The sequence below is a fragment of the Salmonella sp. SG203 genome (assembly GCF_013350575.1).
Taxonomy (GTDB): Bacteria; Pseudomonadota; Gammaproteobacteria; order Enterobacterales; family Enterobacteriaceae; genus Salmonella; species Salmonella enterica.
In genome coordinates this window covers 115,343-173,013 of record NZ_SNMT01000004.1, presented here as the reverse complement: position 1 = coordinate 173,013, position 57,671 = coordinate 115,343, and the positions used below count along the sequence as shown (strand labels likewise).

The window sequence follows — 57,671 nt, the reverse complement described above, 5'->3', positions numbered from 1 at the left end:
TATCCGGCCTACCATCAAATGTTGCTGTCGCCTTTGAAGCTGATCGGGAACACTTCTTCCAGATCGCCGTGCGGGCGTGGAATCACGTGTACAGAGACCAGCTCGCCAATGCGCTGCGCCGCAGCGGCGCCAGCATCGGTTGCGGCTTTGCACGCCGCCACGTCGCCACGCACCATAGCCGTACACAGGCCACCGCCAATCTGCTTCACGCCGACCAGCTTCACGCGTGCGGCTTTTACCATCGCATCTGAGGCCTCAATCAGCGCAACCAGGCCCCGGGTTTCAATCATTCCTAATGCTTCCATCGTGTTTTCCTCTCATTAAAGGGGTCCAGAACGGGACCGTTCATTCAACCAGTGTGTGTAAGCTGCGTTCGCGGCTCACGTCAGCCTGGCGCGGCACGGCTGCCACCAACGCCAGTTCGATAATTTCCTGCACGCTACAGCCTCGGGAGAGGTCGTGAAGCGGCGCGGCAAGCCCCTGAATTAGCGGCCCAACAGCGCGATAGCCTCCCAGACGCTGAGCGATTTTGTAGCCAATATTGCCCGCCTCCAGCGACGGGAAAATCATCACGTTGGCGCGGCCTTGCAGCGGGCTGTCAGGCGCTTTTTGCGCGGCGACCTCCGGTACGAAAGCGGCGTCAAACTGCAATTCACCGTCCACAAGCAGTTGCGGCGCACGTTCGCGAACGAGCTCTGTCGCCTGCTGCACGTTGGCAACATTGGGGTGACGGGCGCTGCCGTTGCTTGAAAATGACAGCATCGCCACGCGCGGCTCTTCGCCGGTAATGGCCCGCCAGGTGTCGGCGCTGGCGAGAGCGATATCCGCCAGCTGCGCCGCCGTCGGCTGCGGCACTACGCTGCAATCGGCGAACCCTAATGCCGGACCGGCATACTGCGGCAGCATCAGGAAAATAGACGATAATGTTTTGCACCCGGGTTGCAGGCCAATCACCCGCAGCCCTGCGCGCAGCACGTTCGCCGTTGACGACAGGTTGCCTGCGATACACACATCAGCCTCACCGGCGCTCACCATGGCGGCAGCGAACATTAGCGGGTCGCTAAGCTTTTCCACTGCGTCCGGCGGCGTTTTTTCTCCGGCACGGGCGAGCCAGCGTTGCGCAAAACGCTGGCGCATACTCAGGTTGCTGTGTGGGTCGATGACCTGAATGCCATCCATCGCCATACGATGACTCAGGGCAAACTGACGCAGCGCAAACGGACTGGCGACCAGAACGGGGCGAGCCAGACCGTACTGTTGCAGGTAATGCGCCGCTTTCAGCACGCGTTCGTCCAGCGCATCAGGAAAGACGACTCTGGCGGGGGCGCGTACCGCCAGTTCGCGGGCGCGTTCAATGATCATGGCTTCTCTCCCAACCGTTGTTGAATTTGGGCGACCGTCAGCGGATGTTTCGCCACGCTCAAAATCATCATCACGTAAACCGTGCTGGAGAGACGGTTCAGCGCCTGTAAAATGTCCGGGCGCAAGACCTCAAAACTACGGGTAATAAACACTTGTGCGGCGAGGGTTTCCGTTTCGCGGACTTTGGTTCGCAGCAGATTAAGCAGCGCCGCATCGCGACCGTGGCTAGCCTCCGGCACCAGGTGATCGTGGTCGAGATAGCGCAGCGGCTGGTGGGAAAGCCGATGCAGCTCATCCTCGTTGAGCCCGACGATAGACTGCGCCGCCAGCGGTTCATCTATAGCGTCGGCGCGCATAATGTTGCCCAGCCGCGAGCGGATATCGAAAAGCCACGGCTGCCAGGGTTCCGCCAGTTCGATTTGTAGCCACACGGTCAGCGCGATGGCGCTGTCGAGCGCGGCGCGAAAGCCGAGGCGCGGGTCGCTTTTGGCGACCATTTTGTCCGCCGTCAGATGGGTCAGCGTATCGGGCTTTTTCACCACCGGCTGGCGGCACAGTTCACAGCATGCCTGTGGGTGCGTATCGCTACTGGTTAAGCCATGTACCGGCTGCGGCTGCTGTTCGTCATCATCGACAAACAGCCTGCCTTGCGGATCCAGAAACTTAATGCGCAGGCGGCGACTTTCCAGCAGTTCCCGGGCCGAGGGCGTCAGTCGTGCATCAGCGGGCAGATGGATCTCCGATCCTTCGCTGAGCGTATGATTCGCTCTGAGCCACGTTTCGGTGATGAAATCGTTCATACGGATTGCCAGTTTGCAGGCCAGGCGACGTACAGAAAGCGCACGGACGTTGGCGTGCCAAATTCAATGCTGGAGCCTTTAGGGATGAACATCACATCTCCGGCTTTGGCAATCATGGTTTCGCCTTCATGGCGTACGTGCAGTTCGCCTTCCAGCACCATGTCGATTTCGTCGTAGTTCAGCGTCCACGGGAAAAAGGCGTTGTCCCACTGCATAAACCCGGCGGCCATGCTGCTACCATCCTGCTCTGTAACCAGATCGGTTAAGCCGACGCAGTGCGGTTCGGCGCCGTCGAAGCGGCCAAATTTCACGCTGCTGCCGTCAATGACTTTCACGCCGCCTTTACCCGTGACGGAGGTAAAGCTCGGCTGCATCGTCCCCAGTTCCAGCGACTGCTTTTCCTTCAGCACTTTTTCCATCAACTGCGCCACCAGGCTTTCAGTAAACTGCCCTTCCGGGAGCTGCGCGATGATGGCTTCCCGAATGCGCTGGCTTTCGCTTTTACACGCCTGCGCCGATGTGGATGCCGGAACGGACTCGTCGCATTCGGTAATCGTGAAGCCCAGTAGTTCCGCCACTTCGCGAGCCTCCGGGGTAATAATGCTGGCGCGCAGCACTACCGACATCGCCTGTTCGCCGCGGGCGTGGGCCGCACGAATATCGTTAGCTGTGATAAGTTTTTTCACCTGCCTCTTCCTCCTGTTCACTGAGAGCCGCCAGATAATCCACCAACTGCCGCACGCTTTGCGGGTCGTGGCCGTTGAGCTCGAAAATCGGCTCCCGGAATCCAATCTCGCAAAGCAACTGCCGCGTAGCGGCGACGTCGGCATCCGGCATGTCCGTTTTGCTGATAACGGCGATATGTCGTTTACGGGTTCCAACATCCAATAACCCGGCAGGTAAGCGACTTTCTTTATCGTTTGCCGCGTGGACATAAATCAGCGTGTCCACATCCTGCAACGTGGTAATTAAGGCGTGATACCAACGGGGATGGCTAAAATATTCACCCGGCGTATCGATATCGCCATGATCATTAAATTCCACGGCCTGTGTTTTTCTGGCGAGGGAATAATTTCCCCGTAACGCGTTAAAAAGCGTTGTCTTTCCGGCACCGACCGCGCCGACAAAAGCAATACGTTTCATTACCGCCACCAATTAACTTTTTGTTAACTCACACAGGGTAAAGTTTAATAATCGCCCCAGCCCGCTGACCGTCTGTAATAGCGCTTCTTCTACTGCGCCGACGGTGCCATAAATCACCAGCGCGCCGCTAAATCTGTCGAGAAAACCGATGTGTACATCCGCAGCCTTCATCGCTAAATCGCCAGCGATCATGGCCGTTTCCCCCGGCGTTAAGGTCATAATGCCAATCGCGCCAGCATCGGGAACGCCGATCTTTTTCGCCAGTTCTTCACCAGGGTGCGCAATGAGATGCGCCAGAGTGACCTGTTTGCCCGGCACAAATTCCTGAATAATGCGTTCTTTATTCATTGCTCACCGTCTCCACTGAAACTGCCGTCATCGTGGCAATTTTTTGTCGGAGTAAATAACAAAATTCGGCAAGGTGATGTAAAAGGTGAGGTAGATCACTAAGAGAAAGAAAATAAAAGGGACTTCTGTCGAAGGTGTTAACGATAAATATCGTAGTGCATCACATTTTCAGGCGTCATTCTGAATTTAAGCCTGTTCCGAAATAAATACCCACCGGCTATTCTTTGTATTATTACCATCGATAAAAATAATGCGTATCACTCGATTTGTGCATCGTACAGATTCAGTGAAATAAGTAGGGGTAACGCAATAGGTTCCAGAATATCCCCACCTGAGCCTTTCATGCCATGGCGAAGCCCAGCGGCGCATAAAAAAGCGCAGGAGAACCTGCGCCAGAAGAGAGTAATGCGTTATTAAAGCGGCGTGGTTTGCGCTTCAACTACCGCTAACGCCACCATATTCACGATACGGCGTACAGAGGCGATCGGCGTTAATACATGTACCGGTTTAGACACGCCCATCAGGACCGGACCGACCGTGACGCCTTCGGAACTGGAGACGCGGAGTAAGTTGTAACTAATGCGGGCGGCTTCCATATTCGGCATCACCAGAATATTGGCGGCTCCCTTCAGCGGGCTATCCGGCATCCGGTCATTACGAATACTTTCCACCAACGCCGCATCACCGTGCATCTCACCGTCAATCATCAGATCGGGCGCTCGTTCGCGTACCCGCTCAAGGGTTTCGCGCATTTTGCTGGCGGACAGCGAATTTGAGGAACCAAAGTTAGAGTGCGACAACAGCGCGACTTTCGGCTCAATACCAAAGCGGCGAACGGTTTCCGCCGCCATTACGGCGATCTCCGCCAACTGTTCCGGCGTGGGATCTTCGTTAACATAAGTATCGGCGATAAAAGTGTTGCCGCTTGGCAGCAGTAAGGCGTTCATCGCCCCTGCCGTATGCACGCCGTCACGGTAGCCAAAGACGGCTTTCACGACGCTGAAATGCTCATGGTAGTCGCCGATGGTGCCGCAGATCATCGCATCCGCTTCCCCACGCTGCACCATGATCGCGCCAATGGCCGTATGGTTGCCGATCATCGCACGCTGCGCCTGTTCCTGAGTTACCCCGCGACGCTTCATGATCTGGTAATACTCGCTCCAGTACTCTTTGAAGCGCGGATCGGATTCATTATTCACGATCTCGAAATCAACGCCCGCTTTGATCTGTAGCCCCAGTTTCTGGATACGCATTTCGATCACGCTCGGACGCCCGATCAGGATGGGTTTCGCCAGCCCCAGGGTGATCAACTCCTGGGTTGCGTGCAGCACGCGCGCCTCTTCCCCTTCCGGCAGCACTACGCGCTTCGGATCTTTGCGTGCCTGCGAGAAGATCGGCTTCATGAACAGGTTGGTTTTGTAGACAAACTCGGTCAGTTTATCGATATAGGCATCAAAGTCAGCAATCGGGCGCGTCGCCACGCCGGAATCCATTGCCGCTTTCGCGACCGCCGGAGCGATTTTGACAATCAGACGCGGGTCAAACGGTTTCGGAATAATGTATTCCGGCCCAAAGCTCAGGTCCTGATCGCCATAGGCCGAGGCCACCACTTCGCTCTGTTCGGCGTGCGCCAGCTCGGCAATCGCACGGACCGCCGCCAGTTTCATCTCTTCGTTGATCGCCGTCGCGCCGACGTCCAGTGCGCCGCGGAAGATAAACGGGAAGCACAATACGTTGTTCACCTGGTTCGGATAGTCGGAACGACCGGTACAGATAATGGCGTCCGGGCGCACTTCTTTCGCCAGCGGCGGCAGAATTTCCGGTTCCGGGTTAGCCAGCGCCAGAATCATTGGCGCGCGGGCCATTTTCTTCACCATCTCCTGAGTCAGCACTTTCGGGCCTGAACAGCCGAGGAAAATATCCGCGCCGTCAATGACCTCATCCAGCGTGCGCTTGCCGCTGTCGTCTACCGCATAGGCCGCTTTGGTCTCCGCCATATTCGGCTCACGGCCTTTGTAAATAACGCCTTTAGAGTCGCACACCACGATGTTGTGCTTTTGCATCCCCAACGCGACCAGCAGGTTCATACAAGCGATTGCCGCCGCCCCTGCGCCGGAGACGACCATCCGCACGTCGGAAATATTTTTCTCTACGACTCGTAGGCCATTAAGAATGGCGGCCGTACTGATGATCGCCGTTCCGTGCTGATCGTCATGGAAAACCGGGATGTTCATGCGCTCGCGCAGTTTCTGCTCAATATAGAAACATTCCGGCGCTTTAATGTCTTCGAGGTTAATGCCGCCAAAGGTCGGCTCCAGCGCTGCGACCACATTAATAAATTTGTCCGGATCAAGCTCATCGACTTCAATGTCAAACACATCGATGCCGGCGAATTTTTTAAACAGAACGCCTTTGCCTTCCATGACCGGCTTGCCGGCCAGCGCGCCAATGTTGCCTAACCCCAGCACCGCTGTACCGTTGGAAATGACCGCGACAAGGTTGCCGCGCGCGGTGTATTTGTAGGCTGCCAGCGGATCTTTTTCGATTTCCAGGCAGGGTGCCGCCACGCCTGGCGAGTAAGCCAACGCCAGATCGCGTTGGGTGGCAAGGGGCTTAGTCGGAGAAACCTGAATTTTACCGGGTACCGGAAATTCGTGGAAATCAAGGGCGCTTTGTTTTAACTGCTCATCCATCTTGTTGTTCCTTTCACGTATCGTTCAAAAAGTGACGCGGCCTGGTGCGCCGCACATTATCACCGTACTGCGCAACACAAACTTTGAAGGTCTGCAAACTATCACGACGCAGCGCAAGAGTTTGTTATCAACTTATAACGGCCATGTTACCTGCTTATACCAGCAATACCATGCCTGTCTGCTATGCTTTTTGGTTATGTAGTGTATCAATCTTTCAGAAGTGTGAATCAACACACTCATCTAACACTTTACTTTTCAAGGAGTATTTCCTATGAACCAGCTAGACGGCATCAAACAATTCACTACCGTCGTCGCCGACAGCGGCGACATTGAGTCCATCCGCCACTACCAGCCGCAGGATGCCACGACAAATCCCTCTTTACTGTTAAAAGCCGCCGGGCTTGAGCAGTATGGTCATTTGATTGAGGATGCGATTGCCTGGGGGAAAAAACACGGCGGTACGCAGGAACAGCAGGTTGCGGCAGCCAGCGATAAACTGGCGGTTAATTTTGGCGCGGAAATACTGAAAAGTATTCCCGGTCGCGTCTCCACTGAAGTCGACGCGCGGTTATCGTTCGATAAAGAAAAAAGTATCGAGAAAGCACGCCATCTGGTGGATCTCTACCAGCAGCAGAATGTTGATAAATCACGCATTCTGATCAAGCTCGCCGCGACCTGGGAAGGTATTCGCGCCGCCGAGCAGCTCGAAAAAGAAGGCATTAATTGCAACCTGACGTTGTTGTTCTCTTTTGCCCAGGCGCGCGCCTGCGCCGAAGCGGGCGTCTATTTAATCTCTCCGTTCGTGGGCCGAATTTACGACTGGTATCAGGCGCGTAGTCCGCTGGAGCCGTATGTCGTGGAGGAAGATCCCGGCGTGAAATCGGTACGCAATATCTACGATTACTTTAAACAACATCGCTATGAAACCATCGTGATGGGCGCAAGTTTCCGCCGTACTGAGCAAATCCTCGCGCTAACCGGCTGCGATCGACTGACTATCTCCCCTAACCTGCTTAAAGAGCTGAAAGAAAAAGAAGAACCGGTGATCCGTAAACTGGTGCCTTCCTCGCAGATGTTCCACCGTCCTACGCCAATGACGGAAGCGGAGTTCCGCTGGGAACATAATCAGGACGCGATGGCCGTAGAGAAGCTGTCGGAAGGTATCCGCCTTTTCGCCGTTGACCAGCGCAAACTGGAAGACCTGCTTGCCGCCAAACTATAAACCTTGCATGGAGTGATTTATGTCCCGTAAAGACCTTGCCAATGCGATTCGTGCGCTGAGCATGGATGCCGTTCAAAAAGCCAATTCCGGGCACCCCGGCGCGCCGATGGGGATGGCGGATATCGCTGAAGTGCTATGGAACGATTTTCTTAAACATAACCCCACCGATCCGACCTGGTATGACCGTGACCGTTTTATCCTTTCCAACGGTCACGCCTCCATGCTGCTCTATAGTCTGCTGCATTTAACCGGCTATGACCTGCCGCTGGAGGAGCTAAAAAACTTCCGTCAACTGCACTCTAAAACGCCAGGTCACCCGGAGATTGGCTATACGCCCGGCGTTGAAACCACCACCGGGCCGCTGGGCCAGGGGCTGGCGAATGCCGTCGGGCTGGCGATTGCCGAGCGTACGTTAGGCGCACAGTTCAACCGGCCGGACCATGAGATTGTCGACCACTACACCTATGTCTTTATGGGCGACGGCTGTCTGATGGAGGGGATCTCGCATGAGGTGTGTTCGCTGGCTGGTACGCTGGGACTGGGCAAACTGATCGGCTTTTACGATCACAACGGCATCTCCATTGATGGCGAAACCGAAGGCTGGTTTACCGACGATACCGCCAAACGTTTTGAAGCCTACCACTGGCATGTCGTGCATGACATTGATGGGCACGATCCGGAGGCGGTGAAAAAAGCCATTCTCGAAGCCCAGAGCGTAAAAGATAAACCTTCGCTAATTATCTGTCGGACGGTGATAGGTTTTGGCTCGCCGAATAAAGCCGGGAAGGAGGAGTCGCACGGCGCGGCGCTGGGCGAAGAAGAGGTGGCGCTGACTCGCCAGAAGCTGGGATGGCATCATCCGGCGTTTGAGATCCCAAAAGAAATTTACCGCGCGTGGGATGGCCGTGAAAAAGGCGAGAAAGCGCAGCAGCAGTGGCAGGAAAAGTTTGCTGCTTATGAGAAGGCTTATCCTGAGCTGGCCGCAGAGTTTACCCGCCGGATGAGCGGCGGACTGCCGGAGACATGGGAATCCGCCACGCAAAAATTTATTAACGACTTGCAGGCTAATCCGGCCAAAATCGCCACCCGTAAAGCATCGCAAAATACGCTCAATGCCTATGGTCCCCTGTTGCCGGAACTGTTAGGCGGATCGGCGGATCTGGCGCCAAGCAACCTGACTATCTGGAAAGGTTCGACCTCGTTGAAAGAGGATCCGGCAGGTAATTATATCCACTATGGCGTGCGCGAATTCGGCATGACCGCCATTGCCAACGGCATCGCCCATCACGGCGGCTTTGTACCGTATACCGCCACGTTTCTGATGTTTGTCGAATATGCGCGTAACGCGGCGCGTATGGCGGCCTTAATGAAAGCCCGGCAGATTATGGTCTATACCCACGACTCCATCGGTTTGGGCGAAGATGGCCCGACGCACCAGGCCGTGGAACAACTGGCGAGCCTGCGCTTAACGCCAAACTTCAGCACCTGGCGTCCCTGCGATCAGGTTGAGGCGGCGGTCGGCTGGAAGCTGGCAATTGAACGTCAGCACGGGCCGACGGCGCTGATTCTCTCGCGGCAGAATCTGGCGCAGGTGGAACGCACGCCGGAACAGGTGAAAGCAATTGCCCGCGGCGGTTATATTCTGAAAGATAGCGGCGGCAAGCCGGATATCATTCTGATCGCTACCGGATCGGAAATGGAAATTACCCTCCAGGCGGCGGAAAAATTGACTGGCGAGGGGCATAACGTTCGCGTGGTGTCGTTGCCTTCAACGGATATTTTCGATGCGCAGGACGAGGCATATCGCGAATCAGTACTACCGGCGCACGTGACCGCCCGCGTCGCGGTGGAAGCCGGTATAGCCGACTACTGGTATAAATATGTTGGCCTAAAAGGCGCAATTATCGGCATGACGGGATACGGTGAATCCGCCCCGGCTGACAAACTGTTCCCGTATTTTGGCTTTACCGTGGAAAATATTGTAGAAAAAGCCCGCCGGGTGCTGAACATCAAAGGCTAAGGCGAGCGTTAGTTAGCAACACAGACTTTGCACAGTCTGCAGACCTGTTCTGTAGGCTGTGCAAAATTACTTCGTAGACTCAGGCGCATCTGACTGCCCGATGACGACCTCATCAATGGATTTATGGCACATCAGGCAAAAGGCCTTTTTTTTATGCGCCTGCAATGTTGAATCCCACGCCGCTGATCCGCCTTCTTTATTCACTTTTTCTCTTATCGCCGCCAGCCGATCTATTTCATAATAAGCGCTCAGGCAGCCACAATGGGGGCATAATACGGGGCCATTATTTATTTTCATACTATTTCCTGCTGTGGTGAGGCTATCGGGTAAAGTAACAATCCTACCGTAACGTAGCAATCTCTATACCATAAATGAAACCTCAATAGGTGTATCCCTATTCTGAAAAGGGGATAACAACCAGGATTCAACGCGTGATCCACAGCGTAGGCCAGGCATCCGGCCCGTGCCAGCTATCGCAGCTCGGTTCTTCGGCATAACGCACCAGACGAAAACGATCGCCATCATAACGCCAGCGCGTCTGGATACCGCAGTCGGTTAACCCCCGCCCTTTCGCCAACGTCACCAGTTCACGCGTTTTCTCGTCAAAGAAGGCGTTCATCAACTCCATGTCATTACTTTCGACGCCGCGATTAAATGGCAGCCGCAAACGTACGGCGCGCGAGACGAGCGTTTTTTTGCGTGAAACTACCCAGGCGAGATCAATAGTGTTATAGGCGCCGGCTTCGCAGTTAACAATCAATAACGCTTTATCATCCGTCAACGCGCTGACCTGCGTCTCGCGACGCAGCGGGTCAAGCGAACAACGAATGCCGTTTACCCGCCATGCTGCGTAGTCCAGCAGATCGTCGCGTTCTTCCTCACTCAGCGGTACGGGCGTTGGATTAATAACGGCGATCCCCTTTAATGCCGGTGCCGGGGGCACGCTGAGCGGCGGTTCGTTTCCTTTTTCAATCCAGGCGGTTTCGCTGCCCACACGTTTTTGTTGCGCGTCGATAAACAGTAATGCCGCTTTTAATCCCGCCAGCGAAAGCGTCTGAACGCCGTTTTTTAAGGTGATGGCCTGCGCATCCTGAATCGTCTGTAAAAATGCGGTAATGGTGGCAGGATCGCCGGTCATGAGATGCCAGGGCGACACGCGCCAGTGTGGACTGTTGAACGAAAGCGGTTTGCCATCCAGCAATAAGCGAGGCGCAATTGCGGCTTCTTTAGCGTCGGGCGGCGCCAAACCGCCACGATCGATACGCAGTACCGCATCGGTACGCGCCCCGGCGCTGCGGCTTAATGTCATCACCAGCCCATGATGTTCGCCAGTATTGCGCGCTACGCAAAAATTTTGGTTATTGCAGGTGACCTGCCAGTCGGAAAAAGTCCGTTGCGCTGGCGCAGCCCACAGTAGCTGGACCGGCAACAGGCCAAACAGACAAAAAAGAATAACGCGGTAGCGCATGAACGGAACAACCCCAGATTCAGAACAACACAGCTAAGGCGGTATCTTCCTTGCGCGCCTCAGGGTTCTCAATCAGATTTATCGGATTGGTCTTTTTTGTGTAAAGAAATATATTTCTTTTTTTTCAGTCCATTAGATGAGACGTCTGTAAATAGTTAAGCAATAACACGGTCTTACCGTCCCGAATCTCGCCTGAGCGCACCATTTCCAGCGCCCGGGAAAACGGCAGTTCAAGCACCTCAATCTCTTCGTCCTCCACGCCGCCGCCGATGCTGGCACGCTCGCTATCATGATATTCGGCAATGAAGAAATGAATCAGCTCCGTGACGCCGCCTGGCGACATATACAGCTCAAATATCTTGCGTACCTCACCAACGTCATACCCTGTCTCTTCAATGGCCTCTTTACGGATACAGACCTCCGGCTCGTCGTTATCAAGCAGGCCAGCGCAGGTTTCAATTAACATACCGTCTTGATTACCATTGACCCATGTCGCCACGCGAAACTGGCGAACCAGAACCACGGTTTTTTTAGTTGAGTTGTAAAGCAGAATGGTTGCGCCATTCCCGCGATCGTAAACCTCACGCTTGTGACGGATAACCTCGCCATTACGACGGGTCAGGTCATAGGTAATGTTGCGCAGAGTAAAATAATTATCAGAAAGAATTTTATCCTTAATAAGCGTAATGGTTTGCGACATGCTGGCTCCAGGGTGTAAAAAGAGCATTAATATTACGCCGTGAGGCCGGTTTTGTCTGCTGAAGGGTTAATCCTTAATGCCGACTGAACGGATGTACAGCCATATTTTTCTGTCACTGCCATGACCATATTCTGCTTCTCCGGGCCGCAGAGTCCATGCTCGCGATATGATTTGACGGCCGGAGTGAGACTGAGGGAATCATCATGAAATTTACTCTCGTTGCGACGGTTCTACTGACGTTTTCCCTTTCAGCTTTTGCCGTTGAGTATCCGGTATTGACCACCGCGAGCCCTGATCAGGTGGGGTTTGATAGCCAAAAACTTCACCGACTTGATGGCTGGATTCAAAATCAAATTGATGCCGGATATCCCAGCATCAATCTTCTGGTGATAAAAGATAATCATATTGTTCTACAAAAAGCCTGGGGCTATGCTAAAAAATATGACGGTTCCACGCTGTTAGCCCATCCCATTCGGGCGACCACTAACACGATGTATGACCTGGCTTCAAACACAAAAATGTATGCCACTAACTTTGCATTGCAAAATCTGGTGTATGAAGGAAAAATAGATGTCAATGATTTGGTATCAAAATATATCCCCGGCTTTAAGGATATGCCTGGGGATAAAATAAAAGGCAAAGATAAACTCCGCATTATTGATATTCTTCATCACGTCGCGGGCTTTCCTGCCGACCCACAATATCCCAATAAAAACGTCGCCGGTAAATTATTTTCACAGAGTAAAAGCACTACTCTGGAGATGATTAAAAAGACACCGCTGGAATATCAACCTGGGTCGAAGCATATCTACAGCGACGTGGATTATATGATTCTTGGTTTTATCATTGAATCGATAACGGCAATGCCATTAGATCGCTACGTCGAAACCACCATTTATAAACCGCTCGGATTAAAACATACCGTCTTTAACCCGCTGATGAAAGGCTTCACGCCGCCGCAAATCGCCGCAACGGAACTACACGGCAATACGCGTGACGGCGTGATTCATTTCCCCAATATTCGCACCAATACACTATGGGGCCAGGTGCATGACGAAAAAGCCTGGTACTCAATGGGCGGCGTTTCAGGACACGCCGGACTGTTTTCTGACACCCATGATATGGCTGTGTTAATGCAAGTCATGCTCAATGGGGGCGGCTACGGTAACGTGAAGCTATTCGACAACAAAACGGTTGCGCAGTTTACTCGCCGCTCGCCACAAGACGCTACCTTTGGTCTGGGGTGGCGCGTTAACGGCAACGCCTCAATGACCCCCACGTTCGGGGTATTAGCCAGTCCGCAAACGTATGGACATACCGGATGGACCGGAACGCTGACGTCTATCGATCCGGTTAATCATATGGCGATTGTGATTTTAGGTAACAGGCCGCACTCGCCGGTAGCAAATCCTAAAGTGAATCCAAATGTTTTTGTCAGTGGATTATTACCTGCGGCGACGTATGGCTGGATTGTTGACCAGATATATGGTTCCTTAAAATAAAAATTAAGAGCCTATCCCACCAGGCGTTATTGGCGCAGCCAGTTTGGACACGGACAGCGCGCAAAAACCGGAGCGTACACGTAGTACGTGAGGTTTGACTCGCTACGCTCGCCCTTCGGGCCGCCGCAAGCGGCGTTCAAAACGCTAACGCGTTTTGGCGAGCACTGCCCAGGTCCAAAATGGCAAGTAAAATAGCCCTAATGGAATAGGCTCTAAGAAGGGATTCTGATAGTGTCCCTTCCTTCAATTTACACTCTATTTTCAATACTAAGATTGGCCTCATCAGGCCTGTTAAACATCGACCCGACGGGAAAATGTTTATCGCAGGGCGTCCAGCCCTGCGAGCGTCAACATTTCTGCAAACGGAATAAGGTTAGCCAATAAGTTTAAGATTTTTTATCACTCAATCATTTAACCGTACCAGGCCTTAACCGGCCTACAAATACGCTTATTTAGCTAACCAGTCGAGTATCCCCTGTGCGGCATGTCGGCCTTCTGCCATCGCTGTCACCACCAGATCGGCGCCACGCACCGCATCGCCGCCGGCGAAGATTTTCGGGTTGGATGTCTGGTAACGAAACTCGCTCTCGACGCTGGCGGCAATACGTCCCCAGTTATCCACCTTCACGCCATGCGATTCCAGCCACGACATACCATGCGGATGAAAACCAAACGCCATAATGACCGCATCCGCCGGCATCACGAACTCGCTGTCCGGTACAGGTACCGGGCGGCGTCGCCCCTGACCATCCGGTTCGCCAAGCCGCGTACGCAAAAAGCGAATACCGCTGGCGCGCCCGTGCGTATCCAGCACCAACTCAACCGGCTGAACGTTAAATTCAAAGTTCGCGCCCTCTTCCCGCGCGTTTTTCACCTCTTTTTTCGACCCCGGCATATTGGCCTCATCGCGGCGATAAGCGCAGGTGACGTTAGCAGCGCCATGACGCAGCGCCGTACGTACGCAGTCCATTGCGGTGTCACCGCCGCCCAGCACAACCACGTTAAGGCCCGCAGTATCAATAAACGGCTCGTCAGGCAACGCCGGAAGCCCCATCACCTGTTTGGTATTGGCGATGAGGAATGGCAACGCATCATATACCCCCGGCGCGTCTTCATTCGGTAAATCAGCCTTCATGGAACGATAGGTTCCTACCCCGACAAAGACGGCGTCATAACTTTCCAGCAGCGTCTCCAGAGAAATATCTTTCCCTACTTCGCAGTTAAGCTCGAAACGAATCCCCATCGCGCTGAAGATTTCCCGACGGCGCGCCAGCAGAGATTTATCCAGTTTGAAAGCCGGAATACCAAAGGTGAGCAAACCGCCGATTTCCGGATGGCGATCGTAGACGGTGGCGCTTACGCCATGGCGCGCCAGCACGTCAGCGCAGGCAAGACCTGCCGGCCCCGCGCCGATAATCGCCACGCGCTTATCGCTCTTCTGTACGTCCGACAGGTCGGGACGCCAGCCTTTGCTCAGAGCGCGATCGGAGATATAGCGCTCAATGTTGCCGATGGTAACCGCGCCATACTCATCGCGGAGTGTACACGCGCCTTCGCATAGCCGATCCTGCGGACAGACGCGCCCGGTAATTTCCGGCAGACAGTTGGTCTGGTGGGAAAGCTCTACCGCCGCATCAATATCGCCGGCTTTCACCAGTTCGATCCACTGGGGAATATGGTTATGCAGCGGACAGGTCCATTCGCAGATACTGTGTTCCCCGCATGTGAGGCAGCGGGCCGCTTCACGCTCCGCCTGCGCGGCGCGAAACGGCAGATAAATTTCCTCAAAGGTGGTTTTACGCGCTTCAATCGCCAGTTTATCCGGTTCGCCGCGCGGCGGCGTCGCCTGCATACGCTCGACTTTGCTGCTTGCTGTCCCACGGTGTTGTGTATCCACGGTATGCCAGGGGCGAATCTCCTGCCGGGCGGTACGCAGCCGTCGCGTTTTAGCCAGACGGGTCAACGAGTCTTCGGTGACCAGTTGCAGCGCATCCGCCGGGCAATTTTCCACACAGGCCGGACCCTGTTCACGTCCCTGACACAGATCGCATTTATGCGCGCTGGCTTTGAACTGGTTTGGCGCGACGGGCGTCAATACCATCTGCATGGTGCCGAATGGGCAGGCGACGACGCAGGATTTACAGCCGATGCACTTCTGCGCATTGACCTGCACGCTGTCGTTAATATGCGCGATCGCGCCGTTCGGACAGCTACGGGCGCAGGGCGCATCTTCGCAATGGTGACATGTGACCGCGCTGCGCTGGTGCTGATGTTTGATGACAGTAATTCGGGGCTGATAGCGCTGTGGCGTCAGGACATGTCGCTCATCATTGTGAGCCATTACGCAGGCGACCTCGCAGGCATGGCATCCCAGACACTGCTGGCTATTGGCCATAATAAAACGATTCATGGCGTCCTTCTGTTTTGGTTGCAAAAACCTTATTCTTTATATGAGCATTGTTATTAACTGACGAAGGCGGGGTCGGCAATGTTCATCTGCCCAGGAAGCACAACTATCTGTCCAGAACCTGTGGCAGATCAATTTATTTCAAAGCAAATGAAATTGCGGTTCAGCTAAATGCGGGGAGTACCAGTGTGACGGTTAAACGCCCGGTCTCGGCCAGTCTGGCTAAGGCTTTTTTCTATATTGTGCTGTTGTCTATTCTGTCCACCGGCAGCGCATTACTGACGCTGACCAGCAGTTTACGGGATGCCGAAGCGATCAATATCGCCGGTTCGCTACGAATGCAGAGCTATCGGCTGGGTTACGATCTGCAAAGCCGTAGCCCGCAGATTAATGCGCATCGTCAACTTTTCCAGCACGCGCTCAACTCGCCGGTACTGCAAAATCTCAACGCCTGGTATGTGCCGCAGGCGGTAAAAACTCGCTACGCGCGCCTGCACGCCAACTGGCTGGAGATGAATAGCCGCCTACAGGACGGCGACATTGCCTGGTATCAGACCAATATCAACAATTACGTCAATCAAATTGATCTCTTCGTTCTGGCATTACAGCATTACGCCGAGCGTAAAGTCATGCTGGTCGTCGCCATATCGCTGGCGGGCGGTATCGGCATATTTACGCTGGTCTTTTTTACCCTACGACGTATCCGCCAGCAGGTCGTTCGCCCGCTAAATCAACTGGTCACCGCCAGTCAGCGTATTGAACATGGTCAGTTCGCCCCGCTGCCGCTGGATACCAGCTTACCCAATGAGCTGGGATTGTTGGCGAAAACGTTTAGCCAGATGTCGAGCGAGCTGCATAAACTTTACCGTTCGCTGGAAGCCTCGGTGGAAGAAAAAACGCACGATCTGCACGAAGCGCATCGCCGCCTGGAGGTGTTATACCAGTGCTCCCAGGCGCTGAATACCAGCCAAATCGATGTCCACTGTTTTCGCCATATTTTGCAAATTGTCCGTGAACATGACGCCGCCTGGTATCTGGAGTTAACCGTGGGCGATAACTGGCGGATTAGCGAAGGCACGCAAAGCCCCGACCTGCCGATGCAAATGCTGCCAGTGACGATGCAGGACACGGTCTATGGCGAACTCCACTGGCAAAGCCCCAACGTTAATGCCTCTACGCCGTTGCTGAACAGCGTCTCCACGATGCTGGGGCGTGGTTTGTACTTTAATCAGGCGCAAAAACACTTCCAGCAACTTTTGTTAATGGAAGAGCGCGCGACGATTGCCCGTGAGCTACACGATTCGCTGGCGCAGGTACTTTCTTATTTACGTATTCAGTTAACGCTTTTGAAGCGCGCCATTCCAGAAGATAACGCCGGCGCGCAAAGCATCATGGCGGATTTTTCCAGAGCGCTGAACGACGCCTACCGTCAGCTTCGCGAGCTACTCACCACGTTCCGTCTGACGTTACAGCAGGCCGATTTACCCTCCGCATTGCATGAGATGCTGGAAGATTTACAGAGTCAGACCCCGGCCAAACTCACGTTGGATTGCCGTTTACCCACGCTGGCGCTGGATGCGCAAATGCAGGTGCATTTGTTGCAAATTGTGCGCGAAGCGGTCCTGAACGCCATTAAACACGCCAACGCGAGCGAAATCGCCGTGAGCTGCGTCACCGCGCCTGACGGCGATCATACCGTTTATATTCGCGATAATGGCATTGGTATCGGCGAACCGCATGAGCCTGCCGGACACTATGGTCTGAATATAATGCGTGAGCGCGCGGAACGGCTTGGCGGCACGCTGAATTTTTCGCAACCCTCCGGCGGCGGCACGCTGGTCAGTATCAGTTTTCGCTCCTCCAACAAGGAAGAGAGTCAGTTAACGTAAAGAACGGCAAATCGCCGGAAGGCCAGATGTCAGGCTTTCCGGCGTTGGCACAAAAAGTATGCTGTAAAAGCGCATGATAATTTACATTATCTCCTTTATTTCTCCACGTTTGGCTCGTAGCTTGCCGCTACAGTGAAGCAGTTCAAATCTATAACGATATGTAGAAACACGAGGTTCCCCTTTAATGGCGAATTTTTTTATCGATCGCCCCATTTTTGCCTGGGTGCTGGCTATCCTGTTGTGTCTGACAGGGGCGTTAGCCATTTTTTCTTTACCTGTTGAACAATATCCCGATCTGGCGCCGCCCAACGTACGTATTACCGCGAATTATCCGGGAGCGTCGGCGCAAACGCTGGAAAATACCGTAACCCAGGTTATTGAGCAGAATATGACGGGCCTCGATAATCTGATGTACATGTCATCACAAAGCAGCGGAACCGGACAGGCGACCATCACCCTGAGCTTTATTGCGGGAACCGATCCTGATGAGGCGGTTCAGCAGGTGCAAAACCAGTTACAGTCCGCGATGCGTAAACTGCCGCAGGCGGTACAGGATCAAGGCGTCACGGTACGCAAAACGGGCGATACCAATATTTTGACCATCGCTTTCGTCTCTACCGACGGCTCTATGGACAAGCAGGATATTGCCGACTACGTCGCCAGTAATATTCAGGACCCGCTCAGCCGCGTCAACGGCGTGGGCGATATTGACGCTTATGGTTCACAGTACTCTATGCGTATCTGGCTCGATCCGGCCAAATTGAATAGTTTTCAGATGACCACGAAAGACGTGACCGATGCGATTGAGTCGCAGAATGCGCAAATCGCCGTCGGGCAGCTTGGCGGTACGCCTTCGGTCGACAAGCAGGCGCTGAACGCCACCATTAATGCGCAGTCACTGCTGCAAACGCCGCAACAATTTCGCGATATCACCCTGCGCGTTAATCAGGACGGTTCCGAGGTCAAACTGGGCGATGTCGCCACCGTGGAGCTGGGGGCGGAAAAGTATGACTACCTCAGCCGTTTTAACGGCAATCCGGCTTCCGGTCTTGGGGTTAAGCTGGCTTCCGGCGCGAACGAAATGGCGACCGCGAAGCTGGTGCTGGATCGCCTCAACGAGCTGGCGCAGTACTTCCCTCACGGCCTGGAATACAAGATCGCGTATGAAACCACCTCCTTTGTCAAAGCATCGATTATCGATGTGGTCAAAACGTTGCTGGAAGCTATCGCGCTGGTTTTCCTGGTGATGTACCTGTTCCTGCAAAACTTTCGCGCCACGCTAATTCCGACGATCGCCGTGCCAGTAGTATTAATGGGCACCTTCTCCGTGCTTTACGCGTTTGGCTACAGTATTAACACATTAACCATGTTCGCGATGGTGCTGGCGATCGGGCTCCTGGTCGACGATGCCATCGTGGTGGTGGAAAACGTCGAACGTATCATGAGCGAAGAAGGGCTCACGCCGCGTGAAGCGACGCGCAAATCCATGGGACAAATCCAGGGGGCGCTGGTCGGTATCGCGATGGTGCTGTCTGCGGTATTCGTACCGATGGCGTTCTTTGGCGGTACCACCGGGGCGATTTATCGTCAGTTTTCTATCACCATTGTCTCGGCAATGGTGCTGTCGGTGCTGGTCGCCATGATCCTGACGCCAGCGCTGTGCGCAACGTTATTAAAACCGCTGCACAAAGGCGAACAACACGGGCAACGCGGATTTTTCGGCTGGTTTAACCGTACCTTCAATCGTAATGCCGAACGTTATGAGAAAGGCGTAGCGAAAATTTTGCATCGCAGCCTGCGCTGGATTCTGATTTATGTTCTGTTGCTTGGCGGCATGGTGTTCCTGTTTTTGCGTCTCCCCACCTCCTTTCTGCCGCAAGAAGATCGGGGCATGTTCACTACGTCTATCCAGCTACCGAGCGGTTCTACGCAACAGCAGACCCTGAAAGTCGTTGAAAAGGTTGAAAACTATTACTTCACCCATGAGAAAGACAACATTATGTCGGTCTTCTCGACGGTAGGTTCCGGCCCTGGAGGGAATGGGCAAAACGTCGCACGCATGTTTGTTCGCTTGAAAGACTGGGACGCGCGCGATCCCACCACCGGCTCCTCGTTCGCCATTATTGAGCGGGCGACAAAAGCGTTTAACCAGATTAAAGAAGCTCGCGTCTTCGCCAGCAGCCCGCCGGCAATTAGCGGTCTGGGCAGCTCCGCCGGTTTTGATATGGAATTACAGGATCACGCCGGAGCAGGCCATGACGCGCTGATGGCCGCACGAGATCAACTCATTGAGCTGGCCGGGAAAAACAGTTCCTTGACCCGCGTGCGTCACAACGGCCTGGACGACAGCCCGCAACTGCAAATTGATATTGACCAACGGAAAGCGCAGGCGCTGGGCGTATCGATTGACGATATCAACGACACCCTGCAAACAGCCTGGGGGTCGAGCTACGTCAACGACTTTATGGACCGGGGCCGCGTGAAGAAGGTCTATGTTCAGGCCGCAGCGAAATATCGTATGTTGCCGGATGATATTAATCTTTGGTATGTCCGTAACAAAGAGGGCGGCATGGTCCCCTTCTCCGCCTTCGCCACCTCGCGCTGGGAAACCGGATCGCCGCGTCTGGAACGCTATAACGGCTATTCGGCGGTAGAAATTGTCGGAGAGGCCGCGCCGGGGGTCAGTACCGGGACGGCGATGGATGTCATGGAGTCGTTGGTGCATCAGCTACCGGGCGGTTTTGGCCTGGAATGGACAGCCATGTCTTACCAGGAACGGCTCTCCGGCGCGCAGGCGCCTGCGCTGTACGCTATTTCGCTATTAGTCGTCTTCCTGTGTCTGGCGGCATTGTATGAAAGCTGGTCGGTGCCCTTCTCGGTGATGCTGGTTGTGCCGCTCGGGGTCATCGGCGCGTTACTCGCCACCTGGATGCGCGGGCTGGAAAACGATGTTTACTTCCAGGTGGGGCTGTTGACCGTTATCGGCCTCTCGGCGAAAAACGCGATTCTGATTGTGGAATTCGCCAACGAAATGAATCAGAAGGGACACGCGCTGTTAGACGCCACGCTGTACGCCAGCCGCCAGCGCCTGCGACCGATACTGATGACTTCGCTGGCATTTATCTTTGGCGTATTGCCGATGGCCACCAGCACCGGGGCAGGCTCGGGTAGCCAACATGCTGTCGGAACCGGCGTGATGGGGGGAATGATCTCAGCAACCATTCTGGCTATCTTCTTTGTACCCCTGTTTTTCGTGCTGATACGTCGCCGCTTCCCGCTGAAGCCGCGCCCGGAATAAGATCCCGGCCAGCCTGATACGAGGTGCCGGGCACAAAAAAGGCGACTTTCGTTGAGTCGCCTTTTCTTATCCCCTATGGGAGCGCGGTGCCTTCCAGGCATTTATTTACGAAGCATGACTTCGATAAAATCTTTCCAGTTCCCCAGTTCACGTTCAATCATAATAGCCTCTCTTATTATTATGGGTATTCTACGTAGTTAGCGGTATAGAGAGAAGTTCATTTAACCGATTGTTGCGATATCCTCTGGTTATGCTGTCTATGATATTACTATGGCGCTGTAGCCATAAATTTTATGTGACTTACTGCAATATTTAGCAACATTAATACCTTTTCTACTACTTTATCAAATTGGGTTAAAAAACAAACAATTGCATATGCACAAAATAGGATTTATACCGCGAAGTATAAACAAGCCACATCTGGAACGTTTTGGAATCATTATTCACATTCACTCAACAATGTTATATTGATTGCCGATCAGCGCTGGATAAATAACCATAAACGGCCACACTTATTATCCCGCAGACGATACTATTGATTATTTATTCGAATTTCGCGTTAAAGGATTCAATATGATTACCCTCTATGGCATTAAGAATTGCGACACGATCAAAAAAGCGCGCCGTTGGCTGGAGGAGCATGGCATTGATTATCGTTTTCACGATTACCGTGTGGATGGCATAGACCTCCCTCTTCTTAATACCTTTATTGCCGAACTCGGCTGGCAGCCTTTACTGAATACGCGCGGCACAACATGGCGCAAACTGGATGAAGGCCAACGCAGCGGGATTACCGATGCCGACTCCGCCGCTGCTCTCATGGTTGAACAGCCGGCAATCATCAAACGCCCATTGCTCTGCGCGCCCGGGAAGCCTATGCTGCTTGGTTTCAGTGAATCCCGTTATCAGCAGTTTTTTGATGAGGTGTAGTCTATGTCGTGCCCGGTTATTGAGCTGACACAGCAACTTATTCGTCGCCCCTCCCTGAGTCCGGATGACGCAGGCTGTCAGGCATTAATGATTGAACGCCTGCGTAAAATCGGTTTTACCATTGAGCATATGGATTTTGGCGACACGCAAAATTTTTGGGCATGGCGTGGGCGTGGCGAAACGCTGGCGTTCGCCGGGCATACTGACGTCGTACCGGCTGGCGATGTCGATCGCTGGATCAATCCGCCGTTTGAACCTACGATTCGCGACGGAATGTTGTTCGGTCGCGGCGCGGCGGATATGAAAGGTTCACTGGCGGCCATGGTAGTGGCTGCTGAACGTTTTGTTGCGCAGCATCCTCATCACCGGGGCCGTCTCGCATTTTTGATTACCTCTGATGAAGAAGCCAGCGCAAAAAATGGCACCGTAAAGGTGGTTGAAGCGCTGATGGCCCGTAACGAGCGGCTGGATTACTGTCTGGTCGGCGAACCTTCCAGTACTGAAATTGTGGGTGATGTCGTCAAAAACGGGCGTCGCGGTTCCCTCACCTGTAACCTCACTATTCATGGCGTTCAGGGGCACGTCGCCTATCCGCATCTGGCGGATAACCCTGTTCATCGCGCTGCGCCTTTTCTTAATGAACTGGTCGCTATCGAGTGGGATCGGGGCAATGACTTTTTCCCGGCCACCAGTATGCAGGTAGCCAATATCCAGGCAGGCACCGGCAGCAATAATGTCATTCCCGGTGAACTGTTCGTGCAGTTTAACTTCCGTTTCAGCACGGAACTGACCGATGAGATGATCAAAGAGCGGGTACATGCGCTGCTTGAGAAGCATCAGCTACGCTATACCGTAGACTGGTGGCTTTCCGGCCAGCCGTTCCTGACCGCACGCGGCAAGCTGGTGGACGCGGTGGTAAACGCCATTGAGCACTATAATGAAATTAAACCGCAATTACTGACGACGGGCGGTACGTCCGACGGACGTTTTATCGCCCGTATGGGAGCGCAGGTGGTAGAACTGGGGCCGGTGAACGCCACCATTCATAAAATTAATGAATGTGTGAATGCCGCCGATCTCCAGCTACTGGCCCGTATGTATCAACGCATTATGGAACAGCTCGTCGCCTGATGAGCGTTCCGGTAAGAGGAAATAAGCATGGACTGGCTGGCAAAATATTGGTGGATTCTGGTATTGGTGTTTCTGGTAGGCGTACTGCTGAATGTGATCAAAGATCTCAAACGCATCGACCATAAGAAATTCCTTGCCAATAAACCTGAGCTGCCCCCGCATCGCGATTTTAACGATAAGTGGGACGATGAAGACGACTGGCCGAAGAAAGATCAGCCGAAAAAGTAACCGGATAACATGCCGGACAGGTATCGCTATCCGGCATGGTCCCCACCGCCGGGCATTACGTCGCGCAAACGCTGCGTTCGTCCGGCATCCAACGCAATCAGCGCCTGCGCCGCCTGCGCACGCTGCAACGCCAGCAGAGCTTTACGGCCTGAAATGCGTAGCCGGGCGCACAGTTCGGCATCGCTGGCTTTTTCTTCCAGCCGCCCTCTCAGCGCCGGTAATGGCAATGCGCTGTATTGCAGTAAACGATGCAGGCAACCTAACGATGTCAGTAGCGGGCGGTGCGCGAAAGCAAAACCGACCAGCTCACGCCAGTCTTCATCATTAAGCGCCTGTTCGCGTAACGCCGCCAGCGGTATCGCCTCGCCGTTCCACTGCGTCAGGATATCCGCATCGCGGCGCAAACGTTGGTGTTCCTGCTGCGCCAGCCGTTTTCCCGCGTCGCTCAGCGGCAATAACGCCATCGCCGTATAGCAACCGCTGCTCGCCTCCCGATGGTTGCCCATCCGTACCAGCACAAAGCCGCAGCGCTGCCAGAAGCGCCACAGCTCCGGCGTATAGCCAAAGCTGACGGAAAGATAATCACACTGCGCCGCCTGCTCGCACGCGCAGGCAATCAACTGCTGACCGATGCCTTCGCGCTGGCGGGCGGGGTGCACCGCGATACGGCTTACGCGACGCCCGACCAGCGTCGCGGCTAAAGGGTCGCTACCGTGCGCCGCCAGCGACTGCGCCACCAGATTTCCACGCGGCCGCCGGAAACCGCCCCATACAGCCTGACTGAGTTCTGCGGATAACCCGCCCTCTTCGACCAGCCAGAGGGCGCCCGCCACACGGTTATTCGCCGTAGCCTGCAAGAAATGCTGTCCTGGCGCATCCATCATTCGGCGCAGATCCAGCGGCGAAGTACGATAGTGCGCCCCCGACAGTAACTGATACACAGCCCTCGGCAACGCGGGCGTCTTCCCCCAGGCCTGTTGGTAAAACGCCGAGATTGCTATCGCGCCATGTGGCGCCTGCGCAAACGCTTCATCGTCGAATATCAGCGCCTCGCTGACGATATTTTCCAGCGGGCATTCTGGCGCCCAGCGGACAGGCTGACGAAGCGTGAAGCGGTGAAGCTGCGGAAAACGGGCGCAAAACTTAAGTAAAAAACCGCGTCCGGTGCCTTCGTAGCCCTGAACGGTGGTGGTGAGTAGTATGCGGGAAAAGCGCGAAACCAGTTGCAGCAGCAGCGGCGCGGGGATTGCCGCCGCCTCGTCAACCACCAGCCAGTCGGCTCTTGCCCCGCTCGCCAGCAACGCATCCGGCGCCATAAAGCAGAACCGCTCACCGGCAAACGCTGCCAGGATATCCGTTGCCGTTTTCGCCGGTGCGGTCACGATAGCCGTACCCGCCATCCGGGAGATGAATTGCCCGGCCAGCGCCGATTTGCCGCGCCCACGGGGGGCAATCACCGTCGCCACGCCGGGCGGCATTTCACGTAAACGCGATAAGATAGCCGCCTGCTCCGGCTGCGGCTCGCCGGTGGCGGGTCGCCAGCGTTCACGGGAAGGATAAGATGGCCAGCAAAACGGCTGGCGCTGTCGCCAAAGCAGCGTTTGCGGATCGCGGGAAAGAGTCCGTTTAAGATGCTGTGCAAACTGCGGTGTGGGGATAGGCTGCGCGCAGTCGCTCCAGCGCAGTGAATCGGTATCAGGCCGGCTTTCCCACGTCTCATACGGCGGCATCAGCAGAAGCAGCCAGCTTCCGGCCTGCAAGGTCCCGCTCAGGGCGGCAAACGCTGCGGCGTCAAAGCCCTGCCAGGCATCAAATATCGCATGACGGAATTCACGGCCCAGCAGCGTTTGTAACGCCTGTGGCGTACAGCGCGAGTGGGCGGGCGCGTCAGGCGCGACCCACAGCCAGTCACCGGGCAATGCAGCGCGTATCGCCTCGGCCCGCTCCCGACACCACGCCGCATCGCCGCTGATGACCAGTAAACGGCGAATGCCTTCCTGTGTCATTTGCGACGTTAACGCCTGTAGCGCATCGATATCAGACATCCCTGCCCCGGTTTATCAAAAGTTTTTGCCAAACGTATTACATTGCGCCGGGTCACCGCTGTCAAATCCACGCTTAAACCAGCTGTAGCGCTGTTCTGAGGTGCCGTGGGTAAAACTATCCGGCACGACGCGCCCCTGCCCCTGTTGCTGTAAGCGATCGTCGCCGATAGCCTGTGCGGCATTGAGCGCCTCTTCCAGATCGCCCGCCTCCAGTACGCCTTGCTGCTGCATACTGTGTCCCCACACGCCGGCAAAGCAATCCGCCTGTAGCTCCATGCGCACCGAAAGGCGATTCACCTCCGTTTGCGACGCGTTTTGCTGCAACTGGCGTACTTTCGGCTCAATACCTAACAGTTTTTGTACGTGGTGGCCGACTTCGTGGGCGATGACATAACCCTGGGCAAAATCACCGTCCGCGCCCAGCTTATTTTTCATATCATCGTAAAATGAGAGATCGATATAAACGGTGCCGTCCGCCGGGCAGTAAAACGGCCCCATGACGGACTGACCCGCACCACAGCCGGTGCGCGTCATACCACGGTACATCACCAGTTTTGGCTGCTGATAGCCGCGCCCCATTTTTTGAAAGAGTTGACCCCAGGTATCTTCGGTCGTCGCCAGAATCACCGAGGTAAATTTTGCCGCTTCATCATCATTGGGGCTTATCGAACGCGTCGACTGCTGCTGCGAAACCGGCTGACCAGTCAACAGACCGGTTAAATCCACCCCATAGTACCCTGCGACCAACACCACCACCAACAGAATGATGCCACCTTTCCCGCGCGGAAGACGAAAGCCAGGGCCACCCAGCGAGGGGCCGTCTGGCCGATTACGTCTGTCCTCTACATTGTTGCTTTCACGACGCCCTTGCCAGCGCATAATCACCTCATTCTCTCTTTGTTATACAGATGATCGTAGGCGGTCAGGCGCAGGATTACCACAGGTAAACGCTATCAGAATGAGGAAAGGATGATACCGGAGAGCGGTAGCCCCCCGGTCAGAAGCGGAATTAATCTAATTTCACGCCCAGTCGATGCGCGACGGCTTCATAGGCTTCAATCAGACCGCCCAGGCTCTGGCGAAAGCGGTCTTTGTCCATTTTATCCAGCGTCTCTTTATCCCACAGGCGGCTACCGTCCGGTGAAAACTCATCGCCCAGCACCACTTCGCCTTTATACAGGCCAAACTCCAGTTTGAAATCCACCAGGATAAGACCCGCGTCATCAAACAGTTTTTTCAGTACGTCGTTGGCTTTGTAGGTTAGCTCTTTCATACGCGCCAGATTTTCCTGGCTTACCCACCCGAAAGTTTCACAGTAGGAACTATTCACCATCGGGTCGTGCAGCGCGTCGTTTTTCAGGAACAGATCGAAGATCGGCGGGTTAAGCTCCATGCCTTCTTCCACTCCCAGACGCTTGACCAGCGACCCTGCCGCACGGTTGCGCACCACACATTCAACCGGCACCATCTCCAGCTTCTTCACCAGACACTCGGTATCAGACAGCAAACGTTCCATCTGGGTCGGGATGCCCGCCTCGGCCAGTTTGGTCATAATGAAATGGTTGAATTTGTTATTTACCATGCCTTTGCGATCAAACTGTTCAATGCGCGCGCCATCCCCTGCTGACGTATCATTGCGGAATTCGAGCACCAACAGGTCCGGGTTTTCCGTGCTGTATACGGTTTTCGCTTTACCACGATACAACTCAGCTTGCTTTTGCATCTTTAACACTCCTGGGTGTGAATTAACGATAAGTATTCATTTCCTGCTACGCCTGCCCGAGACGCCGGCCTGTAATTGTGGTGCGAAATAGCGGTTAAATCGCGTTTTTGTACCGACGCACACGTTTGCGTATCTTATCAGAAAAAAGGGCCGGATTGCTCCAGCCCTGTTAAATTACTTGTTGAACGCTGCCTGGAAGACGGCAACCAGCGCGTCGTTCTGGCTTTGCGTCAGAGTATGCCCCTTAGGATCGATAAACTGCAAGCAGCTGCGGTTATCTAAATCGCCGACCTGCAATTTATAGTCTCCGGACGCTAGGCCCGGGTCGCTAGCGCCCAGATCCCGCCAGTCGCTGTCAGACAACGGTTTGTACGTTACCGCCATGCTGCCCTGAGAGCGAGTGCTGTCGGTGACTTTCATGCCCACTTTTTCCAGCGCGGCCGGGAGGCGTTGCCACACGAGGTTGAACGGACCGCGAACGACCAGCATAGGTAAACCGGTATCATCAGCGGCGCTCTGCACATCCATCGTTGCGGCGGAGCGGTTCTGCGCGGCATTTGCCGCATCCGTAGCGGTCTTATCCAGACCGGCGGAAATGACGTTCATCATTTCAGTGCTATAGCGCTGCAGCGACGCCGCATCAGCGACCGGCTTGCCAGCCTGTTCCAGATTAACCAGTTTTACCGTTACCGCCTGCTGATAGCCCTGCGGCTTCACCGAGATTTGATAACGTCCACGATACTGTTCGTCTTCATCCAGGCGGTTCCAGTTCACCCAATCGGTCGTCAGGGTCTGGCTGGCATCGTCACGTTTTTCAATCGGATAATTTTTCGCCTGAATCACGCTGACGACTTGCGGCCACAGCGTGCTGCTACGACCATTTTCCACCAATAGCGTAGCGGTATCGCCAGAGAACTGGGTACGCGCGCCGCTCACCAACGCTAACGGCTGCGCCGGCGGACGGATATCCAACGCCTTACCAACCGCGCCGCTCCCCTTCGTGACCGGAATAACGTAGTCGCCGGTCGTTATCGGCAGGATCATTCCTGCCGGGGCGTGAAGTTCAGCAAGCGGCGCGGCATCCAGATAGGATTCATCGCCGCTTACCTGGCGCTTGTAGCGCGAATCGGAACTACAGGCAGCGAGCAGCAAAACAAGCGAAACACCCGCAACCTTCGCCAGGCGCGACTTTTGTACTGAGTAAGCCATCAAATCTCCCTAAACTTTACAGCAGGCCAGCATGCTGAAGCGCTGCTTTGACGATGTCACGACCATGGTCCGTGATAGGCGTCATTGGCAGGCGCAGCGTGTCGGTCGCCACAAGACCCAATGCCTTACATGCCCATTTCACCGGGATAGGATTGGGTTCGACAAATAGTTTGTTGTGTAACGGCATCAGACGCTGGTTGATAGCGCGCGCCTCGGCAAATTGCCCTTCCGCCGCCAGTTTGCACATGTCAGCCATCTCGCGCGCCGCTACGTTAGCCGTAACGGAAATCACGCCATGACCACCCAGTTGCATAAAGTCCAGCGCAGACGCGTCATCGCCGCTAAGCAGAATAAAATCGTCTGAAACCAGCTCTTTGATCTGGTGAACGCGGGTTAAGTTCCCTGTCGCCTCTTTGATAGCGATAATATTTTTTATTTCCGCCAGACGACCCACGGTTTCCGGCAACATGTCGCAACCGGTACGGGACGGCACATTATACAGAATTTGCGGCAAGTCAGTGTGTTCCGCGATGGCTTTGAAATGCTGGAACAAACCTTCCTGCGTGGGGCGATTGTAGTACGGCGTTACCGTCAGGCAGCCAACAATGCCGCTATCGTTAAAACGCTGCGTCAGGCTAATCGCTTCCGCGGTCGCGTTTGCGCCCGTGCCGGCGATAACCGGAATACGTCCGTCAGCCAGTTCCAGCGTCATCATCACGACATCGCCATGTTCATCATGGCTTAGCGTGGCAGACTCGCCGGTAGTGCCAACCGAAACAATCGCCGAGGTACCGTTGGCGACATGATAATCAATGAGTTTTTTCAGGCAAGACCTACTGACGTTACCTTTCTCATCCATCGGCGTAACAAGCGCGACAATACTTCCCGTGAACATGGGCCATCCTCTGTGCAAACAAGTCTCTCAATGGTACGTTTGGTATGGCAATAAAAGCAAGCGACCAAAGCCGTTCTGATTGTTGTATGCAGGTTTTTTTTATGCTTTCCTTAAGATTACCTCACCGCTCAAAGGAATAACTGGTTTGACACCGTCATCACAACACTATCTCGTTATCACTGCGCTGGGCGCCGACAGGCCCGGTATTGTGAATACCATTACTCGCCATGTCAGCAGTTGCGGCTGTAATATCGAAGACAGCCGACTGGCGATGCTGGGCGATGAATTCACGTTTATTATGCTGTTGTCCGGCACGTGGAACGCGATTACCTTGATTGAATCGACATTGCCGTTAAAAGGCGCGGAGCTGGATCTGCTGATTGTGATGAAACGGACGTCCGACCGCCCCCGCCCGGCAATGCCCGCGACGGTATGGGTTCAGGTTGAGGTCGCCGACTCCCCGCATTTAATTGAGCGATTCACCGCGCTGTTTAATAGTCATGAAATGAATATTGCGGAGCTGGTCTCCCGCACGCAGCCGGCTGAAGGTGATAAAGCTGCGCAATTATTTATTCAAATCACCGCACATAGCCCGGCGTCGCAAAATTCCGCAAATATTGAGCAAGCCTTTAAAGCACTATGTACAGAACTCAATGCGCAAGGCAGTATAAACGTCGTCAATTACTCACAACATGATGAACAGGATGGAGTTAAGTAATGAATCCACTGAAAGCCGGTGATATCGCACCGAAATTTAGCTTGCCGGATCAAGACGGGGAACAAGTAAATTTGACCGACTTCCAGGGGCAGCGCGTTCTGGTTTATTTCTACCCAAAAGCCATGACACCCGGCTGTACCGTGCAGGCCTGCGGCTTACGCGATAACATGGACGAGCTTAAAAAAGCAGGCGTGGACGTGCTGGGCATCAGCACCGATAAACCTGAAAAACTCTCCCGTTTCGCTGAAAAAGAGCTGCTGAACTTTACCCTTTTGTCCGATGAAAACCATCAGGTGTGTGAACAGTTCGGCGTCTGGGGTGAAAAGTCGTTTATGGGCAAAACGTATGACGGCATTCACCGCATCAGCTTTTTGATTGACGCTGATGGTAAGATTGAACACGTCTTTAATGATTTTAAAACCAGCAATCACCATGATGTGGTGCTGAACTGGCTGAAAGAAAACGCGTAAAAGCCTCAGGCCGCGCTGATGTGCGGCCTGGAAAGGGAATGCGCCGTCAGGCTTGCCGCGCCAGACGCCCTTCTCCGGTCATCACCAGATCGGCATCTTTAACCGCCTGCTCAAACTGTAGCGTTTCCACGACAATCTCTACGCCGGCGCGTAATTCAGCATTGAGCAACCCTAAAAGCGCGGCGCCCATTCCGCCTGCCGCGCCGGGAGCGTTAATCACCTCACGTCCCGTAGCCTGATAAATATGCCGGCCGCAGTTTTCCAGCGCCTCGTCCAGGGTGTTCACCATTTCCGCTGTCGCCCCTTTTTGTGGGCCAAAAATGGCCGATGCGCCCTGAGGACCACACAGCGGATTGTTGACATCGCACGCCTTTAAGCTGATTGGCGGTAGCGGAATCAATTTCTACAATACAGTTTTCCTTCAGCAGCGAGAATTTTGTAGGTTCCGACAATAAAAATGCCGCAACACGGTGCGGCATTAAAAAAAAGAGCGGCTTTCTAAGCGCTTGTCCCTCATCAGGCGTGCGCAAAATGGCGGCAGGGCACTATGATGTCGTTCACGCTTTACAACTTTTGTACAGACCGCTCAGGATGAGGTATCCGTCACCTGACCATCCGGCCAGGCATGGACAACGGCTTTAATCAGCGTCGCCAATGGAATGGCGAAAAACACCCCCCAGAATCCCCACAGACCGCCGAAAATCACCACTGACAGAATAATCACCAGCGGATGCAAATTCACCGCTTCGGAGAAAAGTACCGGTACCAGCAAATTGCCATCCAGCGCCTGAATAATGAGATAAACGGCAAAACAGCTCCAGAATTCCGTCCCCAGACCAAACTGAAACAGCGCGACGCCCACCACCGGAATTGTCACCACAAAGGCGCCGATATAGGGGATCAGAACCGAAAAGCCCACCAGTACCGCCAGCAGTAGCGAATAGTTGAGGCCAAACAGCAAAAAGCCCAGCCAGGTCGCTACGCCCACCACTACCATCTCCAGCACTTTTCCGCGGATATAGTTGGTGATCTGCTGATTCATCTCATTCCACACCTGCCCCGCCAGCCCGCGATTACGCGGCAGTACGCGGCGCACGGCATTCAGCATCTGCTCTTTATCTTTTACCAGGAAAAAGACCATCAGCGGCACCAGCACCAGATATACCGCCAGCGTCAGTAGCCCGACTAACGACGCCAGCGAATACTTCACCACCGAATCGCCCATGTTAAGCATCCGGGTACGCATGTTTTCCGCCATCGCATCAATAATGCCCGCATCCATCAGCGCCGGATAGCGTCGCGGCAAGGTCGCGGCGAAATCGGACAGTTTATTCAGCATACCGGGCATATCACGAATCAGGTAAATACCCTGCTGCCAGGCAATCGGCATCACCACAAAGGCCATTAATAACAGAATGCCGACAAAGAGGATAAGGACAATGGAGGCTGCCCAGCGCCGAGAACAGCCAATCGCCTGCAGGCGCGCCGTCGGCCACTCCAGCAGGTAGGCCAGTACGATTGCGACCAGCAGCGGCGCTAACAGGCCGCTAAAGAAAAAGAGGATGCTAAAACCAGCCACCAGAATGACCAGCAAGGCAATCGCCTCCGGGTCGCTGAAGCGACGGCGATACCATTGCATTAACATTTCGAGCATAAAACCCTTCCCAGAACTCAACTGCGGGATTGTGATGCCGAATTGTATCGAAATGTCACAAAAAAGACTTCGCTTTTTATCGTTGATTCAGGAAACTAAAATAGTGAGTCTGTGCTCATCACAGTTACACTTATGAAGTGTCGGAGCGTGGAACGATATTTCACGACGTTGGTCAAAGGGCTATCTCAAAACAACAGGATAGAGGTTATGTTCAGGCAGTTGAAAAAAAACCTGGTGGCAACCCTCATTGCAGCATTGGCTCTCGGTCAGGTCGCGCCCGCATTTGCCGACCCTGCCGACACGCTGCCCGATATGGGAACCTCGGCAGGAAGCACGCTTTCTATCGGACAAGAGATGCAAATGGGCGACTTTTATGTGCGCCAGCTACGCGGTAGCGCGCCGTTAATCAACGATCCGCTGCTGGTGCAATACATTAACGCGCTGGGTATGCGTCTGGTCTCGCACGCCGACTCCGTCAAAACGCCCTTCCATTTTTTCTTGATCAATAATGACGAAATCAACGCGTTCGCGTTCTTTGGCGGCAATGTGGTGCTGCACTCGGCACTTTTTCGCTACGCGGATAACGAAAGCCAGCTAGCTTCAGTCATGGCGCATGAAATCTCCCACGTGACGCAGCGCCACCTGGCGCGCGCGATGGAAGATCAAAAGCGCAGCGCGCCGCTTACCTGGGTGGGCGCGCTGGGTTCCATTTTGCTGGCCATGGCCAGCCCACAGGCCGGTATGGCGGCGCTAACCGGTACTCTGGCGGGAACGCGCCAGGGAATGATAAGTTTCACCCAGCAAAATGAGCAAGAAGCCGACCGTATTGGTATTCAGGTACTGCAACGCGCCGGATTTGACCCACAGGCGATGCCCTCTTTCCTCGAAAAACTGCTCGACCAGGCGCGTTACTCCACGCGCCCGCCTGAAATTTTGCTCACTCACCCCTTACCGGAAAGCCGCCTTGCGGATGCCCGCAACCGTGCCAACCAGATGCGCCCGGTCGTGGTGCAATCTTCCGCCGACTTTTATTTCGCCAAAGCGCGCGCCCTGGGAATGTACAATTCCGGACGTAACCAGCTCACCAGCGACCTGCTGGATCAGTGGTCTAAAGGCAACGTGCGTCAGCAACATGCGGCGCAATATGGCCGGGCGTTGCAGGCGATGGAAGCGAGCAAGTACGATGAAGCGCGCAAAACGTTGCAGCCGCTATTAAGCGCGGAACCGAATAATGCCTGGTATCTTGACCTCGCCACCGATATTGACCTGGGGCAGAAAAGAGCCAACGACGCGATTAATCGCCTGAAAAATGCCCGCGATCTGCGCGTTAATCCTGTGCTGCAGTTAAACCTCGCCAATGCGTACCTCCAGGGAGGCCAGCCGAAAGCGGCGGAAACCATTCTGAATCGCTACACCTTTAGCCATAAAGATGACGGTAACGGCTGGGATCTGCTTGCTCAGGCCGAAGCCGCGCTGAACAACCGCGATCAGGAGCTGGCGGCGCGCGCTGAAAGTTATGCGCTGGCGGGACGACTGGATCAGGCAATTTCACTGCTCAGTAGCGCCAGCGCCCAGGCAAAACTGGGTAGCCAGCAACAGGCGCGTTACGATGCGCGTATCGACCAGTTGCGCCAGTTACAGGAACGCTTCAAGCCATACACGAAAATGTAATCGCCGTTTATTAGCCGGATGGCGTCACAAGGAGAACTCATGACCGACACGATTAAAATCTACCATAACCCGCGCTGCTCGAAGAGCCGCGACACGCTGAACCTGCTGAAATCTAACGGCGTGGAACCGGAAGTGGTGCTTTATCTGGATACGCCCGCCGATGCCGCCACCGTGCGTGAACTGCTGCGTATGTTGGGCATGTCCAGCGCGCGCGAACTGATGCGCCAGAAAGAAGATCTCTATAAGACGCTTCACCTGGCGGATAGCCAGCTAAGTGAAGAGGCGTTAATCCAGGCGCTGGTTGAACACCCTAAACTGATGGAGCGCCCCATTGTGGTGGCAAATGGTCAGGCGCGCATTGGCCGACCGCCTGAGCAGGTGCTGGACATCCTCGGTTAACCGTTGAACGCCGCCGTCGCGGCGTATTACAGTTTCAGGATCTCTTTGACAAACGGGATCGTCAGTTTTCGCTGGGCAGTGATCGACGCATGATCGAGCTGATCCAGCGTCATAAACAGCGTGCGCATTTCGCGATCAAGACGTTTGAGTAAAAACCGCCCGACATCTTCCGGCAGTTCAAACCCCCGTAACCGGGCACGCAACTGTAGCGCCTGAAGTTTGTCTTCATCGGAAAGAGGCTGGAGTTTATAGATTTGCCCCCAGTCCAGACGGGAAGCGAGATCGGGCAAGCCCAGATTTAACTGTCTTGGCGGACGATCGCCGGTGATCAATAACCGCGTCTTACCGGACTCCAGAATGCGGTTATAGAGATCAAAGATCGCCATCTCCCACAGTTCATCGCCAGCGACACACTCAATGTTATCAATACACACCAGCGAGAGGTGTTCCATACCGTCGAGCACTTCCGGCACAAACCAGGTGCGTTTATCGAGCGGGACGTAGCCTACCGCATCTCCACGCTGCGACAGTTCAGCACAGGCGGCGTGCAGTAAATGGCTGCGGCCCGCGCCTTCACGCGCCCAAAGGTAGATATATCCACTATGTTCCTGGCGCAACACGTTTTGTAACGCGGCCAGTAGAGAGGCGTTATCCCCCGGCCAGAAACTTGCGAAAGTTTCGTCGTCAGGAAGATAAAGTGGCAAAGAGAGCTGTGCCGGTGTGTTCAGAGATACCTCAACCCAGGATGACATAAAATCGCGCTGAGTTTACCACATAATTCCCGTGAGATAGAACCGGGCAGCATCGCTGCCCGGCAACCCGTTACTGATGCGGAGGCTCCGCATCATTTGCCTCCAGAACCACTTCTTCCGGACGCAACAGGCTAATCAGTTTAAAAATCAGGCTCAGGCCAATCCCGACGATGGTCGCCAGCGCCATCCCTTTCAATTCTGCCGCGCCGATATGCACTTTCGCGCCGCTCACGCCGATGATCAAAATCACCGAGGTGAGGATCAGGTTTTGCGCTTTATTGTAGTCGACTTTCGATTCGATCAAGACGCGAATCCCCGACGCGCCGATGACGCCGTACAACAGCAGCGAGACGCCGCCCATCACGGGTAACGGGATAATCTGAATCGCCGCCGCCAGTTTGCCGACGCAGGAAAGCAGAATGGCGAAAATCGCCGCGCCGCCGATAACCCAGGTACTGTAAACGCGGGTGATCGCCATGACGCCAATATTTTCCCCATAGGTGGTATTCGGCGTGGAGCCGAAGAAACCGGAAATGATCGTCGACAGTCCGTTAGCGAACATCGAGCGGTGCAAACCGGGATCGCGCACTAAATCTTTTTTGACGATATTCGCCGTCACCACCAGATGACCGACATGCTCGGCGATCACGACCAACGCCGCGGGCAGAATCGTCAGGATCGCGAACCATTCAAAACGCGGCGTATAGAAGGTCGGCAGCGCAAACCAGTGTGCCTGGGCAATCGGCGTGGTATCGACCACCCCCAGCGCGAATGACAGCGCATAGCCCGCCAGCACGCCGATCAAAATCGGAATGATCGCCAGGAAACCGCGAAACAGTACGGAGCCGAACACCGTCACCGCCAGCGTGACCATGGAGATAATAATTGTTTTCGTGTCCGGCGACTGCCCTTGCGCAGGCAGTAATCCGGCCATCCCCGCCGCGACGCCAGCCAGCTCCAGACCGATGACGGCAACGATTGCGCCCATTGCCGCAGGCGGGAACATCACATCCAGCCAGCCGGTGCCCGCTTTTTTAACGATGAAAGAGACCAGACAGAACAACACGCCGCACATAATAAAACCGCCCAGCGCCACTTCATAACCCAGCGGCAACAACAGTAATACCGGGGAAATAAAGGCAAAGCTCGATCCGAGGTAGGCAGGAATTTTACCTTTGCAGATAAAGAGATACAGCAACGTTCCGATACCGTTAAACAGCAGCACCGTCGCGGGATTGATATGAAACAGAACTGGCACCAGCACGGTCGCGCCAAACATGGCGAAAAGGTGCTGTAAACTAAGCGGGATTGTCTGTAAAAGCGGCGGTCTTTCACTCACCCCGATAGCACGGCGCGTCATAGTGTTTTCCTCTAAGTGTGTTTGTTATGAGTGGTTTTATTCAAAAAAAAGCCGACTCTTAAAGTCGGCTTTTAATTATTTATTCACTTATTTGGTACCAAAAATCTTATCGCCGGCATCGCCAAGCCCCGGAATAATGTATCCGTGCTCGTTAAGCCCCTGATCGATAGAGGCGGTGTACAGTTCAACGTCCGGGTGCGCTTTTTCCAGCGCCGCAATGCCTTCCGGCGCGGCGACCAGCACCAGCACCTTAATGCTGCTACAGCCGGCTTTTTTCAGCAGGTCGATGGTCGCGATGACAGAACCGCCGGTCGCCAGCATCGGGTCGACGATCAGCGCCATGCGCTCATCAATGTTCGATACCAGTTTCTGGAAATAAGGTACTGGCTCAAGCGTCTCTTCGTTACGGTACATCCCGACTACGCTGATACGCGCGCTCGGTACATTTTCCAGAACGCCTTCCATCATACCCAGACCCGCGCGCAGAATCGGCACAACGGTAATTTTTTTACCTTTGATCTGGTCGATTTCCACCGGGCCATTCCAGCCTTCGATGGTGACTTTTTCCGTTTCCAGGTCGGCTGTCGCTTCATACGTCAGCAGGCTGCCTACTTCTGAGGCGAGTTCACGAAAGCGTTTAGTGCTAATGTCGTTTTCACGCATCAGACCCAGCTTGTGTTTGACGAGTGGGTGTTTGACTTCCACGATCTTCATACTCTTCTCCTATCCTCAGATGACTGGCAACCACAAAAAAAATCGCCGGATTATACCGCTTTTCCTCTCTGACGCAACACAATGTATGCTTGACCTGGATCAACCAAAAGCGCTGATAGCGGAAAAGTGAGTATAAATCACTCACGTTGAAACAGGCGATAAAGGCTAACAACCGTTTGAATATTAGCAATTTTAAGGGTGAATGACCTGTCCCGACCGCCTGTCGTAAACCAAGTGCTGGATATCCTTTTCTTTTTTACCAACAGGGAAATTTTCAAGCAGCGACCGAAACCATGCCAAAAAAATCGTCCGGATAACCAGGGCGCAGACCATGCTCGCAAACGTTTGCTTTCCCTGTTAGAATTGCGCCGAATTTAACTTTTACCGCAAGAAAAAACGTGGGGAACCAGGCAGTGACCGATAAGACCTCTCTTAGCTATAAAGATGCCGGCGTCGATATTGATGCGGGTAACGCTCTGGTTGATCGAATCAAAGGCGTAGTGAAGAAAACTCGCCGCCCGGAGGTTATGGGCGGTCTGGGCGGTTTCGGTGCGCTGTGCGCGTTGCCGCAAAAATATCGTGAACCGGTACTGGTTTCCGGCACTGACGGCGTAGGCACCAAACTTCGCCTGGCGATGGACTTAAAGCGTCACGACGCTATCGGTATTGATCTGGTGGCGATGTGCGTAAACGATCTGGTCGTTCAGGGCGCGGAACCGCTGTTTTTCCTCGATTACTATGCCACGGGTAAACTGGATGTCGATACCGCTGCCAGCGTGATCAACGGTATTGCCGAAGGCTGCCTGCAATCCGGCTGCGCGCTGGTCGGCGGCGAGACGGCGGAAATGCCGGGCATGTATCACGGCGAAGATTACGATGTGGCGGGTTTCTGCGTCGGCGTAGTCGAAAAATCAGAAATCATCGACGGCTCCCGGGTTGCCGAAGGCGACGTGCTGATTGCGCTCGGCTCCAGCGGCCCGCACTCGAATGGATATTCGCTGGTGCGGAAAATTATTGACGTTAGCGGCTGCGACCCACAAACCACTCTGTTGGAAGGGAAGCCGCTGGCCGATCATCTGCTTGAACCGACCCGTATCTACGTAAAATCGGTTCTGGAACTGATTGAAAACGTCGATGTGCACGCTATCGCCCACCTCACCGGCGGCGGCTTTTGGGAAAATATTCCGCGCGTTCTGCCGGAGAATACCCAGGCGGTAATTAATGAGTCGTCCTGGCAGTGGCCCGCCATCTTTACCTGGCTGCAAACTGCCGGTAATGTCAGCCGACATGAAATGTACCGTACCTTTAACTGCGGCGTCGGCATGGTGATTGCGCTCTCCGCTCCGGAAGCGGACAAAGCGCTTGCTCTGCTAAACGAGAAAGGTGAAAACGCATGGAAAATCGGTATCATCAAAGCCTCTGATTCCGAACAGCGTGTGGTTATTGAATAATGAATATTGTGGTGCTGATTTCCGGCAACGGAAGCAATTTACAGGCGATTATCGATGCCTGCGAAGCGAAGAAAATTAAAGGCACCCTCAGGGCAGTATTCAGCAATAAGGCCGACGCGTTCGGCCTTGAACGCGCCAGAGAAGCCGGCATTCCGGCGCAAGCGCTGACTGCCGATCGGTTTGACAGCCGCGACGCCTTCGATCGCGAGTTGATTCGCAAGATAGACGCGTATGCGCCCGATGTGGTTGTGCTGGCTGGTTTTATGCGTATTCTGAGTCCGATGTTTGTCGCGCATTACTACGGGCGTCTGCTGAACATTCACCCTTCCCTGCTGCCAAAATATCCGGGGTTGCATACCCATCGCCAGGCACTGGAAAACGGCGATGAGGAGCACGGTACCTCGGTACATTTCGTGACAGACGAACTCGACGGCGGCCCGGTCATTCTCCAGGCGAAGGTGCCGGTTTTTGCCGACGACAGCGAAGATGATATCACCGCACGCGTACAGACTCAGGAACATGCGATTTATCCGCTGGTGATTAGCTGGTTTGCGCAGGGGCGTCTAAAGATGCGCGATAACGCCGCCTGGCTGGACGGGCGTCGTCTGCCGCCGCAAGGTTATGCGTCTGACGAATAATATGTCATCGGACAGGACTGCGTCTGCTTGCCGGATGGCGGCATAAATGCCTATCCGGCCTACTCTTTTCCCTTCCTTTATGCTATCAGTTTATTGTCATATTTTTCTGACGCTGTTGGACATTAACGCGTAATGCTCGCCATAATTATCAGGCAGTGTCCCGTGAATAAAACGGAGTATAGGTAGTAATGGGTCAGGAAAAGCTATATATCGAGAAAGAGCTGAGCTGGTTAGCATTTAACGAACGCGTGTTACAGGAAGCGGCGGATAAATCCAACCCGTTGATTGAGCGGATGCGCTTCCTGGGAATCTATTCTAATAACCTCGACGAGTTCTACAAAGTGCGTTTCGCTGAACTGAAACGACGCATTATTATCAGCGAAGAACAGGGTTCAAATTCTCATTCACGCCATTTGTTAGGCAAAATTCAGTCTCGCGTGTTGAAAGCAGACCAGGAGTTCGACGGCCTGTACAACGAATTACTGCTGGAAATGGCGCGTAATCAAATCTTTCTGATCAACGAGCGTCAGCTCTCGGTGAACCAACAAAGCTGGTTGCGCCACTATTTTAAGCACTATTTGCGCCAGCATATTACCCCGATTCTCATTAACCGGGAGACGGATCTTGTTCAGTTTTTAAAAGATGATTACACCTATCTGGCGGTGGAGATTATCCGCGGCGACACCATCAACTATGCGCTGCTGGAGATACCGTCCGACAAAGTCCCACGCTTCGTTAATCTGCCGCCGGAAACACCGCGCAGACGCAAGCCGATGATCCTGCTGGATAATATTCTGCGCTACTGCCTGGATGACATTTTTAAAGGGTTCTTCGACTATGACGCGCTTAATGCCTATTCGATGAAAATGACCCGCGATGCCGAATATGACCTGGTGCATGAGATGGAATCCAGTTTGATGGAGCTGATGTCTTCCAGCCTGAAGCAGCGCCTGACCGCTGAACCTGTGCGCTTTGTCTATCAACGCGATATGCCCGCCGCGCTGGTCGACGTGCTGCGGGAAAAACTGACGATCTCCCGGTATGACTCAATCGTACCCGGCGGGCGCTACCACAATTTTAAAGACTTTATTAATTTTCCGAATGTCGGTAAAGCCAACCTGGTCAATAAGCCGTTACCGCGGTTACGCCATCTTTGGTTTGATAAAGAGAAGTTTCGTAACGGTTTCGACGCGATTCGTGAACGTGATGTGCTGCTCTATTATCCTTATCACACCTTTGAACATGTGCTGGAACTGCTACGCCAGGCGTCGTTTGACCCAAGCGTGCTGGCGATCAAAATCAATATTTATCGCGTAGCGAAAGACTCGCGCATTATTGACTCGATGATCCATGCCGCCCATAACGGCAAAAAAGTCACCGTGGTGGTGGAGTTGCAGGCGCGCTTCGATGAAGAGGCGAATATTCACTGGGCCAAGCGGTTAACCGAAGCGGGCGTCCACGTTATTTTCTCTGCGCCCGGGCTGAAAATTCACGCCAAACTCTTTCTCATCTCACGAAAAGAGGGCGATGACGTGGTGCGTTATGCGCATATCGGCACCGGTAACTTCAACGAAAAAACAGCGCGGCTGTATACCGATTATTCGCTGCTGACCGCCGATGCGCGCATTACCAATGAAGTGCGTCGGGTCTTTAATTTTATTGAAAACCCCTATCGCCCGGTCACTTTCGATTATTTGATGGTTTCTCCACAAAACTCACGGCGTCTGCTGTATGAGATGATCGATCGTGAAATCGCCAATGCCCAGCAAGGCTTACCGTCAGGGATTACCTTAAAGCTTAACAACCTGGTTGATAAAGGGTTGGTCGACAGGCTATACGCCGCGTCGGGTTCGGGCGTCCAGGTCAATCTGCTGGTACGCGGTATGTGTTCTCTTATTCCGCAACTGGAAGGCATTAGCGATAATATTCGCGCGATTAGCATCGTGGATCGCTATCTGGAACACGATCGAGTTTATATTTTCGAAAACGGCGGTGATAAGCAAGTTTGGCTCTCTTCAGCTGACTGGATGACGCGTAATATTGACTACCGTATCGAAGTCGCTACGCCTATCCTCGACCCGCGGCTTAAACAGCGCGTCCTGGATATCATTGACATTCTGTTTAGCGACACGGTAAAAGCGCGTTTTATCGATAAAGAACTCAGCAACCGCTACGTACCGCGCGGCAATCGCCGTAAAGTCCAGGCGCAGCTGGCAATTTATGACTACATCAAATCACTCGAGCAACCAGACTAACGCTATGCCAATTTACGATAAATCCCCTCGTCCGCAGGAGTTCGCTGCGGTCGATCTCGGCTCAAACAGCTTTCATATGGTCATTGCCCGCGTGGTTGACGGCGCAATGCAGATTATCGGGCGTTTAAAACAGCGCGTCCATCTGGCGGACGGGCTGGGCGCAGATAATAAACTCAGCGAAGAAGCCATGGAACGGGGGCTTAGCTGTCTGTCGCTGTTTGCTGAACGCTTACAAGGTTTCTCCCCTTCCAGCGTCTGTATCGTAGGCACCCATACGTTACGTCAGGCGCAAAATGCCGCTGATTTTCTCAAACGCGCGGAAAAGGTTATTCCCTACCCGATAGAGATTATTTCCGGTAACGAAGAAGCGCGCCTGATTTTTATGGGCGTAGAACATACGCAGCCGGAAAAAGGCCGCAAGCTGGTGATCGATATCGGCGGCGGGTCAACAGAGCTGGTCATTGGCGAAAACTTCGAACCCAGGCTGGTTGAAAGCCGTCGTATGGGCTGCGTGAGCTTCGCGCAGCTCTACTTTCCCGGCGGCGTTATCAATAAAGAAAACTTCCAGCGCGCCCGAATGGCGGCAGCGCAAAAACTGGAAACCTTAACCTGGCAGTATCGTATTCAGGGTTGGAACGTAGCGATGGGCGCTTCCGGTACGATTAAGGCCGCTCATGAAGTTCTCCTGGCGCTGGGTGAGAAAGATGGCTTCATTACGCCGGAGCGCCTCGATAAACTGAAGTCAGAAGTGTTGAAGCACCGCTCCTTTAATGCGCTCAGCCTGCCGGGTCTGTCTGAAGAACGCAAAGCGGTCTTTGTGCCGGGCCTGGCGATTCTGTGCGGCGTTTTTGATGCTCTGGCTATCCGCGAGCTTCGCCTTTCCGACGGCGCGTTGCGCGAAGGCGTACTGTATGAAATGGAAGGCCGCTTCCGCCATCAGGATGTTCGCAGCCGTACCGCAAAAAGTCTGGCCAATCAATACAACATTGACAGAGAACAGGCCAGACGCGTGCTGGAAACCACCATGCAGATGTACGAGCAGTGGCAGGCCCAGCAGCCAAAACTGGCGCATCCGCAGCTTGAAGCGTTGCTCCGCTGGGCGGCAATGCTGCATGAGGTTGGACTGAATATTAATCACAGCGGTTTACATCGCCATTCGGCTTATATTCTGCAACACAGCGATTTGCCCGGCTTTAATCAGGAGCAGCAAATGATGATGGCGACGCTGGTGCGTTACCATCGTAAAGCCATAAAACTGGATGATATGCCCCGCTTTACGCTGTTTAAGAAAAAACAGTATCTGCCGTTAATTCAGCTACTTCGGCTGGGCGTATTACTGAACAACCAGCGGCAGGCGACCACCACGCCGCCGACGCTGCGGCTAACGACCGATGACAGCCACTGGACGTTATGTTTTCCGCATGACTGGTTCAGCCAGAATGCGCTGGTACTGCTTGATCTGGAAAAAGAACAGCAGTACTGGGAAGCGGTAACTGGCTGGCGTCTCAATATTGAGGAAGAAAGCTCGCCGGAGATCGCCGCGTAAATTGTGAGCCAGACGCCGCGCCGCGGCGTCTGGCTTTACTGAATCTCAGATAATAGCTGCGGCTCGCCAATTAAATATCCCTGAAGATAGTCGATTCCCAACGAGAGCACGACGCTTCGTATTTCTTCGCTCTCGACATACTCCGCGACAACCTGCATATTTTTCATTCGCGCTAAATGACAAATAGAAGCCACAATCTGATAATCGAGACTGTTTGACACTATATTGCGAATAAAACTGCCATCAATTTTAAGAATATCGGCGTCAACGTTTTTCAGCCGCGCATAGCTGGCGTAGCCAGTACCGAAATCATCAATCGCTATCTGACAGCCAAACTGCTGTAGCTGTCCCAGCGTCAACTGCGCCTGCTCAGCATTGGTGAGAGAGTTGCTTTCCGTTACCTCAAAAACCAGTTGCCAGGGTTCAACCTGATATTGCGTAAGCAACTGCTTAACTTCTGCAGGAAAACGGGCGCGACATACCGATGTTGGCGACAGATTAATGGCAAAACGATGCGCGGGCATATATTCCCGGCTGGCCGCCATAAACCGCAGCGTGTTTTCAATCACCCAGAGATCGATAGCGGAAGACAAACCAAACTCATGCGCCACGGGTAAAAAATTGTCCGGGTTGATAACGTCGCCGTTGTCATCCCTGAGTCGCAGTAAAATTTCATGGTAAACGTCCCCACGAACGCCGAAAATAGGCTGCGCCATCAGGAAAAAATGATCGTGCTCCAACGCCTGTTGCAGCCGATTCATCATCGCAATTCTGCCCTTCAAATCGCGCTGCAGGTGCATTGCGCCGCGCCGCTGTAAATCCTCCGGCGCGTTAGTCGTCAACGAAAGATCGGAACTGGTGCTTAATTCGCCCAGCAGAAGATAAAGGTGGCTAACCGGAGAACGCACGCAGCAGTAGCTCACGCCGACAGGCGGCTGTAGCGGCAGTCCATCCCAGATAAACCGAAACTGCTTAATATGTTTATCCAGCGCTTCAATACGCTGCTGATGCGCCTCTGTATTAAGACGCAGCACCAGGTCGTGCCCTGACATCTGGTAGACGCACTCATTTGAGGCCAGCATCGGCGTAATCCAGTGAGAGAGCTTTTGCTTATACTGGATGCGTAGCATGACGCCATAATTTTTACCCAATAGCTCCAGGCCCGGCACGTGTAAAAAACAGATCGTAGACCAGGGCGCATTTTTAAGCGCGCGGTTTAACGCACGTAAATTGGGAAGATGTACAACCGGGTCAAGATAGGCCAGGCGCCGTGCGCGACCACTCACTACGCGCTGACGCGTGGCCAGTACAGACATATAATTAACAATAAAAGAAAAAACCAGATAGCTCGAAGAGGTAATCGCTAATTGCGTATCATAACCTGAATACCAGGGCATATAACGCTGATAATAATGAATCGACGTAATTAGCACGACGGCCCAGATAATTGAAATAAACTTATAACCATAGCGCATCGCGCCCCACAGCATGACCGGCAATAATAACGAAAGCGTATAGTTGGTACTAAATATTGAGCTATTATCCGTCAATGGCATACACAGTATAAACATCAGTGTAGTCAATACGGCCAGCCAAATAACGATCTCTTTTTTAGTGACCTTGCTATCAATCTGTAGCTTTAATTGCTGATAATACCCTCGCAGGTGCAGCGGATTGCGGAGAGTACGAATAATAAAATAGCACAATGGCACACCGATAAGGTTACCGACCAGTAACGCCTGGTAATTAATCAGCGTGTTGATATTAAAGGGCATTACCCCCATCAGGCTGGCTTTACTTTCGTACATGCCAACAAAAGCGGCAAACTGGTAGATGACCAGAAATAATGTTGCTGAACAAAATACCTGCCAGAACATTCGTTGAAACAACAGGTGGGCGTCGCCGTGGGAAACATTGTTTCGCCGGGGGGAAAAGACACGATAGCCGCCCCAGCTTAGCACGATAGTAATGATAAAGTGCATCGTCACAGAAAGGGTTTCATACAGCCCTGTCTGCGGGTATCTGCGCCAGAAGATAGCAAGCACAATGCCCGGCAGTGCTGCCCAGCCGAAAAAGAGCATCAGACTAAGCATAAAAGCTAACGGCAGGTAAAAAAGAACCACATTTCCAGTGCTGGTAAGCGCATAAGTATTTGCGCTACTTAAAACAGGTAGTAAAATCGAAGGGAGAATGAGCGGTAGTCCCCACCATTTATCTCTGATATTTATATAAGTTTTATTTAGTTTCATAGATGCTCAGCAGAACCCCCCAATCCCAAAGGGGCGTTAACAGACAGGCATCCCACCTGACTTTAAATTGATGATGAGATATACATCACACGATAGTCATCGATTGTAATTATTAAACAAAAGTAACATTTGATTTAAGTCAATTATTACCTTTCTCCTGCAGCCTTTATTCGCCTTTTTATTCTTTGTTATCATTAATTTATTATTAATGTAAATACTAAAATTATCTTCCATAACAATATAAGATAAATCAACTGACGCAATTTTACATTAAGAGGAATTGACCATCGGTTCGCAGTATGCCTTAATGTAGAGTGAACGCAGGCTTGTTACGTTCTTCGCCTTGATAATACCCTTGAAGAACCCAGCCTGATCCCGCCCATACCGCTGGGCCAACGTTAAGGAACCCTTTGTGAGTCAGGCCAACAGTATGCGAAAACGACATCGATTTAACACTCGCATGACCCGTATCGTACTGCTTATCAGTTTTCTCTTCTTCTTTGGACGTTTCGTCTACTCTTCTATCGGCGCCTGGCAGCACCATCAGGATAAAAAAGAAGCGCAACAATCATCGCTTTCTGTCACCACGCCGGGACAACGTTAAGCTGTTATCCGTTAAAAAGCCCGCGCAAGAAAAAGAAGCTTTAGCGTTAACGCAAAAAGACAATCCCACTCAATGGGTTCAGACCATGATCAGACGCTTAAAGAGCAACCGCGGGATATCCTGCCTGGGTGACAAGATCATATGCGCGGTTACTAAGATTCCCTCGACCGAATACAAAACCCGATAGCCTTCAGCGTGGTTAAACTCCCGGTAGCTGACACAGCCAATTTTCAGCAGTTCAGGGCAACCAGTTCTACCTACGAGGGGTAAACCTCGTGGGACAACTCCAGGAACATCAATTGCTTCTAAGTACATCAGTAATTGGTTGAACTATAAACTGCCACCTGGGATCAGATTACCAACGTTGACAGGCAAAACTATCAACGCATTACAGCTAAGCTCAACGAATAATTTAGGTTGTTTCGTTGGTCGTAATGTACTCTGGCTCGGTTGGGTTATGACATTCACTACGATTTATGATATCCAGCGTGATATTAAAGATACATTTAATCGTGTGGCGGTTCCTAAAGATCGCATTCAGTGGACGTACTTCTAATGAGAGATATTGAGAAAGAAATTATCGATTTTATCGATCAGGAATATAACACTAAAAAGTACTTTCTCTGTGGGCCAAAGCGAACCATCACGCTTGATGCCAGTATTAGGGATGAACTTAAACTCGTTTTTGAAGATAGTGAAGAATTTCTACAAGAGTACTTCAAGCGTTGGAATGTAGATTCAGAAGGATTTGACATACTCAACTATCTGAATCCAGGGTACTTTGGAAGTAAAGAGCCTGATCCGCGTAAGCCACTAACAGTTGGTATGCTCGTTGAAAGTGCTAAAGCTGGACGTTGGTTATATAGTTGAAGAATAAAGTTATTATATTTTAAATATCCCTTATTTGGGCTGAATCGCCATGGATAACCTGGGCACTTCTGAGTCGTTGGTAGATCTTTTTCTTTATCCGTTCACGCTTCAGTAGCTGGAAAAAGCTTTCTGCAACCGCATTGTCATGACAGTTGCCACAACGGCTCATACTGCCCTCCAGTCCGTGCAATTTCAGCCATTCATAGCGGGTGTACTGACTATCCTGATCAGACTGAACCAGCACCTGTTTTTGGGGATGACGTCGCCACACAGCCATCAGAAGCGCATTCAGGACAATATCTTTTGTCATTCGTGGTTGCATTGACCAACCGATAACTTTGCGCGAGAACAAATCAACGACCATGGCAAGATACAGCCAACCTTCGTGGGTTCGTAATTACGTCAAATTTGCCGTCAGGAGCTGTGCGCTACACAGAAAACTCATCTATGCACATAAATAAAAACCCTCTGCAAAAACAGAGGGTTAAATTCATCTTTACCTGTTCATGAAAACACAGGAAGGGTTATCGACTTATTCCCACTCAATGGTAGCCGGTGGTTTACCGCTGATGTCATACACCACACGGGAAATCCCGTTGACTTCATTGATAATGCGGTTGGAAACGCGACCGAGGAAATCATACGGCAGATGCGCCCAGTGCGCGGTCATAAAGTCGATGGTTTCGACGGCACGCAGGGAGACCACCCAATCGTACTTACGACCATCGCCCATGACGCCAACGGAACGGACCGGCAGGAAGACGGTAAACGCCTGACTGACTTTGTCGTACAGATCCGCTTTGCGCAGCTCTTCAATGAAGATAGCGTCCGCGCGACGCAGCAGGTCGCAGTACTCTTTCTTCACTTCGCCCAGTACGCGCACGCCGAGGCCCGGCCCCGGGAACGGATGACGGTACAGCATGTCGTACGGCAGGCCCAGCTCCAGACCAATCTTACGCACTTCGTCTTTGAACAGCTCTTTCAGCGGTTCAACCAGCCCCATCTTCATCTCTTTCGGCAGGCCGCCGACATTGTGGTGAGATTTGATGACGTGCGCTTTACCGGTTGCAGACGCCGCAGATTCGATAACGTCAGGGTAGATGGTGCCCTGCGCCAGCCATTTCACGTCTTCCAGTTTCAGCGCTTCTTCGTCGAATACTTCAACGAAAACGCGACCGATGATCTTACGCTTGGCTTCCGGATCGTTCTCGCCAGCCAGCGCGGACAGGAAGCGCTCTTCCGCCGGTACGTGAACGATATTCAGGCCAAAATGGTCGCCAAACATGTCCATCACCTGCTCGGCTTCATTCAGGCGCAGCAGGCCGTTATCGACGAATACACAAGTCAGGTTTTTACCGATGGCGCGGTGCAGCAGCATTGCGGTGACGGAAGAATCCACGCCACCAGAGAGGCCGAGGATCACTTTGTCGTCGCCCACCTGCTCGCGAATGCGCGCCACGGCGTCGTCGATGATCTTCGCCGGCGTCCACAGGGCTTCACACTGGCAGATATCACGCACAAAACGCTCCAGCATGCGCATACCCTGGCGGGTGTGGGTCACTTCCGGGTGGAACTGTACGCCGTAGAAGCGTTTTTCTTCGTTGGCCATAATGGCGAACGGGCAGCTCTCGGTGCTGGCGACGGTCACGAAGTCGGACGGAATCGCCGTCACTTTATCGCCGTGGCTCATCCACACGTCCAGCAGCGGTTTGCCGTCTGCGGTCAGGGAATCTTCAATACCGCGAACCAGCGCGCTGTCGGTCAATACTTCGACCTGCGCGTAACCAAATTCACGCTCATTAGAACCTTCTACATGACCGCCAAGCTGCATCGCCATGGTCTGCATCCCGTAGCAGACGCCAAATACCGGCACGCCTGCTTCAAAGACATACTGCGGCGCGCGCGGGCTGTTTTCTTCGGTGGTGCTTTCCGGGCCGCCGGAAAGAATAATGCCGCTTGGGTTGAAGTCACGAATTTGTGCTTCTGTCACATCCCACGCCCACAGTTCGCAGTAAACACCCAGCTCACGCACGCGGCGCGCAACCAGTTGAGTGTACTGAGAACCGAAGTCCAGAATGAGGATGCGATGCTTATGAATGTTTTCCGTCATTGACGCTTATTCCGAGGCAAGTGAAACAGATTAAATAAATCGCCCGACGCGAAGGTCGGGCGAAGAAAATCAGGAGCCCAGACGGTAGTTCGGGGACTCTTTGGTGATGGTCACGTCGTGAACGTGGCTTTCCTGGATACCCGCACCGCTGATACGCACAAACTCCGCTTTAGTACGCAGTTCGTCGATGGTAGCACAACCGGTCAGCCCCATACAGGAGCGCAGGCCGCCCATCTGCTGGTGAATGATCTCTTTCAGGCGACCTTTATAGGCTACGCGGCCTTCGATACCTTCCGGCACCAGTTTGTCGGCGGCGTTGTCGCTCTGGAAGTAACGGTCAGAGGAACCTTTGGACATCGCGCCCAGCGAGCCCATGCCGCGGTAAGATTTGTACGAACGCCCCTGGTACAGTTCGATTTCGCCCGGGGATTCTTCGGTACCCGCCAGCATAGAACCGACCATGACAGCGCTTGCGCCTGCGGCGATGGCTTTGGCGATATCGCCTGAGAAACGGATACCGCCGTCAGCGATAACCGGAATTCCGGTGCCTTCCAGCGCTTCTACCGCGTCAGAAACAGCGGTGATCTGCGGAACGCCCACACCAGTCACGATACGAGTGGTACAGATAGAGCCTGGGCCGATACCGACTTTCACCGCGCTGCAACCGGCTTCCGCCAGTGCGCGAGCGCCTGCGCCCGTCGCGACGTTGCCGCCGATGATTTGCAGGTCAGGATATTTAGCACGGGTTTCACGGATACGTTGCAACACGCCTTCAGAGTGACCGTGAGAAGAGTCGATCAGCAGGACGTCAACGCCTGCCGCCACCAGCGCGTCAACGCGCTCTTCGTTGCCCGCGCCTGCGCCGACCGCCGCGCCGACACGTAAACGGCCCTGCTCATCTTTACAGGAGTTTGGTTTACGTTCCGCTTTCTGGAAATCTTTTACGGTAATCATGCCAAGCAGATGGAAGTTATCATCAACGACCAGCGCTTTTTCTACGCGTTTTTCGTGCATTTTTGCCAGCACCACTTCACGGGCTTCGCCTTCACGAACGGTCACCAGACGCTCTTTCGGCGTCATGTAGACACTCACCGGCTGGTTCAGGTCAGTCACAAAACGCACGTCACGACCGGTGATGATACCCACCAGCTCGTTATCTTCAGTCACCACCGGATAGCCCGCAAAACCGTTACGCTCGGTCAGGGCTTTCACTTCATGCAACGTGGTGGTTGGCAGGACGGTCTGCGGGTCGGTCACTACGCCGGACTCGTGTTTCTTCACGCGGCGAACTTCTTCCGCCTGGCGCTCAATAGACATATTTTTGTGGATAAAACCAATGCCGCCTTCCTGGGCCAGGGCAATTGCCAGGCGCGCTTCCGTCACGGTGTCCATCGCCGCAGAAAGCATAGGAATATTCAGACGAATAGTTTTCGTCAACTGCGTGCTGAGATCGGCAGTATTCGGCAAAACGGTGGAGTGAGCGGGAACAAGGAGGACGTCGTCAAACGTCAGGGCTTCTTTAGCGATACGTAACATGGGCAATATCTCACCTGGGAGGTTAATAAATATTGCCGCGGCATTATACAGAACGTAATCGGTTGCATCTACATTTTTTTGCAAATAGTGCTTGCGATCCCCCGTGAGCAGGTTACTATCGATTGAATAACCTGCTGATTTAGAATTTGATCCCGCTCACATGTTATCCTCTCAAACTTCCTCAATTTTTACCGTAAGCCGCCTTAACCAGACGGTTCGTCTGCTGTTAGAACAGGAGATGGGACAGGTATGGATCAGCGGCGAGATTTCTAATTTCACGCAGCCTGCGTCGGGTCACTGGTACTTTACGCTCAAAGACGATACCGCTCAGGTGCGCTGTGCGATGTTCCGCAACAGCAACCGCCGGGTGACGTTCCGTCCGCAGCACGGGCAACAGGTGTTAGTCCGCGCCAATATCACGCTGTACGAGCCGCGCGGCGATTATCAAATCATCGCCGAAAGTATGCAGCCCGCGGGCGAAGGCTTGTTGCAGCAGAAATATGAGCAGCTAAAAGCCAAACTGCAGGCCGAAGGCTTGTTCGATCAGCAGCATAAACAGCCGTTGCCCTCCCCGGCCCACTGCGTGGGGGTGATCACCTCGAAAACCGGCGCGGCGCTGCACGATATTCTCCACGTACTAAAGCGTCGTGACCCATCCCTACCCGTTATTATCTATCCGACGGCGGTCCAGGGCGACGACGCGCCGGGGCAGATCGTTCGTGCTATCGAACTGGCAAACGCGCGCGGCGAGTGCGACGTGCTGATCGTCGGGCGCGGCGGCGGTTCGCTGGAAGATTTGTGGAGTTTTAACGACGAACGCGTGGCGCGGGCTATTTTTGCCAGCCGTATTCCGGTGGTCAGCGCCGTCGGTCACGAAACCGACGTCACTATCGCCGATTTTGTCGCCGACCTGCGCGCGCCGACGCCATCAGCAGCGGCAGAAATTGTCAGCCGCAACCAGCAGGAGTTGTTGCGTCAGATCCAGTCCGCCCAGCAGCGTCTGGGCATGGCGATGGACTACTACCTCGCCAACCGCAGCCGTCGTTTCACGCAGATTTTTCACCGTCTGCAACAACAACATCCGCAACTGCGTCTGGCCCGTCAGCAAACCGCCCTGGAACGTCTACGCCAACGGATGGGATTTGCGCTTGAGGCCAGGATTAAGCAGGCCACTCAGCGCCAACAGCGCGTAAGTCAACGCCTGAGCCAGCAAAATCCGCAGCCGCGCATTCACCGCGCGCAGTCGCGCATCCAACAGCTGGAATATCGTCTGACGGAGAATATCCGCTCACGGTTAAGCGAACAGCGCGAGCGTTTTGGCAACGCGGTCACGCATCTGGAAGCGGTCAGCCCGTTAGCCACGCTGGCGCGCGGCTATACGGTTTCGACGACAACGGACGGCAAGGTGTTGAAAAAGATCAAACAGGTCAAAGCGGGCGATATCATGACCACGCGGCTGGAGGACGGTTGGCTTGAAAGTGAAGTCAAATCCGTCACGCCGGGCACGTAATCCAATATTCCCCCACCCTTTGCACCGCGATGTTGGGTTTCGGTTTCGCCTCAGCCAACCTACGCGCCACATCGGATAAGGTGTAGCCATAATCCGACGATCAACCGGTTTGTCATTAGACTCAAAACCGGGCTGGGAATACCCGCCCGGTTTTGTCTAACTTACCAGTTATAGCGCAGATTGAGGCTACCGTTCAGATCGCCAAAGTCATTGCTGCCAGTCTGCCCGGCAACCTGAGCGCGAACGCTCCACTGCTTATCGATATCTGCCTGCAGACCCACTTTCAGCTCCGCACGGTTAGCCGGAAGATCCTGTTTCACCGTGGCATCATCAAACGATACCGACACATCATCGCTGGTGTGCAGCCAGTTGGCTTCAGCAAACGGCTGGATAACCGTACGGCTGCCTTTGTACAGCTTGCCGTCAACACGCAGACCCAGGCGCGTTGTCCAACTGTCGCCATCCTGACCGTCGATCCGGGTGCCGTAGTTATCCTTCACGCTATCCGCTGAGTAGTTCTGCCAGACAACCTGCGCCTGCGGCGTCAGACTGACAGTATTGCCGTTGCTAAGCGCAATATCGTAGCGATAACCGGTTTCCAGCGAGACGGCGTTAGCGGTTGAATCATAAGATTCAGATCCCGCATCACCGCTCTCTACGCTGTTGTTGTAGAAACCGTATTGATACCAGCTATCGACATACGCGCCGCTATGCGTTTGGGCATCGGCAAACCAGGTGGCATAGACACCAAGGTTGTAGCCGTCTACGTTGCCGCTACTGGTGAACTGGCTACCGTCTGCGCCACGGTTACCGGTGCTGTCGGTATCGGCGTTGATGTAGCTCGCCATGACGCCAACGGTAACGCTCTGTTGGCCGTTACCCCAGGCCAGAATGTCGCCGCCTAACTGGAACTGAGAGTAGTTGCTGTCCATATCGATATTGCCGTTGACAGCCTCGGATTCCGCTTTACCCGCTTTGAAGCGCGCCCAGACGCTGCCATCGGCGTTACGATACTGGCTGCCTTCGCGGTCATAGAGGGTCTGTATTTGCAGGTTGCGCGCCATCCACTGGTTGCCCATGTACGCGCCGATATCCGCCCGGTACTGCGGTGCGACATCGCCGCCTCCGTTCGGAGGCGTGACATCGCCGCTATCGTCACCGCCATCCGAAGGCGTGACATCGTCGCCGCTGTCGTTATCATCAGACTGTGCTTTTGACGCCAGATACCAGTCGTTGTCACTTTCATTCCAGTACAGACGGTAGGTATACAGACTGGCGTTCACCTCATTTTTTAGCTCAAACGCATCGCTGATCGATACACCGCCAACATCCACCACTTCGATACCGTTAGTGGTCTGCGCCCCATCGCCGATGCCGTTGATGTACAGATCGGTGGTGCCGGAGGCATCGCCGGTAATGACCAACTTATCGGTTGCCGAATCATCGTCGCCCAGGACGGTATTCAGGTAAAGCGAGCCGCCGTTGCCGGTGTAATTGCCGTCAACATAAAGCGTATTGCCAGGCGTGCTGGAGCTGCTACCGCTGGCGATCGTCCCCATGTTGATCAGATCGCCATTGAGGGTGAAGATGGCGCCTGTTTCGTCGCTGTCGCCAAAGACCAGCGTCCCTTCGTTGGTCACCTTACCGTTAACGGTAGTACCATTACTGCCGCCGAAGGTCGCGTCGGCGGCGACGTTCACCGCTTGCTGGCTGCCCATTTCACCGATCGTACCGTCCCCGGACAGCCACAGCGTGCCTTCCTGTACGTTAGTATCGCCGGTATAGGTGTTCGTGCCGCTCAGCGTCAGTTTACCCGCGCCCAGTTTGGTCAGCGTTTTACCATCCCAGTCGCCGTTGCCGGTTTTATCGCCCAGTACGCTGGTGACGTCAAAGCTATCGCCTGCGCCCAGGGTAAACGTGCCGTGTGCTGGCGTCGCTGACGTTGCGGTCGCATTCCAGCTCAGCCCTTCGGTAAGCAGGTATTCAGACTGGTCTTGAGGATTGATTGTTCCGGTTACGGTCAGATAGTCCGGCTTGTCGGTGAGGTTCATCGTCAGGCTGGTAAAGTCGCCGCTGATATCGCTGTCCATATCCATCAGTTTAAAGGACTGGAACTCCGCGTCGGAGGCGCGCGCTTGCAGGCTGGCGTCGCTGACGACCAAATCACCGCCAAGCGTGGCGCTGCCACCGGTAATCAGCGGTTGCACTGAGTCACTATTCAGCTCAACGTTCAGCGTACTGCCATCTTCCTGAATTAACGCGCTGTCGCCGAGATCCAACGAGGTGCCGAGCGCCAGTTGGGTCGTCGCGCCGCTATGAGTGGTGATGCCGCCCGCCGCGCTGACTTCACCGTCTGCGTCCAGTACCAGCGTGGCGTTATTGTCCACCAGACCGGTGCCCAGCGCCGTCGTGCTGGCGGCGACCAGCGTACCTTCATTGATTGTAGTGCCGCCGCTGTAGTCGTTGTCGCCGGAGAGGATCAGCGTGCCTGCGCCTTCTTTGGTCAGCGACTTACCGTCCCATGTGCTGCCCGGATCCAGCGCGTCATCAACATCTGTCAGTTTAGCCGCAACGTTAAAGCTGCCGTCAGGGTCACTTAGCGTAAAGGTGCCGTGGGCGTCAGTAGAAGCGTTGTCTCTGTCCGCATACCAGGAGAGGGAGGCCGTCAGATCATAGTTTGTGCTGTCTGCTTCGTCGACTTTTCCGTCGATGGTCAGGAAGTCAACATCTTCGCTATTCATTCCCGCGACGGTCAGATCATTGAAATCGGTTGTAATGGCGCTGTCGCTGTCAATCAGCGTGTAAGTGTATGCCTCAGGCGTCCAGCTGTCTGTAACATTACCGATACCGCTGATGTTGAGCGTGCCGCCCAGCGTGACGCTGTCGGCGGTAATGGCGCTTTCACCATTAGTCTTACTGAGGTCAATATTCAGCGTACTATCGGCTTGCTGAGTCAGCGAGTCGACGTTGAGCGTCGTACCTTTGGCCAGCTCAGTCGTTGCTCCTGACTGGGTCGTGACATTCGCAAGGTTGAATTCGCCCTCCGCGTCCAGCATCAGCGTACCGCTGTTGTCGATATTGCCGCCGCCCAGCGCGTTAACGTTGGCGGCAATCAGCGTGCCGTCGGAAATAGTGGTGCCGCCACTGTAGCTGTTATCGCCGCTTAACGTCAGTTCGCCTGTGCCGGTTTTCACCAGCGAACCGCTGCCGGAAAGCGTATTTTCCAGCTCGCCCTCGCCGACCTGAAGCACACCGCTGTTAGCGATAGCGCCAGTGCCCAGCGAATCCGCATGGTCAGCCGTCAGCGTACCGCCGGTAATGGTGGTGCCGCCGGAGTAAGTGTTGTCGCCGCTTAACGTCAGCTCGCCTGTGCCGGTTTTCACCAGCGAACCGCTGCCGGAAAGCGTATTTTCCAGCTCGCCCTCGCCGACCTGAAGCACACCGCTGTTGTCGATATCGCCGCTGCCCAGCGAATCCGCATGGTCAGCCGTCAGCGTACCGTCGGTAATGGTGGTGCCGCCACTGTAGCTGTTATCGCCGCTTAACGTCAGTTCGCCTGTGCCGGTTTTCACCAGCGAACCGCTGCCGGAAAGCGTGTTTTCCAGCTCGCCCTCGCCGACCTGAAGCACGCCGCTGTTAGCAACAGCGCCGGTCCCCAGTGAATCCGCATTGTCAGCAATCAGCACACCGTCGTCAATGGTGGTGCCGCCGGAGTAATCGTTATCGCCGTTTAACGTCAGCTCGCCTGTGCCGGTTTTCACCAGCGAACCGCTGCCGGAAAGCGTGTTTTCCAGCTCGCCTTCGCCGACCTGAAGCACGCCGCTGTTGGCAACAGCGCCAGTGCCCAGCGAATCTGCATGGTCAGCCGTCAGCGTACCGTCGGTAATGGTGGTGCCGCCACTGTAGCTGTTGTCGCCGCTTAACGTCAGTTCGCCCGTACCGGTTTTCATCAGCGAACCGCTACCGGAAAGCGTATTTTCCAGCTCGCCCTCGCCGACCTGAAGCACGCCGCTGTTGGCAACAGCGCCAGTGCCCAGCGAATCCGCATGGTCAGCAATCAGCGTGCCGTCGGAAATAGTGGTACCGCCGCTGTAGTTGTTATCGCCGGTCACGATCAGCTCATCGCTACCGCTTTTGACAATTTGGCCCTCGCCGGTCACGTTGTTATCCAGCGTGCCCTGGCTCAACTCAAGCTTTGCGTTTTCTGCGATGGCCACGTCGCCGCTGCCGAGCGCGGCGGCATCATTCGCAGACAGCGTACCGCCGTTAATGTTGGTATTGCCGTAGTCGTTCGCCGTGTTGCTGAGGATGAGCGTGCCATCGCCTTCTTTGAACAGCGTTTTACCGTCCCAGTTGGAGGTGGCCGCGGTTTCATCCAGTTCGCTGGTGACGGTAAAGGTATCGCCTGCGTCAACGGTAAAGGTGCCGTGCGCAACGCGCGCAGATTTTGCGCCCGCGTACCAGCTCAGGCCCGTAGACAACACGTAGTTGGTATTATCATTCGCATCAACGCCCGCGTTGATCGTCAGGTAATCCGGCATAGCGGAGGTGTCGGCATCCAGCGTTACGCTGTCAAAATCGGTAGTAATCGCGGTTTGCGAATCAATTAGCGTGAACGATCCTAACTGCTCGTCGGTTTCGGGCGCGACAAAGGTGGCCGCTGAGCTAAGGTTCAGCGTCCCGTCCAGCGTCACGTTGACGGCTTTGATAATTGGCGAGCTGTTGGCGGTATCCAGCGTCGCGTTTATCTGGCTGCCGTCCTGCAAGGTCAGGGTATTGCCCACCGTCAGCAGCGTGCCTGTCGAACCGCTCTCGTTGTTCAGCGTAATGTCGCCGTTGTTGGTCAGGTTGCCGATGATTGACGAGTCGGTCATATTCCACTGGCTAGTATCGTCGAGCGACAGTGTAGTAAACATCGCATCTACACTACCGGTTAACGTGGAACCCTGGCTTAAAGACAGCGATGACGATGACATGTCACTCTGAACAACGTCACCGTTCAATGTCGTATTGTCGGCCTGAATGACCGCCTTGCTGCCCAGTTTGATCACTTCCGGCGCGTCAAATGTGCTATCGGTTAGCACGATAGGATCGTTAATCGTCGTGCCAGAGTCCACATGCAGCGCAATCGTCTCTGAATTAACCTGTGCTTTGTTAACCGTCAGCGCGTTGATATCATCATACCCACCGCTTTTACCTTTGCTTGTTATAAAGATGCCGTCGCCGTCGGCGTTGATGGTGGCGCCGTTAATATCCACGCTGGAGGCGAGGATTTTAATACCGGTGCCTTTGGAGTTGATGGCCATCGAATCTTTATCGCCAGAAATGCTCGCCGTTGAGGCGTTTGCCACTTCAATGGCGGCACCCGTGGCGTTATCGTGCGTGACGGTAGAGTTTCCAATATTAAGAATGCCCTTGTTGGACGCGATAACCGTACTATCCGTGCCCGTGGAGCTCATCGTGCTATCGGACACATTCAGAAAGGAGTTGTATGTCGTCTCGCCTACTACGCGCACCTGGCCGTTTGTCAGCGTGATTACGCTCCCGTCCTTAATGTTAAGCGTGCTACCTGATTGTGACACTATGCTGCTACGACTTTGCGTCGTTGCCGTAACGTTGGTGCCAATCAGGGCAGCCCATGACTCGCCAGAGAGGGTCAGGATGCCGTAATTACTTCCGATCTGGATGCTCCCGCCATTCAGCGTCATGCTGCTTTGCGCCTGGAGGTCGATACCTGCCGTGTAGGTTCCTTCCGTAGAGATCTGCGCGTCGGTCAGGTCAAGTGTTGCGCCCTTGTTGAGGGTAACTGCCGTGGCGATAGCATGAGTTCCCTGAACAGGATCGCCGCCGCCGTTGGTGTTAATCACGACATTTGTACCTGTACCCGACGTTGCCTGCCACCCCCCTTCGGGCGTTGCCTGGCCTTCGAGGTGCAGTGCAGAACCTTCACCAGTGCCTGAGTAGGAAATCGGCGAATCGGCGCTCAGGTCGTGCTCGACCCCATCGGTGTATGACACCGGATTATCGGCGATGGCCAGCGGGCTGGCAAAGCCAAGCGCGGCAACAATTGCCAGGGCCAGCGCATGGTGTCTTGCCCATCCTGAATCAGGCTTTTTAATAGAAGGGGCGACTTCATTAGCGTGCGCCTGTA

Annotated in this window: 46 protein-coding genes and 3 pseudogenes (1 of these 49 cut by a window edge); 20 read left to right on the top strand and 29 right to left on the bottom strand. The window is 54.0% G+C overall.

Annotated features, from left to right (window positions below; translation table 11 throughout):
- Positions 1–14: 14 nt before the first annotated feature.
- From eutM to maeB, 7 genes are all read right to left on the bottom strand, one after another.
- A complete protein-coding gene (eutM, locus tag HV477_RS08620) occupies positions 15–305 on the bottom strand; it encodes an ethanolamine utilization microcompartment protein EutM (protein WP_000387716.1) in 291 nt (96 codons plus the stop codon).
- 40 nt (positions 306–345) lie between these two features.
- Positions 346–1,362, bottom strand: a complete 1,017-nt coding sequence (gene pta, locus HV477_RS08615) for a phosphate acetyltransferase (RefSeq protein ID WP_000582929.1) — start codon at positions 1,360–1,362, stop codon at positions 346–348.
- On the bottom strand, positions 1,359–2,162 hold the full coding sequence (gene eutT / locus HV477_RS08610; RefSeq protein WP_000997656.1) for an ethanolamine utilization cob(I)yrinic acid a,c-diamide adenosyltransferase EutT: 804 nt from the start codon (positions 2,160–2,162) through the stop codon (positions 1,359–1,361). The genes pta and eutT overlap by 4 nt, the downstream gene beginning before the upstream one ends.
- Positions 2,159–2,848 carry an ethanolamine utilization acetate kinase EutQ gene (eutQ, locus tag HV477_RS08605; protein ID WP_000733867.1) on the bottom strand — a complete coding sequence of 230 codons (690 nt, stop codon included), beginning with the start codon at positions 2,846–2,848 and terminating at the stop codon, positions 2,159–2,161. The genes eutT and eutQ overlap by 4 nt, the downstream gene beginning before the upstream one ends.
- A complete protein-coding gene (gene eutP, locus HV477_RS08600; protein ID WP_000820751.1) occupies positions 2,826–3,305 on the bottom strand; it encodes an ethanolamine utilization acetate kinase EutP in 480 nt (159 codons plus the stop codon). Before eutP ends, eutQ begins: the two co-directional genes overlap by 23 nt.
- 12 nt (positions 3,306–3,317) lie before the next feature.
- Positions 3,318–3,653 (bottom strand): ethanolamine utilization microcompartment protein EutS, encoded by a 336-nt coding sequence (gene eutS / locus HV477_RS08595; RefSeq protein WP_001031445.1) that lies wholly within the window; start codon positions 3,651–3,653, stop codon positions 3,318–3,320.
- 413 nt (positions 3,654–4,066) lie between these two features.
- Complete coding sequence (maeB, locus tag HV477_RS08590) at positions 4,067–6,346, bottom strand: NADP-dependent oxaloacetate-decarboxylating malate dehydrogenase (protein ID WP_000344299.1); 2,280 nt, start codon at positions 6,344–6,346, stop codon at positions 4,067–4,069.
- A 271-nt stretch (positions 6,347–6,617) separates the two neighbouring features.
- On the opposite strand from maeB, the gene tal reads away from it, so the two are divergent.
- Positions 6,618–7,568: a transaldolase gene (tal, locus tag HV477_RS08585; protein WP_061676219.1), complete on the top strand. Its 951-nt coding sequence runs from the start codon at positions 6,618–6,620 to the stop codon at positions 7,566–7,568.
- A gap of 19 nt (positions 7,569–7,587) precedes the next feature.
- Complete coding sequence (gene tkt / locus HV477_RS08580) at positions 7,588–9,588, top strand: transketolase (RefSeq protein WP_000087331.1); 2,001 nt, start codon at positions 7,588–7,590, stop codon at positions 9,586–9,588.
- A 66-nt stretch (positions 9,589–9,654) separates the two neighbouring features.
- Here the strand turns inward: tkt and HV477_RS08575 are convergent, their stop codons facing one another.
- The 3 genes from HV477_RS08575 to nudK form a co-directional block, all read right to left on the bottom strand.
- On the bottom strand, positions 9,655–9,885 hold the full coding sequence (locus tag HV477_RS08575; protein ID WP_000700635.1) for a hypothetical protein: 231 nt from the start codon (positions 9,883–9,885) through the stop codon (positions 9,655–9,657).
- 127 nt (positions 9,886–10,012) lie between these two features.
- A complete protein-coding gene (locus HV477_RS08570; protein WP_001270671.1) occupies positions 10,013–11,056 on the bottom strand; it encodes a DUF1176 domain-containing protein in 1,044 nt (347 codons plus the stop codon).
- Positions 11,057–11,180: 124 nt separating this feature from the next.
- Positions 11,181–11,756 (bottom strand): GDP-mannose pyrophosphatase NudK, encoded by a 576-nt coding sequence (gene nudK, locus HV477_RS08565; RefSeq protein WP_000084037.1) that lies wholly within the window; start codon positions 11,754–11,756, stop codon positions 11,181–11,183.
- A gap of 203 nt (positions 11,757–11,959) precedes the next feature.
- Between nudK and pbp4b the strand changes: the two genes are divergently transcribed.
- Positions 11,960–13,258 carry a penicillin binding protein PBP4B gene (pbp4b, locus tag HV477_RS08560; protein ID WP_175064950.1) on the top strand — a complete coding sequence of 433 codons (1,299 nt, stop codon included), beginning with the start codon at positions 11,960–11,962 and terminating at the stop codon, positions 13,256–13,258.
- Between the two features lie 448 nt (positions 13,259–13,706).
- Here pbp4b and aegA read toward each other — a convergent pair whose 3' ends face one another.
- Positions 13,707–15,668, bottom strand: a complete 1,962-nt coding sequence (gene aegA, locus HV477_RS08555; RefSeq protein ID WP_023260533.1) for a formate-dependent uric acid utilization protein AegA — start codon at positions 15,666–15,668, stop codon at positions 13,707–13,709.
- Between the two features lie 185 nt (positions 15,669–15,853).
- On the opposite strand from aegA, the gene narQ reads away from it, so the two are divergent.
- A complete protein-coding gene (gene narQ / locus HV477_RS08550; RefSeq protein ID WP_000216817.1) occupies positions 15,854–17,554 on the top strand; it encodes a nitrate/nitrite two-component system sensor histidine kinase NarQ in 1,701 nt (566 codons plus the stop codon).
- 184 nt (positions 17,555–17,738) lie between these two features.
- Entirely contained in the window at positions 17,739–20,852 is a 3,114-nt protein-coding gene (gene acrD, locus HV477_RS08545; protein ID WP_001263079.1) for a multidrug efflux RND transporter permease AcrD, read from the top strand.
- Positions 20,853–20,953: 101 nt separating this feature from the next.
- On the opposite strand, the gene ypfM is transcribed toward acrD, so the two are convergent.
- Positions 20,954–21,013 carry a protein YpfM gene (gene ypfM / locus HV477_RS08540; protein ID WP_001386977.1) on the bottom strand — a complete coding sequence of 20 codons (60 nt, stop codon included), beginning with the start codon at positions 21,011–21,013 and terminating at the stop codon, positions 20,954–20,956.
- A gap of 412 nt (positions 21,014–21,425) precedes the next feature.
- Between ypfM and HV477_RS08535 the strand changes: the two genes are divergently transcribed.
- The 3 genes from HV477_RS08535 to HV477_RS08525 are packed head-to-tail and all read left to right on the top strand — an operon-like array spanning position 21,426 to position 23,141.
- On the top strand, positions 21,426–21,782 hold the full coding sequence (locus HV477_RS08535) for an ArsC family reductase (protein ID WP_001581645.1): 357 nt from the start codon (positions 21,426–21,428) through the stop codon (positions 21,780–21,782).
- A 3-nt stretch (positions 21,783–21,785) separates the two neighbouring features.
- Positions 21,786–22,913, top strand: a complete 1,128-nt coding sequence (gene dapE / locus HV477_RS08530; protein WP_001277825.1) for a succinyl-diaminopimelate desuccinylase — start codon at positions 21,786–21,788, stop codon at positions 22,911–22,913.
- Between the two features lie 27 nt (positions 22,914–22,940).
- Entirely contained in the window at positions 22,941–23,141 is a 201-nt protein-coding gene (locus tag HV477_RS08525) for a YpfN family protein (RefSeq protein ID WP_000383839.1), read from the top strand.
- A gap of 26 nt (positions 23,142–23,167) precedes the next feature.
- On the opposite strand, the gene tmcA is transcribed toward HV477_RS08525, so the two are convergent.
- The 5 genes from tmcA to dapA all read right to left on the bottom strand — a co-directional run bounded on the left by tmcA (position 23,168) and on the right by dapA (position 29,013).
- The gene (gene tmcA / locus HV477_RS08520; protein WP_079899131.1) at positions 23,168–25,186 is read right to left on the bottom strand and encodes a tRNA cytosine(34) acetyltransferase TmcA; all 2,019 of its coding nucleotides are present in this window, start codon (positions 25,184–25,186) and stop codon (positions 23,168–23,170) included.
- 15 nt (positions 25,187–25,201) lie between these two features.
- On the bottom strand, positions 25,202–26,065 hold the full coding sequence (locus tag HV477_RS08515; protein WP_023203851.1) for a neutral zinc metallopeptidase: 864 nt from the start codon (positions 26,063–26,065) through the stop codon (positions 25,202–25,204).
- Between the two features lie 130 nt (positions 26,066–26,195).
- Positions 26,196–26,909, bottom strand: coding sequence for a phosphoribosylaminoimidazolesuccinocarboxamide synthase (purC, locus tag HV477_RS08510; RefSeq protein ID WP_001171630.1), 714 nt, complete (start codon positions 26,907–26,909; stop codon positions 26,196–26,198).
- A gap of 174 nt (positions 26,910–27,083) precedes the next feature.
- Positions 27,084–28,118, bottom strand: a complete 1,035-nt coding sequence (gene bamC / locus HV477_RS08505) for an outer membrane protein assembly factor BamC (protein ID WP_079899132.1) — start codon at positions 28,116–28,118, stop codon at positions 27,084–27,086.
- A 16-nt stretch (positions 28,119–28,134) separates the two neighbouring features.
- A complete protein-coding gene (dapA, locus tag HV477_RS08500; protein WP_000494020.1) occupies positions 28,135–29,013 on the bottom strand; it encodes a 4-hydroxy-tetrahydrodipicolinate synthase in 879 nt (292 codons plus the stop codon).
- Positions 29,014–29,158: 145 nt separating this feature from the next.
- Here dapA and HV477_RS08495 point away from each other — a divergent pair, with 145 nt between their 5' ends.
- Entirely contained in the window at positions 29,159–29,731 is a 573-nt protein-coding gene (locus HV477_RS08495) for a glycine cleavage system transcriptional repressor (RefSeq protein ID WP_000189061.1), read from the top strand.
- On the top strand, positions 29,731–30,201 hold the full coding sequence (gene bcp / locus HV477_RS08490; protein ID WP_001068686.1) for a thioredoxin-dependent thiol peroxidase: 471 nt from the start codon (positions 29,731–29,733) through the stop codon (positions 30,199–30,201). Before HV477_RS08495 ends, bcp begins: the two co-directional genes overlap by 1 nt.
- Before the next feature lie 49 nt (positions 30,202–30,250).
- On the opposite strand, the pseudogene HV477_RS08485 reads toward bcp, so the two are convergent.
- Positions 30,251–30,571, bottom strand: a pseudogene (locus tag HV477_RS08485) (glycerate kinase); the annotation flags it as partial.
- Between the two features lie 216 nt (positions 30,572–30,787).
- Positions 30,788–31,855 (bottom strand): AI-2E family transporter, encoded by a 1,068-nt coding sequence (locus HV477_RS08480; protein WP_000892057.1) that lies wholly within the window; start codon positions 31,853–31,855, stop codon positions 30,788–30,790.
- A 207-nt stretch (positions 31,856–32,062) separates the two neighbouring features.
- On the opposite strand from HV477_RS08480, the gene bepA reads away from it, so the two are divergent.
- Both bepA and arsC read left to right on the top strand, forming a co-directional pair.
- Entirely contained in the window at positions 32,063–33,526 is a 1,464-nt protein-coding gene (gene bepA / locus HV477_RS08475; protein WP_000489630.1) for a beta-barrel assembly-enhancing protease, read from the top strand.
- A 39-nt stretch (positions 33,527–33,565) separates the two neighbouring features.
- Entirely contained in the window at positions 33,566–33,925 is a 360-nt protein-coding gene (gene arsC / locus HV477_RS08470; RefSeq protein ID WP_000132650.1) for an arsenate reductase (glutaredoxin), read from the top strand.
- A gap of 26 nt (positions 33,926–33,951) precedes the next feature.
- On the opposite strand, the gene HV477_RS08465 is transcribed toward arsC, so the two are convergent.
- From HV477_RS08465 to upp, 3 genes are all read right to left on the bottom strand, one after another.
- Entirely contained in the window at positions 33,952–34,653 is a 702-nt protein-coding gene (locus HV477_RS08465) for a DnaA inactivator Hda (RefSeq protein WP_061835882.1), read from the bottom strand.
- A 94-nt stretch (positions 34,654–34,747) separates the two neighbouring features.
- Positions 34,748–36,037, bottom strand: a complete 1,290-nt coding sequence (gene uraA / locus HV477_RS08460; protein WP_000198339.1) for a uracil permease — start codon at positions 36,035–36,037, stop codon at positions 34,748–34,750.
- A gap of 87 nt (positions 36,038–36,124) precedes the next feature.
- Positions 36,125–36,751, bottom strand: coding sequence for a uracil phosphoribosyltransferase (gene upp, locus HV477_RS08455; RefSeq protein WP_000706208.1), 627 nt, complete (start codon positions 36,749–36,751; stop codon positions 36,125–36,127).
- Between the two features lie 413 nt (positions 36,752–37,164).
- Between upp and purM the strand changes: the two genes are divergently transcribed.
- The 4 genes from purM to ppx all read left to right on the top strand — a co-directional run bounded on the left by purM (position 37,165) and on the right by ppx (position 42,641).
- The gene (gene purM, locus HV477_RS08450; RefSeq protein ID WP_000130477.1) at positions 37,165–38,202 is read left to right on the top strand and encodes a phosphoribosylformylglycinamidine cyclo-ligase; all 1,038 of its coding nucleotides are present in this window, start codon (positions 37,165–37,167) and stop codon (positions 38,200–38,202) included.
- A complete protein-coding gene (gene purN / locus HV477_RS08445; protein WP_001028589.1) occupies positions 38,202–38,840 on the top strand; it encodes a phosphoribosylglycinamide formyltransferase in 639 nt (212 codons plus the stop codon). The genes purM and purN overlap by 1 nt, the downstream gene beginning before the upstream one ends.
- 188 nt (positions 38,841–39,028) lie before the next feature.
- Complete coding sequence (gene ppk1, locus HV477_RS08440) at positions 39,029–41,095, top strand: polyphosphate kinase 1 (RefSeq protein ID WP_000529555.1); 2,067 nt, start codon at positions 39,029–39,031, stop codon at positions 41,093–41,095.
- A gap of 4 nt (positions 41,096–41,099) precedes the next feature.
- Positions 41,100–42,641, top strand: coding sequence for an exopolyphosphatase (ppx, locus tag HV477_RS08435; RefSeq protein WP_001123330.1), 1,542 nt, complete (start codon positions 41,100–41,102; stop codon positions 42,639–42,641).
- A gap of 35 nt (positions 42,642–42,676) precedes the next feature.
- Here the strand turns inward: ppx and HV477_RS08430 are convergent, their stop codons facing one another.
- Positions 42,677–44,890: a sensor domain-containing phosphodiesterase gene (locus HV477_RS08430; protein ID WP_079899135.1), complete on the bottom strand. Its 2,214-nt coding sequence runs from the start codon at positions 44,888–44,890 to the stop codon at positions 42,677–42,679.
- A gap of 96 nt (positions 44,891–44,986) precedes the next feature.
- Positions 44,987–45,124: a hypothetical protein gene (locus HV477_RS08425; protein ID WP_001540598.1), complete on the bottom strand. Its 138-nt coding sequence runs from the start codon at positions 45,122–45,124 to the stop codon at positions 44,987–44,989.
- A gap of 178 nt (positions 45,125–45,302) precedes the next feature.
- Here HV477_RS08425 and HV477_RS08420 point away from each other — a divergent pair, with 178 nt between their 5' ends.
- The gene (locus tag HV477_RS08420; protein ID WP_000075924.1) at positions 45,303–45,494 is read left to right on the top strand and encodes a YfgG family protein; all 192 of its coding nucleotides are present in this window, start codon (positions 45,303–45,305) and stop codon (positions 45,492–45,494) included.
- A gap of 78 nt (positions 45,495–45,572) precedes the next feature.
- Here HV477_RS08420 and HV477_RS08415 read toward each other — a convergent pair whose 3' ends face one another.
- Positions 45,573–45,809 carry a hypothetical protein gene (locus tag HV477_RS08415; RefSeq protein WP_079899136.1) on the bottom strand — a complete coding sequence of 79 codons (237 nt, stop codon included), beginning with the start codon at positions 45,807–45,809 and terminating at the stop codon, positions 45,573–45,575.
- On the opposite strand from HV477_RS08415, the pseudogene HV477_RS28990 reads away from it, so the two are divergent.
- Both HV477_RS28990 and HV477_RS08410 read left to right on the top strand, forming a co-directional pair.
- A pseudogene (locus HV477_RS28990) lies at positions 45,733–46,050 on the top strand (STM2901 family protein); the annotation flags it as partial. The gene HV477_RS08415 and the pseudogene HV477_RS28990 sit on opposite strands and share 77 nt — an antisense overlap.
- Entirely contained in the window at positions 46,035–46,364 is a 330-nt protein-coding gene (locus HV477_RS08410; RefSeq protein WP_077943679.1) for a DUF1493 family protein, read from the top strand. The pseudogene HV477_RS28990 and the gene HV477_RS08410, both read left to right, overlap by 16 nt.
- A gap of 79 nt (positions 46,365–46,443) precedes the next feature.
- Here HV477_RS08410 and HV477_RS08405 read toward each other — a convergent pair.
- From HV477_RS08405 to guaB, 3 genes and pseudogenes are all read right to left on the bottom strand, one after another.
- Positions 46,444–46,761 (bottom strand): annotated as a pseudogene (locus tag HV477_RS08405) (DDE-type integrase/transposase/recombinase); the annotation flags it as partial.
- A gap of 135 nt (positions 46,762–46,896) precedes the next feature.
- Positions 46,897–48,474 (bottom strand): glutamine-hydrolyzing GMP synthase, encoded by a 1,578-nt coding sequence (gene guaA, locus HV477_RS08400; protein WP_000138296.1) that lies wholly within the window; start codon positions 48,472–48,474, stop codon positions 46,897–46,899.
- 69 nt (positions 48,475–48,543) lie between these two features.
- A complete protein-coding gene (gene guaB / locus HV477_RS08395; RefSeq protein WP_000944174.1) occupies positions 48,544–50,010 on the bottom strand; it encodes an IMP dehydrogenase in 1,467 nt (488 codons plus the stop codon).
- 160 nt (positions 50,011–50,170) lie between these two features.
- Here guaB and xseA point away from each other — a divergent pair, with 160 nt between their 5' ends.
- Positions 50,171–51,520 (top strand): exodeoxyribonuclease VII large subunit, encoded by a 1,350-nt coding sequence (xseA, locus tag HV477_RS08390; protein WP_000953169.1) that lies wholly within the window; start codon positions 50,171–50,173, stop codon positions 51,518–51,520.
- Positions 51,521–51,681: 161 nt separating this feature from the next.
- On the opposite strand, the gene shdA is transcribed toward xseA, so the two are convergent.
- Positions 51,682–57,671: the 3' portion of a fibronectin-binding autotransporter adhesin ShdA gene (shdA, locus tag HV477_RS08385; RefSeq protein WP_175064949.1), read on the bottom strand. It continues 91 nt past the right edge of the window; only the last 5,990 of its 6,081 coding nucleotides appear in the window; the start codon falls outside the window, past its right edge — the gene reads right to left on this strand; its stop codon occupies positions 51,682–51,684.

What these genes read in the sequence shown, in the direction of transcription:
- dapA (WP_000494020.1), bottom strand. Translation starts at nt 29,013, where the DNA reads ATGTTCACGGGAAGTATTGTCGCGCTTGTTACGCCGATGGATGAGAAA.
- tal (WP_061676219.1), top strand. Translation starts at nt 6,618, where the DNA reads ATGAACCAGCTAGACGGCATCAAACAATTCACTACCGTCGTCGCCGAC.
- bepA (WP_000489630.1), top strand. Translation starts at nt 32,063, where the DNA reads ATGTTCAGGCAGTTGAAAAAAAACCTGGTGGCAACCCTCATTGCAGCA.
- HV477_RS08415 (WP_079899136.1), bottom strand. Translation starts at nt 45,809, where the DNA reads ATGTACTTAGAAGCAATTGATGTTCCTGGAGTTGTCCCACGAGGTTTA.
- guaA (WP_000138296.1), bottom strand. Translation starts at nt 48,474, where the DNA reads ATGACGGAAAACATTCATAAGCATCGCATCCTCATTCTGGACTTCGGT.
- pbp4b (WP_175064950.1), top strand. Translation starts at nt 11,960, where the DNA reads ATGAAATTTACTCTCGTTGCGACGGTTCTACTGACGTTTTCCCTTTCA.
- HV477_RS08570 (WP_001270671.1), bottom strand. Translation starts at nt 11,056, where the DNA reads ATGCGCTACCGCGTTATTCTTTTTTGTCTGTTTGGCCTGTTGCCGGTC.
- ppk1 (WP_000529555.1), top strand. Translation starts at nt 39,029, where the DNA reads ATGGGTCAGGAAAAGCTATATATCGAGAAAGAGCTGAGCTGGTTAGCA.
- xseA (WP_000953169.1), top strand. Translation starts at nt 50,171, where the DNA reads ATGTTATCCTCTCAAACTTCCTCAATTTTTACCGTAAGCCGCCTTAAC.
- eutS (WP_001031445.1), bottom strand. Translation starts at nt 3,653, where the DNA reads ATGAATAAAGAACGCATTATTCAGGAATTTGTGCCGGGCAAACAGGTC.
- bcp (WP_001068686.1), top strand. Translation starts at nt 29,731, where the DNA reads ATGAATCCACTGAAAGCCGGTGATATCGCACCGAAATTTAGCTTGCCG.
- HV477_RS08430 (WP_079899135.1), bottom strand. Translation starts at nt 44,890, where the DNA reads ATGAAACTAAATAAAACTTATATAAATATCAGAGATAAATGGTGGGGA.
- HV477_RS08515 (WP_023203851.1), bottom strand. Translation starts at nt 26,065, where the DNA reads ATGCGCTGGCAAGGGCGTCGTGAAAGCAACAATGTAGAGGACAGACGT.
- HV477_RS08480 (WP_000892057.1), bottom strand. Translation starts at nt 31,855, where the DNA reads ATGCTCGAAATGTTAATGCAATGGTATCGCCGTCGCTTCAGCGACCCG.
- aegA (WP_023260533.1), bottom strand. Translation starts at nt 15,668, where the DNA reads ATGAATCGTTTTATTATGGCCAATAGCCAGCAGTGTCTGGGATGCCAT.
- pta (WP_000582929.1), bottom strand. Translation starts at nt 1,362, where the DNA reads ATGATCATTGAACGCGCCCGCGAACTGGCGGTACGCGCCCCCGCCAGA.
- acrD (WP_001263079.1), top strand. Translation starts at nt 17,739, where the DNA reads ATGGCGAATTTTTTTATCGATCGCCCCATTTTTGCCTGGGTGCTGGCT.
- eutT (WP_000997656.1), bottom strand. Translation starts at nt 2,162, where the DNA reads ATGAACGATTTCATCACCGAAACGTGGCTCAGAGCGAATCATACGCTC.
- maeB (WP_000344299.1), bottom strand. Translation starts at nt 6,346, where the DNA reads ATGGATGAGCAGTTAAAACAAAGCGCCCTTGATTTCCACGAATTTCCG.
- purC (WP_001171630.1), bottom strand. Translation starts at nt 26,909, where the DNA reads ATGCAAAAGCAAGCTGAGTTGTATCGTGGTAAAGCGAAAACCGTATAC.
- HV477_RS08425 (WP_001540598.1), bottom strand. Translation starts at nt 45,124, where the DNA reads ATGGAAGATAATTTTAGTATTTACATTAATAATAAATTAATGATAACA.
- bamC (WP_079899132.1), bottom strand. Translation starts at nt 28,118, where the DNA reads ATGGCTTACTCAGTACAAAAGTCGCGCCTGGCGAAGGTTGCGGGTGTT.
- HV477_RS08535 (WP_001581645.1), top strand. Translation starts at nt 21,426, where the DNA reads ATGATTACCCTCTATGGCATTAAGAATTGCGACACGATCAAAAAAGCG.
- tmcA (WP_079899131.1), bottom strand. Translation starts at nt 25,186, where the DNA reads ATGTCTGATATCGATGCGCTACAGGCGTTAACGTCGCAAATGACACAG.
- eutM (WP_000387716.1), bottom strand. Translation starts at nt 305, where the DNA reads ATGGAAGCATTAGGAATGATTGAAACCCGGGGCCTGGTTGCGCTGATT.
- purN (WP_001028589.1), top strand. Translation starts at nt 38,202, where the DNA reads ATGAATATTGTGGTGCTGATTTCCGGCAACGGAAGCAATTTACAGGCG.
- guaB (WP_000944174.1), bottom strand. Translation starts at nt 50,010, where the DNA reads ATGTTACGTATCGCTAAAGAAGCCCTGACGTTTGACGACGTCCTCCTT.
- HV477_RS08575 (WP_000700635.1), bottom strand. Translation starts at nt 9,885, where the DNA reads ATGAAAATAAATAATGGCCCCGTATTATGCCCCCATTGTGGCTGCCTG.
- arsC (WP_000132650.1), top strand. Translation starts at nt 33,566, where the DNA reads ATGACCGACACGATTAAAATCTACCATAACCCGCGCTGCTCGAAGAGC.
- tkt (WP_000087331.1), top strand. Translation starts at nt 7,588, where the DNA reads ATGTCCCGTAAAGACCTTGCCAATGCGATTCGTGCGCTGAGCATGGAT.
- nudK (WP_000084037.1), bottom strand. Translation starts at nt 11,756, where the DNA reads ATGTCGCAAACCATTACGCTTATTAAGGATAAAATTCTTTCTGATAAT.
- upp (WP_000706208.1), bottom strand. Translation starts at nt 36,751, where the DNA reads ATGAAGATCGTGGAAGTCAAACACCCACTCGTCAAACACAAGCTGGGT.
- eutP (WP_000820751.1), bottom strand. Translation starts at nt 3,305, where the DNA reads ATGAAACGTATTGCTTTTGTCGGCGCGGTCGGTGCCGGAAAGACAACG.
- dapE (WP_001277825.1), top strand. Translation starts at nt 21,786, where the DNA reads ATGTCGTGCCCGGTTATTGAGCTGACACAGCAACTTATTCGTCGCCCC.
- uraA (WP_000198339.1), bottom strand. Translation starts at nt 36,037, where the DNA reads ATGACGCGCCGTGCTATCGGGGTGAGTGAAAGACCGCCGCTTTTACAG.
- ppx (WP_001123330.1), top strand. Translation starts at nt 41,100, where the DNA reads ATGCCAATTTACGATAAATCCCCTCGTCCGCAGGAGTTCGCTGCGGTC.
- HV477_RS08525 (WP_000383839.1), top strand. Translation starts at nt 22,941, where the DNA reads ATGGACTGGCTGGCAAAATATTGGTGGATTCTGGTATTGGTGTTTCTG.